Source organism: Aliihoeflea aestuarii, assembly GCF_024105665.1.
Lineage (GTDB): Bacteria > Pseudomonadota > Alphaproteobacteria > Rhizobiales > Rhizobiaceae > Aliihoeflea > Aliihoeflea aestuarii.
The window spans coordinates 1-54,238 of record NZ_JAAAMK010000013.1; the positions used below are offsets into that span (position 1 = coordinate 1).

Annotated in this window: 59 protein-coding genes (1 of these 59 cut by a window edge); 36 read left to right on the forward strand and 23 right to left on the reverse strand. The window is 61.8% G+C overall.

From position 1 onward, the window contains the following. Positions 1-241: 241 nt before the first annotated feature. Positions 242-880 (forward strand): MBL fold metallo-hydrolase, encoded by a 639-nt coding sequence (locus tag GTW25_RS18535; protein WP_252913780.1) that lies wholly within the window; start codon positions 242-244, stop codon positions 878-880. A gap of 56 nt (positions 881-936) precedes the next feature. Here the strand turns inward: GTW25_RS18535 and GTW25_RS18540 are convergent, their stop codons facing one another. After that, complete coding sequence (locus GTW25_RS18540; RefSeq protein WP_252913781.1) at positions 937-1,368, reverse strand: BA14K family protein; 432 nt, start codon at positions 1,366-1,368, stop codon at positions 937-939. Positions 1,369-1,575: 207 nt separating this feature from the next. Further along, positions 1,576-1,791 carry a cold-shock protein gene (locus GTW25_RS18545; RefSeq protein WP_252913782.1) on the reverse strand — a complete coding sequence of 72 codons (216 nt, stop codon included), beginning with the start codon at positions 1,789-1,791 and terminating at the stop codon, positions 1,576-1,578. 81 nt (positions 1,792-1,872) lie between these two features. On the opposite strand from GTW25_RS18545, the gene GTW25_RS18550 reads away from it, so the two are divergent. Next, entirely contained in the window at positions 1,873-2,172 is a 300-nt protein-coding gene (locus tag GTW25_RS18550; protein ID WP_252913783.1) for a hypothetical protein, read from the forward strand. Here GTW25_RS18550 and GTW25_RS18555 read toward each other — a convergent pair. From GTW25_RS18555 to GTW25_RS18565, 3 genes are all read right to left on the reverse strand, one after another. Further along, complete coding sequence (locus GTW25_RS18555; protein ID WP_252913784.1) at positions 2,160-2,372, reverse strand: cold-shock protein; 213 nt, start codon at positions 2,370-2,372, stop codon at positions 2,160-2,162. The two genes, GTW25_RS18550 and GTW25_RS18555, sit on opposite strands and share 13 nt — an antisense overlap. A 204-nt stretch (positions 2,373-2,576) precedes the next feature. Next, positions 2,577-4,211, reverse strand: coding sequence for a BCCT family transporter (locus GTW25_RS18560; protein WP_252913785.1), 1,635 nt, complete (start codon positions 4,209-4,211; stop codon positions 2,577-2,579). 196 nt (positions 4,212-4,407) lie between these two features. Continuing rightward, complete coding sequence (locus GTW25_RS18565) at positions 4,408-5,610, reverse strand: pyridoxal phosphate-dependent aminotransferase (RefSeq protein WP_252913786.1); 1,203 nt, start codon at positions 5,608-5,610, stop codon at positions 4,408-4,410. 172 nt (positions 5,611-5,782) lie between these two features. Here GTW25_RS18565 and GTW25_RS18570 point away from each other — a divergent pair, with 172 nt between their 5' ends. The 7 genes from GTW25_RS18570 to GTW25_RS18600 all read left to right on the forward strand — a co-directional run bounded on the left by GTW25_RS18570 (position 5,783) and on the right by GTW25_RS18600 (position 12,780). Beyond that, a complete protein-coding gene (locus GTW25_RS18570) occupies positions 5,783-6,682 on the forward strand; it encodes an EAL domain-containing protein (protein WP_252913787.1) in 900 nt (299 codons plus the stop codon). 1 nt (position 6,683) lies between these two features. Beyond that, positions 6,684-7,541, forward strand: a complete 858-nt coding sequence (locus GTW25_RS18575) for an EAL domain-containing protein (RefSeq protein WP_252913788.1) — start codon at positions 6,684-6,686, stop codon at positions 7,539-7,541. Positions 7,542-7,634: 93 nt separating this feature from the next. Continuing rightward, the gene (locus tag GTW25_RS18580) at positions 7,635-8,249 is read left to right on the forward strand and encodes a glutathione S-transferase family protein (RefSeq protein WP_252913789.1); all 615 of its coding nucleotides are present in this window, start codon (positions 7,635-7,637) and stop codon (positions 8,247-8,249) included. Between the two features lie 174 nt (positions 8,250-8,423). Continuing rightward, entirely contained in the window at positions 8,424-9,734 is a 1,311-nt protein-coding gene (gene ugpB / locus GTW25_RS18585) for a sn-glycerol-3-phosphate ABC transporter substrate-binding protein UgpB (RefSeq protein WP_252913790.1), read from the forward strand. A 152-nt stretch (positions 9,735-9,886) separates the two neighbouring features. Beyond that, positions 9,887-10,771, forward strand: a complete 885-nt coding sequence (gene ugpA / locus GTW25_RS18590) for a sn-glycerol-3-phosphate ABC transporter permease UgpA (protein WP_252913791.1) — start codon at positions 9,887-9,889, stop codon at positions 10,769-10,771. A 61-nt stretch (positions 10,772-10,832) separates the two neighbouring features. After that, positions 10,833-11,681 carry a sn-glycerol-3-phosphate ABC transporter permease UgpE gene (gene ugpE / locus GTW25_RS18595; RefSeq protein ID WP_252913865.1) on the forward strand — a complete coding sequence of 283 codons (849 nt, stop codon included), beginning with the start codon at positions 10,833-10,835 and terminating at the stop codon, positions 11,679-11,681. Between the two features lie 13 nt (positions 11,682-11,694). After that, positions 11,695-12,780, forward strand: coding sequence for a sn-glycerol-3-phosphate import ATP-binding protein UgpC (locus GTW25_RS18600; protein ID WP_252913792.1), 1,086 nt, complete (start codon positions 11,695-11,697; stop codon positions 12,778-12,780). Positions 12,781-12,788: 8 nt separating this feature from the next. Here GTW25_RS18600 and GTW25_RS18605 read toward each other — a convergent pair whose 3' ends face one another. After that, entirely contained in the window at positions 12,789-13,292 is a 504-nt protein-coding gene (locus GTW25_RS18605) for a hypothetical protein (protein WP_252913793.1), read from the reverse strand. Position 13,293: 1 nt separating this feature from the next. Continuing rightward, the gene (locus GTW25_RS18610) at positions 13,294-13,539 is read right to left on the reverse strand and encodes a hypothetical protein (protein WP_252913794.1); all 246 of its coding nucleotides are present in this window, start codon (positions 13,537-13,539) and stop codon (positions 13,294-13,296) included. Between the two features lie 260 nt (positions 13,540-13,799). Between GTW25_RS18610 and GTW25_RS18615 the strand changes: the two genes are divergently transcribed. From GTW25_RS18615 to GTW25_RS18630, 4 genes are all read left to right on the forward strand, one after another. Then, positions 13,800-14,582 carry a lytic transglycosylase domain-containing protein gene (locus GTW25_RS18615; RefSeq protein ID WP_252913795.1) on the forward strand — a complete coding sequence of 261 codons (783 nt, stop codon included), beginning with the start codon at positions 13,800-13,802 and terminating at the stop codon, positions 14,580-14,582. A 172-nt stretch (positions 14,583-14,754) separates the two neighbouring features. Beyond that, entirely contained in the window at positions 14,755-15,771 is a 1,017-nt protein-coding gene (locus tag GTW25_RS18620) for a serine hydrolase domain-containing protein (protein ID WP_252913796.1), read from the forward strand. A 141-nt stretch (positions 15,772-15,912) separates the two neighbouring features. Continuing rightward, on the forward strand, positions 15,913-16,824 hold the full coding sequence (locus GTW25_RS18625; protein WP_252913797.1) for a dienelactone hydrolase family protein: 912 nt from the start codon (positions 15,913-15,915) through the stop codon (positions 16,822-16,824). 176 nt (positions 16,825-17,000) lie between these two features. Beyond that, the gene (locus GTW25_RS18630) at positions 17,001-18,029 is read left to right on the forward strand and encodes a fatty acid desaturase (RefSeq protein WP_252913798.1); all 1,029 of its coding nucleotides are present in this window, start codon (positions 17,001-17,003) and stop codon (positions 18,027-18,029) included. Here GTW25_RS18630 and GTW25_RS18635 read toward each other — a convergent pair. Further along, entirely contained in the window at positions 18,026-18,244 is a 219-nt protein-coding gene (locus GTW25_RS18635; protein WP_252913799.1) for a hypervirulence associated TUDOR domain-containing protein, read from the reverse strand. The genes GTW25_RS18630 and GTW25_RS18635 overlap by 4 nt on opposite strands. A gap of 140 nt (positions 18,245-18,384) precedes the next feature. Between GTW25_RS18635 and uvrB the strand changes: the two genes are divergently transcribed. The 5 genes from uvrB to GTW25_RS18660 are packed head-to-tail and all read left to right on the forward strand — an operon-like array spanning position 18,385 to position 22,954. After that, positions 18,385-21,225, forward strand: a complete 2,841-nt coding sequence (uvrB, locus tag GTW25_RS18640) for an excinuclease ABC subunit UvrB (protein WP_252913800.1) — start codon at positions 18,385-18,387, stop codon at positions 21,223-21,225. 20 nt (positions 21,226-21,245) lie between these two features. Continuing rightward, a complete protein-coding gene (locus GTW25_RS18645; protein WP_252913801.1) occupies positions 21,246-21,644 on the forward strand; it encodes a GFA family protein in 399 nt (132 codons plus the stop codon). A 25-nt stretch (positions 21,645-21,669) separates the two neighbouring features. After that, positions 21,670-22,056, forward strand: coding sequence for a VOC family protein (locus GTW25_RS18650; protein WP_252913802.1), 387 nt, complete (start codon positions 21,670-21,672; stop codon positions 22,054-22,056). Positions 22,057-22,073: 17 nt separating this feature from the next. Then, positions 22,074-22,496 carry a cupin domain-containing protein gene (locus GTW25_RS18655; RefSeq protein WP_252913803.1) on the forward strand — a complete coding sequence of 141 codons (423 nt, stop codon included), beginning with the start codon at positions 22,074-22,076 and terminating at the stop codon, positions 22,494-22,496. Further along, positions 22,493-22,954 (forward strand): pyridoxamine 5'-phosphate oxidase family protein, encoded by a 462-nt coding sequence (locus GTW25_RS18660; protein ID WP_252913804.1) that lies wholly within the window; start codon positions 22,493-22,495, stop codon positions 22,952-22,954. Before GTW25_RS18655 ends, GTW25_RS18660 begins: the two co-directional genes overlap by 4 nt. Here GTW25_RS18660 and GTW25_RS18665 read toward each other — a convergent pair. Together GTW25_RS18665 and queF are read right to left on the reverse strand one after the other, a co-directional pair. Next, positions 22,951-23,514 carry a VUT family protein gene (locus GTW25_RS18665; RefSeq protein ID WP_252913805.1) on the reverse strand — a complete coding sequence of 188 codons (564 nt, stop codon included), beginning with the start codon at positions 23,512-23,514 and terminating at the stop codon, positions 22,951-22,953. The genes GTW25_RS18660 and GTW25_RS18665 overlap by 4 nt on opposite strands. Before the next feature lie 4 nt (positions 23,515-23,518). Next, positions 23,519-23,983: a preQ(1) synthase gene (gene queF / locus GTW25_RS18670; RefSeq protein ID WP_252913806.1), complete on the reverse strand. Its 465-nt coding sequence runs from the start codon at positions 23,981-23,983 to the stop codon at positions 23,519-23,521. A gap of 338 nt (positions 23,984-24,321) precedes the next feature. Between queF and GTW25_RS18675 the strand changes: the two genes are divergently transcribed. The 7 genes from GTW25_RS18675 to GTW25_RS18705 all read left to right on the forward strand — a co-directional run bounded on the left by GTW25_RS18675 (position 24,322) and on the right by GTW25_RS18705 (position 28,832). Continuing rightward, positions 24,322-24,927, forward strand: a complete 606-nt coding sequence (locus tag GTW25_RS18675) for a hypothetical protein (protein WP_252913807.1) — start codon at positions 24,322-24,324, stop codon at positions 24,925-24,927. Positions 24,928-25,118: 191 nt separating this feature from the next. Beyond that, on the forward strand, positions 25,119-25,487 hold the full coding sequence (locus GTW25_RS18680; RefSeq protein WP_252913808.1) for a hypothetical protein: 369 nt from the start codon (positions 25,119-25,121) through the stop codon (positions 25,485-25,487). 210 nt (positions 25,488-25,697) lie between these two features. Next, positions 25,698-26,156: a hypothetical protein gene (locus GTW25_RS18685; protein ID WP_252913809.1), complete on the forward strand. Its 459-nt coding sequence runs from the start codon at positions 25,698-25,700 to the stop codon at positions 26,154-26,156. Between the two features lie 103 nt (positions 26,157-26,259). Then, entirely contained in the window at positions 26,260-27,168 is a 909-nt protein-coding gene (locus tag GTW25_RS18690; RefSeq protein WP_252913810.1) for a DMT family transporter, read from the forward strand. 112 nt (positions 27,169-27,280) lie between these two features. Then, entirely contained in the window at positions 27,281-27,520 is a 240-nt protein-coding gene (locus GTW25_RS18695; RefSeq protein ID WP_252913811.1) for a hypothetical protein, read from the forward strand. Positions 27,521-27,564: 44 nt separating this feature from the next. Then, entirely contained in the window at positions 27,565-28,185 is a 621-nt protein-coding gene (locus GTW25_RS18700) for a flavodoxin family protein (RefSeq protein ID WP_252913812.1), read from the forward strand. 71 nt (positions 28,186-28,256) lie between these two features. After that, complete coding sequence (locus tag GTW25_RS18705; protein WP_252913813.1) at positions 28,257-28,832, forward strand: transglycosylase SLT domain-containing protein; 576 nt, start codon at positions 28,257-28,259, stop codon at positions 28,830-28,832. Positions 28,833-28,834: 2 nt separating this feature from the next. On the opposite strand, the gene GTW25_RS18710 is transcribed toward GTW25_RS18705, so the two are convergent. From GTW25_RS18710 to GTW25_RS18720, 3 genes are all read right to left on the reverse strand, one after another. Continuing rightward, a complete protein-coding gene (locus GTW25_RS18710; RefSeq protein WP_252913814.1) occupies positions 28,835-29,089 on the reverse strand; it encodes a hypothetical protein in 255 nt (84 codons plus the stop codon). A gap of 124 nt (positions 29,090-29,213) precedes the next feature. After that, on the reverse strand, positions 29,214-30,431 hold the full coding sequence (locus GTW25_RS18715) for a mandelate racemase/muconate lactonizing enzyme family protein (protein ID WP_252913815.1): 1,218 nt from the start codon (positions 30,429-30,431) through the stop codon (positions 29,214-29,216). Beyond that, positions 30,428-32,050, reverse strand: a complete 1,623-nt coding sequence (locus GTW25_RS18720; RefSeq protein ID WP_443592672.1) for a GMC family oxidoreductase — start codon at positions 32,048-32,050, stop codon at positions 30,428-30,430. Before GTW25_RS18720 ends, GTW25_RS18715 begins: the two co-directional genes overlap by 4 nt. A 132-nt stretch (positions 32,051-32,182) precedes the next feature. On the opposite strand from GTW25_RS18720, the gene GTW25_RS18725 reads away from it, so the two are divergent. Beyond that, positions 32,183-32,572: an acyl-CoA thioesterase gene (locus GTW25_RS18725; protein WP_252913817.1), complete on the forward strand. Its 390-nt coding sequence runs from the start codon at positions 32,183-32,185 to the stop codon at positions 32,570-32,572. A gap of 48 nt (positions 32,573-32,620) precedes the next feature. Here the strand turns inward: GTW25_RS18725 and GTW25_RS18730 are convergent, their stop codons facing one another. Further along, a complete protein-coding gene (locus GTW25_RS18730) occupies positions 32,621-32,998 on the reverse strand; it encodes a winged helix-turn-helix transcriptional regulator (RefSeq protein ID WP_252913818.1) in 378 nt (125 codons plus the stop codon). 94 nt (positions 32,999-33,092) lie between these two features. Here GTW25_RS18730 and GTW25_RS18735 point away from each other — a divergent pair, with 94 nt between their 5' ends. Then, positions 33,093-33,689, forward strand: a complete 597-nt coding sequence (locus tag GTW25_RS18735; RefSeq protein WP_252913819.1) for an NADPH-dependent FMN reductase — start codon at positions 33,093-33,095, stop codon at positions 33,687-33,689. Here GTW25_RS18735 and GTW25_RS18740 read toward each other — a convergent pair. From GTW25_RS18740 to GTW25_RS18755, 4 genes are all read right to left on the reverse strand, one after another. Then, a complete protein-coding gene (locus tag GTW25_RS18740; protein WP_252913820.1) occupies positions 33,671-34,975 on the reverse strand; it encodes a hemolysin family protein in 1,305 nt (434 codons plus the stop codon). The two genes, GTW25_RS18735 and GTW25_RS18740, sit on opposite strands and share 19 nt — an antisense overlap. 44 nt (positions 34,976-35,019) lie before the next feature. After that, a complete protein-coding gene (locus GTW25_RS18745) occupies positions 35,020-35,838 on the reverse strand; it encodes an extensin-like domain-containing protein (RefSeq protein WP_252913821.1) in 819 nt (272 codons plus the stop codon). 88 nt (positions 35,839-35,926) lie between these two features. Further along, on the reverse strand, positions 35,927-36,787 hold the full coding sequence (locus tag GTW25_RS18750) for an extensin-like domain-containing protein (RefSeq protein ID WP_252913822.1): 861 nt from the start codon (positions 36,785-36,787) through the stop codon (positions 35,927-35,929). 67 nt (positions 36,788-36,854) lie between these two features. After that, positions 36,855-37,280: a DUF3775 domain-containing protein gene (locus tag GTW25_RS18755; RefSeq protein ID WP_252913823.1), complete on the reverse strand. Its 426-nt coding sequence runs from the start codon at positions 37,278-37,280 to the stop codon at positions 36,855-36,857. A 221-nt stretch (positions 37,281-37,501) separates the two neighbouring features. Between GTW25_RS18755 and greA the strand changes: the two genes are divergently transcribed. From greA to GTW25_RS18775, 4 genes are read left to right on the forward strand one after another with little or no spacing between them, the layout of a single operon-like run. Beyond that, complete coding sequence (greA, locus tag GTW25_RS18760) at positions 37,502-37,975, forward strand: transcription elongation factor GreA (RefSeq protein WP_252913824.1); 474 nt, start codon at positions 37,502-37,504, stop codon at positions 37,973-37,975. Positions 37,976-37,993: 18 nt separating this feature from the next. Beyond that, positions 37,994-38,794, forward strand: coding sequence for a glycosyltransferase family 25 protein (locus tag GTW25_RS18765; RefSeq protein ID WP_252913825.1), 801 nt, complete (start codon positions 37,994-37,996; stop codon positions 38,792-38,794). After that, positions 38,791-40,044: an O-antigen ligase family protein gene (locus tag GTW25_RS18770; protein WP_252913826.1), complete on the forward strand. Its 1,254-nt coding sequence runs from the start codon at positions 38,791-38,793 to the stop codon at positions 40,042-40,044. Before GTW25_RS18765 ends, GTW25_RS18770 begins: the two co-directional genes overlap by 4 nt. Continuing rightward, a complete protein-coding gene (locus tag GTW25_RS18775) occupies positions 40,041-41,003 on the forward strand; it encodes a glycosyltransferase family protein (RefSeq protein WP_252913827.1) in 963 nt (320 codons plus the stop codon). The genes GTW25_RS18770 and GTW25_RS18775 overlap by 4 nt, the downstream gene beginning before the upstream one ends. Before the next feature lie 13 nt (positions 41,004-41,016). On the opposite strand, the gene GTW25_RS18780 is transcribed toward GTW25_RS18775, so the two are convergent. After that, positions 41,017-41,748, reverse strand: a complete 732-nt coding sequence (locus GTW25_RS18780; RefSeq protein ID WP_252913828.1) for a glycosyltransferase — start codon at positions 41,746-41,748, stop codon at positions 41,017-41,019. 112 nt (positions 41,749-41,860) lie between these two features. Between GTW25_RS18780 and GTW25_RS18785 the strand changes: the two genes are divergently transcribed. Next, on the forward strand, positions 41,861-42,664 hold the full coding sequence (locus GTW25_RS18785; protein WP_252913829.1) for a glycosyltransferase family 25 protein: 804 nt from the start codon (positions 41,861-41,863) through the stop codon (positions 42,662-42,664). A 7-nt stretch (positions 42,665-42,671) separates the two neighbouring features. Here the strand turns inward: GTW25_RS18785 and GTW25_RS18790 are convergent, their stop codons facing one another. Continuing rightward, positions 42,672-43,148, reverse strand: a complete 477-nt coding sequence (locus GTW25_RS18790) for an Lrp/AsnC family transcriptional regulator (protein ID WP_252913866.1) — start codon at positions 43,146-43,148, stop codon at positions 42,672-42,674. Between the two features lie 233 nt (positions 43,149-43,381). Between GTW25_RS18790 and trxB the strand changes: the two genes are divergently transcribed. From trxB to GTW25_RS18805, 3 genes are all read left to right on the forward strand, one after another. Next, positions 43,382-44,353, forward strand: a complete 972-nt coding sequence (gene trxB / locus GTW25_RS18795; RefSeq protein ID WP_252913830.1) for a thioredoxin-disulfide reductase — start codon at positions 43,382-43,384, stop codon at positions 44,351-44,353. A gap of 45 nt (positions 44,354-44,398) precedes the next feature. After that, the gene (locus GTW25_RS18800; RefSeq protein ID WP_252913831.1) at positions 44,399-45,295 is read left to right on the forward strand and encodes a LysR family transcriptional regulator; all 897 of its coding nucleotides are present in this window, start codon (positions 44,399-44,401) and stop codon (positions 45,293-45,295) included. A gap of 422 nt (positions 45,296-45,717) precedes the next feature. Beyond that, positions 45,718-46,194, forward strand: coding sequence for a GFA family protein (locus GTW25_RS18805; protein ID WP_252913832.1), 477 nt, complete (start codon positions 45,718-45,720; stop codon positions 46,192-46,194). On the opposite strand, the gene GTW25_RS18810 is transcribed toward GTW25_RS18805, so the two are convergent. After that, the gene (locus GTW25_RS18810) at positions 46,181-47,722 is read right to left on the reverse strand and encodes a putative bifunctional diguanylate cyclase/phosphodiesterase (protein WP_252913833.1); all 1,542 of its coding nucleotides are present in this window, start codon (positions 47,720-47,722) and stop codon (positions 46,181-46,183) included. The genes GTW25_RS18805 and GTW25_RS18810 overlap by 14 nt on opposite strands. Before the next feature lie 1,002 nt (positions 47,723-48,724). On the opposite strand from GTW25_RS18810, the gene GTW25_RS18815 reads away from it, so the two are divergent. Then, on the forward strand, positions 48,725-50,200 hold the full coding sequence (locus tag GTW25_RS18815) for a hypothetical protein (protein ID WP_252913834.1): 1,476 nt from the start codon (positions 48,725-48,727) through the stop codon (positions 50,198-50,200). 175 nt (positions 50,201-50,375) lie between these two features. Here GTW25_RS18815 and carB read toward each other — a convergent pair whose 3' ends face one another. Then, complete coding sequence (carB, locus tag GTW25_RS18820) at positions 50,376-53,855, reverse strand: carbamoyl-phosphate synthase large subunit (protein ID WP_252913835.1); 3,480 nt, start codon at positions 53,853-53,855, stop codon at positions 50,376-50,378. Between the two features lie 141 nt (positions 53,856-53,996). Next, positions 53,997-54,238 carry the 3' portion of a quaternary ammonium compound efflux SMR transporter SugE gene (gene sugE, locus GTW25_RS18825; protein WP_252913836.1) on the reverse strand. It continues 79 nt past the right edge of the window, so the window shows 242 of its 321 coding nt (coding positions 80-321); its start codon lies beyond the right edge, outside the window; its stop codon occupies positions 53,997-53,999.

Consider the following 54,238-nt stretch of genomic DNA (forward strand, 5'->3'; position numbering starts at 1 on the left):
CAATCGCCGCGAGATCCGGCTCCAAGAAACTCGCCATCATCGCCGTCGCAAGGAAACTCCTCACCGTCCTCAACGCAATGCAACGCGAACAAAAACAATACGCCTGAAAACACAGTTGCCATGCCTCGACATGCCAACTTGCAACACGCTCCAGAACTCGCAACCATGGCTCAACTCCCCGACACAGCCTTGCAATCCGCTCGCATTCTCCTCAGTTAGGGCGCAACGAAAGGAGAATTCCATGGGCGAACTCAGAGCCGGCATCGTTCCCGTCACGCCGTTCCAGCAGAACTGTACCATTCTGTTCGACGACGAGACGAAAACAGGAGTGGTGGTCGATCCGGGCGGCGATGTCGACCTGATCCGCAAAGCGATCACCGACAACGGCCTGACGATCGAGGCCATCTGGATCACGCACGGCCATCTCGACCATGCGGGCGGTGCGATGGAACTGAAGGAGGCGCTCGGTGTCGAGATCGTCGGGCCGCATGCGGCGGATGAGCCGCTTTTGTCAAGGATCGCCGAGCAGTCGCGCAGCTACGGCATTCCGGGCCTTGCCAACTGCACGCCCGATCGTTTCCTGACGGAAGGCGAGACGGTGTCCTTCGGCGCGCATAAATTCGAGGTTCTGCATTGCCCCGGCCACGCGCCTGGCCATGTCGTCTTCTATAACCGGGATGCGAAATTCGCCCATGTCGGCGACGTTTTGTTTTCCGGCTCGGTCGGCCGGACGGATCTGCCGGGGGGCGACCACGCGACACTGATTAGCTCGATCAAGGAAAAGCTGCTGCCGCTCGGCGACGAGATAGGTTTCATCTGCGGCCACGGGCCGGGCGGGCGCTTCGGCGACGAACGCCGCAACAATCCCTATCTCGTGTGAAGACGAAAAAACCCGCCTTGCGGCGGGCTTTCCCGGATCAGCCTCGCGAAAAGGCTCTAATTCGCCACACAGAAATGGCGCACGCCGTCATAACCCATGAAGGTGCCGCTCTGCGGATCGAAGGACCGGTAGCGGTCCGAGCAGTAGCGATACCAGTCGCGCGTCCAGGGCTCGAAGCTCGAATAGCGCTCGACATAGCGGGGCTGTTCGTAGACGCGCACCGGGCGCTCGTAGACCGGGCGAGGGCGCACATAGCGCGGCTCGTCATAGCGGTAGCGGGGCTCGTCGTAGCGATAGATGACGTCGGCCTGGCGGTTCGCGCTGCCGAGCAGCGCGCCGGCTGCAAGACCGAGCGCGCCGGCGGCGACGATCGCGCCGCCATTGTCGCGGTAGCGGCGGTGATCATGGGCGCTCGCGGGGGCGATCGCAACGAGCGTCGTCGCTGCAATCAGCGCCGAGGCAGCAGCAGTTTTCACAATGCGATTCATCGATCCTACTCCTTCGTCGGACAGCAATCCCTTCGCCGACGTTGATGAATGAATAGGATTTTGAACATGAATGGCGGCTGAACGGTGGCCGGCAGGCATCGGCGCGTCGAATTCGATCGCGAGCGCACTTTCAGGCGTGGTAGTCCGAAGCGCTCCGGCGCCTGACGGGAGGCGCCGGAGCAGAGATTACGATCGGCTTGTCGCGGATCAGCCGCCGACTGTCAGGTTGACCGCTTTCGGGCCTTTGCCGCGCTTGTCGGGTTCGGTTTCGAACGACACCTTCTGGCCATCTTCCAGCCCGGCTAGGCCCGAGGCCTGAACGGCCGAGATGTGGACGAAAACATCCTTTTCCCCGTCATCAGGCGTGATGAAGCCGAAGCCCTTGGCATGGTTGAAGAATTTTACGGTTCCGCTCTGCGACATATGACGTTCCTCTCTCCCGGAAACCCTGATCAGGCGTGTTCGGCGCCCAGGGTTCCGACCCTCTGGCTCATGGATGCTGAAATGGGCAGTGCGCTCGTGCGGGAGAAGAAACAGGTCAGCGCGTGCGGGGTTTTTGCCAAAACCCTCTTGTTGCGCGGGCGAGCCGGAAGGACTGTGGAAGCGATCATGGTCGTCGGGCCGGTCCGGTCATTCTATTCCAGTCTCCGGGCTGGCAGTTGCCCGAACGTCACGACTTTCCCGTATTTTTTCACATACGGCAACAAAAAGTTTGATTTGCGGATTGCACAAACAAAAAGCGCCGCGAAAACGCGGCGCTCCCATTGGTCACAGTACGAGGCTGAAGCCGATCAGGCTTCCTGAAGGTTGACGGCCTTCGGGCCCTTGCCCATGCGGTCCGGCTCGATGTCGAACGTGACCTTCTGGCCATCGACGAGGGTGCGCAGGCCGGACTTTTCGACAGCCGAAATGTGAACGAACACGTCCTTCGCGCCATCGTCAGGCGTGATGAAACCGAAACCCTTGGTGGTGTTGAAGAACTTAACGGTGCCGCTCTGGCTCATTTTGGGACTCCTGTTCCCTGATTGCAGTTAGCGTTCCATACGATTTTGCACGGTATCGCTGTTGTCGAGAGTTCACGAAATCGGGGAAAGGTCGTCCAAAACGTTCCAGTCTCCGGGCCGTCAAATACCCGAACGCCCAAATCCATGGCACGGAAAGCGAGCCAAGGCAAGATGTGGTTACACCATGCCTTGGCTCGCTTTGCCTTACTGACCCGGCGCCATTGCCGGCGGCGTCGTCACGTAACGCTCACCGCGCAGTCCCTGCCAGGTGCTGACCATCATAAGGATGAGCAGGACGGCGAAGGGCAGGCCCGTCGCGACCGCCGCCGACTGCAACGCGGCGAGGCCGCCGCTCAGAAGAAGCGTGATGGCGACCAGCCCCTCGAACGTTGCCCAGAACACGCGCTGCGCGGTCGGCGCGTCGACCTTGCCGCCGGCGGTGATGGTGTCGATCACCAGCGAACCCGAATCCGACGAGGTGACGAAGAAGATAATCACCAAAACGATGCCTAGAAAGGAGACGATCTGCGTCAGAGGCAGCGCATTTGCCATGATGAACAGCTTCAGATCGTCCGAGACTTCGGCAACGAGCGCGTTCGTGGCGCTGGCAACCTGTTCGATCGCGGTCCCGCCGAAAGTCGACATCCAGATGATCGACAGAATGGTCGGCACGATCAGCACGCAGGTAACGAACTCGCGGACCGTCCGGCCACGCGAAACGCGGGCGATGAACATGCCGACGAAGGGCGACCAGGAAATCCACCACGCCCAGTAGAAGGTGGTCCAGCCATGCAGGAAGTTCACGTCCTCGCGGCCGAACGGATTGGCGAGCGGCAGCAGGTAGGTGACGTAGGACGCGGTGTTCTGGAAGAAGCCGGTGACTATGACCAGCGTCGGCCCGGCAAGCAGGATGAACACCAGAAGGACGAGCGCCAGTGCCATGTTGATTTCCGAAAGGCGCTTCACGCCCGCGTCCAGCCCGGCCACGACCGACACCAGCGCAATGGCCGTGATAAGGATGATCAGGATGACCTTGTTTCCATCCGTCGCCGGGATGCCGAACAGGAACTCGATGCCTGCCATCGCCTGTTCGGCGCCGAAGCCGAGCGAGGTCGCAAGTCCGAACAGTGTGGCGAAGACGGCGAGCGTGTCGATGATGTGACCCGGCCAGCCCCAGACGCGTTCGCCCAGAAGCGGATAGAAGACCGAGCGCAGCGTCAGCGGCAGGCCGCGATTATAGGAGAAGAATGCGAGCGACAGGGCGACGACGGCATAGATCGCCCACGGGTGGAGACCCCAGTGATAGATGGTTGCGGCCATGGCGAGGCTTTGCGCGGCAGCCGCGTCACCCTCTGCGCCGCCGAGCGGTGCCCAGTCCGTGCGTACGCCGTTTTCGACCGACACGCCGCCAATCGCGGCCTGATAGTGACCGAGCGGTTCGGAAACGCCGAAATACATCAGCCCGATGCCCATGCCGGCCGCGAACAGCATCGAGAACCAGCCGAGATAGCTGTAGTCGGGCGTCGCATCCGCGCCCCCGAGGCGGATCGAGCCGAGCGGCGTGACGATCAGCGCGAGGCTGAAAAGCACGAACAGATTGCCCGCGATCATCAGGAACCAGTCGAAATTATCCGTCAGCCAGGGACGCAGCCAGGAGAAGAACTCCTCCGTCGTTACCGGAAACAGCAGCGTCAGGACCACGAAGACGACGACCACGCCGCCCGAAATCGCGAAGACCGGATTGTGAATGTCCAGTCCGAAGACCTGAATATTGTCCTGCCCGACCTCATAGTCGATGTCATCGACCGTGACCGCGCTTTTCTTTGGTTCGTCTTCCATGATCGATCCCCGTCTTCAGTTCCTTGCCGAGAGATACCCTCTGTCAACAAGCTGGAATGCATAGCTTCCGCAGCGGCATATCGTGACGGTATTTGATCAACCTGAAAGAAAGCCGGCGAAAGCGCGATGGCACAGGAACCTAACGCGCTGACGCCTCATTTCAACCATAATTCTGACCGGCTGCGGAAAAGCCGGCTCAGACGAGCGATGCCGTGAAGCGCTGGATTCGGTTGCATGCCTCTTCGAGCAGTTCTTCCGACGTCGCGTAGGAAATGCGGAAATTCGGCCCGAGGCCGAAGGCCGAACCGTGAACGACGGCGACACCTTCGGCTTCCAGAAGAGTGGAGACGAAGTCCTCGTCGGTTTCGATCACCTTGCCCTCCGGCGTCTTCTTGCCGATCAGCGCCTCGCAGGAGGGATAAACATAAAATGCACCCTCCGGCACCGGGCAGGAAATGCCCTTTGCCTGATTCAGCATCGAGACGACGAGGTCGCGGCGGCCCTGGAAGATCGCCTTGTTCTGCGCGACGAAATCCTGCGGCCCGTTGAGCGCCTCCACGGCGGCCCATTGCGCGATCGTGCAGGCGCCCGAAGTCTGCTGGCCCTGGATCATGTCCATCGCCTTGATGAGGGCGACGGGACCGGCGGCGTAGCCGATGCGCCAGCCGGTCATGGCATAAGCCTTCGAAACGCCGTTCATCGTCAATGTGCGCTCGTAGAGCTTCGGCTCGACCTCGGCGATCGTCCTGAAAACGAAATCGCCATAGGTCAGGTGCTCATACATGTCGTCCGTCAGCGTCCACAAATGCGGATGCTTCAAAAGCACGTCGGCGATCGCACGCAGTTCAGCTTCCGTGTAGGCCGCGCCCGACGGGTTCGACGGCGAGTTCATGAGGAGCCACTTGGTCTTCGGCGTGATGACCTTTTCGAGCGCCTCGGCCGTCAGCTTGAAGCCGTTGTCGATCGACGTCTCGGCGAACACGCTCGTCCCGCCGCAGATCGCCACCATCTCGGGATAGCTCACCCAGTAGGGGCGGGGAATGACGACCTCGTCGCCGGGGTTCAGCGTCGCCATGAAGGCGTTAAACAGGATCTGCTTGCCGCCGGTGCCGACGATGGTCTGCTCAGGCGTATAATCCAGATTGTTCTCGCGCTTGAACTTGGCTGCGATCGCCTTGCGCAGTTCGGGAATGCCGGAGACCGGCGGATACTTCGTTTCGCCGCGCTTGATCGCGTCGATCGCTGCGTTCTTGACGTTGTCGGGCGTGTCGAAATCCGGCTCGCCCGCACCCAGTCCGATGACGTCGCGGCCCTGCGATTTCAATTCGCGCGCCTTCTGCGTCACCGCGATGGTCGCGGACGGCTTCACGCGGGAAAGGGCATCGGCAAGAAAGGCCATGATATTTCGTCTCCGGATCGGTTTCATGCCGCTTGTCGCGGCCGCGCGTTTCATGAATGATCTGCCGCGGAATCGCAAGGTTCAGGAATTGTGCCAGCCGGGCAATCGGTTAACCACCGATTAGCGTTGTTGCTGGAGATTTGTCGGGTTCGTTGGCCAGGGAGGGCCCCGTTTGACCCGTGGTCTCGGTCGATCGCATATTGAGCGCGAAGCGGATGGCACCGTCGTCGGCCGCTGGGGTCCTTACGTCCTCCGCACGGCGTTCCAGCCGATCTTCGCGTTTGAAAAAGGGCGGTTGCGTCCGCATGCCGTAGAGGCGCTGGTCCGCCCTTCGCGTGAAGGCAGCCCGCTGTCGCCGAATACCTTCTTCAAGGCCATTCCGGCGGCCGACCGCCTGTCGATCGAGGCGCTTGCGCGCGACCTGCAAATCCTCAATGCCGGTATCTCGCTCGGGGCAGATGCGACCCTGTTCATCAATTTCGATCCGTCTCTCTTTTGCGACAGGGCGATCGTGGAGGCCGCGCGAGCGGAAATGCGCGAGGTCGTCGCCGAGGCAGGGCTGCGGCCGGGGCGAATCGTATGCGAAGTCACCGAACAATCCTCCGCTTCGGTCGCCGCACTCCAGGATTTCGTCAACGCCCTGCGATCCGATGGGTACCGTGTCGCCGTGGACGACTACGGTACCGAAAGTTCGGACATGGAGCGCGTGAAGCAGTTGCGTCCCGACATCGTCAAATTCGATGCCAAATGGATCTCTCGGCTGATGGAGACGCGGCCCGGCGTCGCCCTTTTGACTGTCATGGTCGAGGAATTCCGGCAGAAGAACATTCTGACTGTTTTCGAAGGCATCGAAGAGGTCTGGCAGATCGATGTCGCCGCCGAGGTGGGCGTTTCGATGATCCAGGGTTTCGCGCTCGCCCCGCCTCAAATCGCCCGGACCGGTTCGCCGCTTGCGCCGATCGATGCCGATGACCCCGGCTTGCCCGATCGCGATCCGCCGACCCCGGTCGGCGTTTCGGAAGAGCCGGCATATAAGAGGCCGGGGCGTACGTTCGGCCGGCGGGGACTTTGAGATGACCCAAACGGACGATCTTCACGCATCGATCGCAGCTTCGATCCACCACGATGCCACCGGCCCCAGCGTCGCGCAGTTCCACGCGCATCTCCTGCGCAGCGCCTATCAGCCGACCTATCGTCTGGACTCGAACCAGATGACGATCGCGGGTTCCCGCGCACTTGTGCGGCCGGCCAGGGCCGGCCGGCCGTCTGTTCCCGTCCGTCTGTTCGACCGGCTGGGGCCTGCTGACAGGCTGCGTCTGGAGTGTCTGTGCCGCGCGTTGCACGTCGCCAATCTGCCGCATCTGGAGCTTCCCACCGGCTCCCTGTCGATGCGCATAGATGCGACAGGCGGCTCGGACGACGTGGAGACTGCGCTGGTATTGCTGCGCCGGGCGGTGACCAAGCTGGAAGACGAGGGCCGACACCCGCCGCTCATCTCGTGCGAACTGGCATGCACCAAGGAAGAGGCGTCGCGGGAGCGTGCGGACATCCTGCGGCGCCACGGCTTTCGCGTGGCGCTTCGCGATTTCGGGCCGGACATCGCCGGCGTCGAGATCGCCCGCGCGGTGCAACCGGATTATGTGCGCGTCGACGGCAACTGGTTCCGCCCGATCACGCGCATGCCTGACGTGCTGAAGCTGTTCGCCAGCGTGATTTCGGTCCTCCATGCCGACGGAATCGAGGTGCTTGCAGACGGGATCGAAACGCCTGCGGAACTCGAAGCCGCTCTCGAAACTGGCGCGGACCTCTTTCAGGGCTTTCTGTTCTCGCCGCCCGTTCTGGCCGGCGCCAAGTTTATCGAGCGCCCGCTCGGCCTGCCGCAACTCCTCCATCCGCGCGCGCGGATCATTCCGCTGCGCCGGCCGGCCTGATCCATCAGCGGAAATCATGGACCTATCGCCGTCAGGCTCTCGCTTCGATGTGGCGAAACGGCCATTTTGACGAAGCCCGCAACGGAGACGACCATGCTGACGCTTTACGGAATGACGAGCAGCGGAAACTGCTACAAGCCGCGCCTGCTTCTCGCCAAGCTCGGCATCCATTTCCGCCATGTCGAGGTGAGCACGGTCGACGGCGGCACGCGCGCGCCGGACTACCTGGCTAAAAACCCGAACGGGAAGGTGCCGCTCCTCGAACTGGCGGACGGCCGGTTGCTTGCCGAAAGCGGCGCAATCCTTCTTCATCTGGCGGAAGGCACTCGTTTGCTTCCCGCCGACGCCTATGATCGCGCATTGTGCTATCAATGGCTGTTCTTCGAGCAATACAGCCACGAGCCTCAGATCGCCGTGCGTCGCTCGCTTTTGAAGTATCCACACCTTGCCGCACATGTCACGGAAAAGCGGATGGCCGCCCTTCTGGACGGCGGCAACAAGGCACTGGCGGTCATGGAGGAGCGCTTGTCGCACGCGCCGTTCTTCGCCGGCGAAGCGATCTCGGTGGCCGATCTGGCGCTTTATGCCTACACACATGACGCTGCGACAGGAGGTTTCGATCTTGCGCACTTTCCTTTCGTTTCGGCGTGGCTTGCGCGCGTTGCCGAAGACGAAGGCCATGTCGAAATCGGTTGGAAACCTGCCTAAACACTAAGCAAATCGCGGCTTTTTGCGCCAATGGGAGTTGACTCTTAGCCGATTTCAGGAAACTTCGTTTGTCAGTTTCACTGGATAGCGGCAAGTCTGTCGTCCAGTTGTCACAGACCGCCGATAGTGCGGGTCGCGGAAGTCAACTCTTTCGCCAACAAACGGGAGCGAAACATGTCCATGAAAATCTATGCGGCGGGCCTCGCCGCCACCTTTACCGTTTTGAGCGCGTCGACCGCGCTCGCGCAAACGCAGATCGATTGGTGGCACGCCATGTCCGGCGCCAACAACGATGTCGTCGAAGAACTCGCCTCCGAGTTCAACGATAGCCAGGACGAGTTCCGTGTCGTTCCCGCGTTCCGCGGCACCTATCCCGAGACGCTGAATGCCGGCATCGCCGCTTTCCGCGCCAATCAGGCCCCGCACATCATTCAAGTCTTCGACGTCGGCACGGGCGTCATGATGGCTGCCGAAGGCGCGACCAAGCCGGTCGCCGAAATCCTGTCGCTGGGCGGCACGGAGTTCGACGCCTCACAGTACCTGCCAGGCATCGTCGCCTATTATTCGCGTCCGGACGGCACCATGCTGTCGTTCCCGTACAACTCGTCCTCGCCGATCCTCTATTACAACAAGGATCTGTTCGAGGAAGCCGGCCTCGACCCCGAGACGCCGCCAGCGACCTGGCCGGAGGTCTTCGAAGCCGCCCGAACGATCAAGGAATCGGGCGCTGCCCAGTGCGGCCTGACCTCGACCTGGTTGACGTGGATCGGCCTTGAGAACTTCGCCGCCTGGAACAATCTCCAGTACGGCACCAACGAGAACGGCCTTGCCGGCACCGACGTCGAGCTGAAGGTCAACGAAGGCATGTTCGTCACGCACTTCCAGAACATCGCCGATCTCGCTGCCGACGACACGTTCCGCTACGGCGGCCGCACGTCGGAAGCCAAGCAGCTCTTCCTGTCGGGTGAGTGCGCGATTCTGACGGAATCTTCGGGTGGTCTCGGCGACGTTCTCAATTCGGGCATGAATTACGGCCTCGGCCAGCTTCCCTATTATCCGGAAGCCGAGGGTGCACCGCAGAACACGATTCCCGGCGGCGCAAGCCTCTGGGTGTTCGAAGGCAAGTCGGACGAGGAATATCAGGGTGTCGCGGCTTTCTTCGAGTTCCTGTCGCAGACCGAGATCCAGGCGCGCCTGCATCAGGTGTCGGGCTATCTGCCGGTAACGCTCGCCGCTTATGAGGCGACGAAGGAATCGGGCTTCTACGACGAGAATCCGGGCCGCGAAATCCCGATCAGCCAAATGATGGGCAAGGAGCCCACTGCGAACTCGCGTGGCGTGCGCCTCGTCAACCTGCCGCAGGTCCGCGACATCCAGAACGAAGAGTTCGAGCGGATGCTGGCCGGCGATCAGGACGCGCAGACCGCGCTCGACAACGCCGTGCGCCGCGGCAATGCGGCCATCCAGGAAGCGATCGGCAACTAGACCGCCGCGCCATACGCACATTCCCGCCCGCGTGGATGACACGCGGGCGGATTGTTAAGGGCATCGGAGCGAGAAATGGTATCCGGTTTTCGGATAATCCGATGCTGTGAAAACGGGGAGCGCCCCGCGAACTGACCCGAGAGGAACCCCCCTTGTCCCCGCGCGTCGTCTTCCCCAACAAGGTGCTGCCCTATGTGCTGCTTGCCCCGCAGCTCATCATCGTGGCCATCTTCTTTTACTGGCCGGCGAGCCAGGCGCTCTACCAGTCGGTGCTGCGCGAAGACCCGTTCGGTCTGCGCACGACTTTCGTCGGGCTGCGCAATTTCGAGCGTGTGCTTGCCGACCCGAACTACATCAACGCAGTCCAGAACACGGCGGTCTTTTCCGTCGCCGTCGCGTTTCTAGCCATGGCCATCGCGCTGCTTCTGGCCGTCATGGCCGACAAGATCATCAAGGGGAAGGGCTTCTATCGTACGATGCTGATCTGGCCCTATGCCATCGCCCCGGCCATCGCGGGCATGGTGTGGCTGTTCATGTTCAACCCGGCGATGGGCACCTTCGCCTACATGCTGCGCTCGTCGGGTTATGCGTGGGACCCGCTGCTCAAAGGCGATCAGGCGATGTGGCTCGTCATCGCGGCGGCCGCATGGAAGCAGATTTCCTATAATTTCCTGTTCTTCGTAGCCGGCCTTCAGGCGATCCCGAAGACGCTGATTGAGGCGGCGGCCATCGATGGCGCGGGCGAGACGAAGCGCTTCTGGACGATCGTCTTCCCATTGCTCGCGCCGACGACGTTCTTCCTGCTCGTCATCAACACCACCTACGCCTTCTTCGACACGTTCGGCATCATCCATGCCGTCACGGGCGGCGGGCCGGGCAGGGCGACCGAAACGCTCGTCTACAAGGTTTATCACGACGGCTTCGTGAACCTGATCCTCGGCGATTCCGCCGCGCAGTCGGTCATCCTCATGGTCATCGTCATCGCGCTGACGGCTATCCAGTTCCGTTATGTGGAAAAGAAGGTTCATTATGGCTGAGACCGCTGCCGTGACCGGAAAATCCACCGCCGCCAAGCTCGGCCGCAAGGAAGAGGGCGCGATGCTCGGCGTTTCGAAGACGTCGCGCTACATCGCCCACGCGATCCTGATCCTCGGCGTCCTGATCGTCGCCTTCCCGATCTACTACACCTTCGTCGCGTCGACCCATTCGCTGCAGACGATCCTTCGGCCGCCGCTGCCGCTGTGGCCGGGCGACCAGTTCTTTGCGAACTATTATCAGGCGATCTTCGGCGGCGTGCGCCAGACTGGCGGCGTCGGAGCCGATCTTCTGCTCTTCAACACGACCGTCATGGCGCTCGGCATCGCCGTAGGCAAGATCGCGATTTCGTTGCTGTCGGCCTATGCCATCGTGTTCTTCCGGTTTCCGGGGCGGATGATCTTCTTCTGGCTGATCTTCATCACGCTTATGCTGCCGGTCGAGGTCCGCATTCTGCCGACCTACAAGGTCATGGTGGATCTCGGCCTCATCAACACCTATGCCGGCCTCATCATCCCGCTGATCGCCTCGGCGACGGCGACGCTCCTCTTCCGCACCTTCTTCCTGACCATTCCGGGTGAGTTGGTGGAGGCCGCGCGGGTCGACGGGGCAGGGCCGTGGCGCTTCTTCAAGGACATCCTTCTTCCGCTGTCGAAGACGAACCTCGCCGCGCTCTTCGTCATCATGTTCATCTATGGCTGGACGCAGTATCTCTGGCCGCTTTTGATCACCACCTCGAACGACATGAATACGATCGTCATCGCACTGCGCCGGATGATCTCGTTCGCGGATGCGGAAACGCAGTGGCACATCGTCATGGTCACGGCGATCCTCGCCATGCTGCCACCGGTCGCCGTCGTGGTCTTCATGCAGCGCTGGTTCGTCAAGGGCCTCGTCGAAACCGAGAAATGAGAAAGCCGAACAAATGGCAACCGTCGAACTAAACAACGTCCGCAAGGTCTATGGCGGCAAGGTCGAGGCCGTCAAAGGCGTGTCGATCTCGATTCCCGATGGCGAGATGTGCGTGCTCGTCGGCCCTTCGGGCTGCGGCAAGTCCACGCTCCTGCGTATGATCGCAGGGCTTGAATCGATTTCCGACGGTACGATCTCGATCGGCGGCGGCGTGGTCAACGACAAGGGCCCGGTCGAGCGCGACATCGCCATGGTGTTCCAGAACTACGCGCTCTATCCGCACATGTCGGTCTACGACAACATGGCCTATGGCCTGAAGAACCGCGGCATGGCCAAGGACGAGATCGAGAAGCGGGTGAAAAGTGCGGCGGCGACGCTCGGCCTCGCCGATTTCCTCCAGCGCCGACCGCGTGAATTGTCGGGCGGACAGCGCCAGCGCGTCGCCATGGGGCGTGCCATCGTGCGCAGCCCGAAGGCGTTTCTGTTCGACGAGCCTTTGTCGAACCTCGACGCCAAGCTGCGCGGCCAGATGCGCGTAGAGATCAAGAGCCTGCAGCGCCGTCTCGGAGTCACATCCGTCTATGTCACGCACGATCAGGTCGAGGCGATGACGCTCGCCGACACGCTCGTCGTCATGAATGGCGGCCTTGCCGAGCAGATCGACACGCCGATGGCGATCTACGAGAAGCCGGCCTCGACATTTGTCGCGGGCTTCATCGGCTCGCCGGCAATGAACCTTCTGACGGCGACGGTGGCCGATGGCGGGCTGGTGCTTGCGGGCGACGGCGGAACCGTCAAGCCGCGCGACACCGTGCTTCCCGAGGTTGGGCGCGAGGTGCTGCTCGGCATTCGCCCAGAGCACATGAAGGTCACGGACAGCCGCAACACCGCCGACCTGACGCTCAAGGTGACGGCGGTCGAAATCCTCGGCGCGGACGTTCTGGCGCATGGCCAGTCGGTCGACGCCACGCAGACCGGAGGCGAGATCATCGCGCGCCTTCCAGGCGGCACGCGGGTCGAGGTCGGCGACACGTTGCCCTTCGCCATCGATCCGGGCATGACGCACCTGTTCGACGCGGCGACCGGAAAGCGGATCTGACAAAGACGTCAGCGGTTCGGCAGGCCGTTGGCCTCGCGCTGCGCCCGGATTTTCGCAGTGTCGCGCCGCGTCTGATCGCGCAGCGCTGCAAGGCCCTCGCGTATGTCCCGGTGGGTTTCGGCGGGCAGCGCCGGGTCCGGGTCGGCCTCGTCCCATTCGAGCACTTCGTCGAGGATCGAGACGAGGTGGGGGATGTCACCGAAGGCGTATTCGTTGATCGGCCGACCGACCGTTTCCATCAGCGAGGCAAACAAGGCAGGTCCGCCAGTCGGATCGACGTCGGGATTGGCGGCAAAGTAACTGCGAAAGCGCAATTGTCCGGCGTAGAACCAGAACGTCGCGCGGTTCTTCTCGCCTTCGGAGAACAGTGTGGCCGCGCGCATCATCATGTCGGTATAGGTGCCGAGCCGCTCGTAATCGGCCTGCGCGGCTTGTGCGTGCAGTGGCGGACTTGCTGCGAATGTTGCGACTGCCGCGCCGAGTGCCAGCATCGCGGCACGCAGCGCACGCATGTCAGGCGACCTTGCTGAAGGCCGGCGTATCCGCCGGCTTCGTCGTCTCGGCAGGCGTCGCTTCCGCCTGTTCCATCTCGGCGAGGATGTCGTTCACCTCGTCGATGTCGACATAGTAATACCGCGCCAATTGCATCGGCACGTCGTCCAGCGTCACGCCGCGCTGGCACATGAAGCTGATCGCGAATTCGAGTTCGCGGCGGTCGATCAGGCGACGCTTCGCGCAATCTTCCACGATCTTGGTCATGTGTTGCCCCTGGATTCCGACGTTCTTCCGACGCCTTGATGATACGAATCACTTGGTCTCAGTATGGCTTGCTCTGCGACAGGCACAAGATGCAGTGGATAAGTGTGAAACTTGTGCACAGGTAGGCAAAGTTCATTGCAATCTTGGCGCGATCCGTTGCAGGCGGTCGCGCGTTTCATTCCCGATTGCCCAAAAGGTTGCGGTCGCGTAAAGAGGCGATGGGGCGGAGAGATATTCGAGACAATCTGCGAGAGGCGAATTTGGCTCCCGACAAGACGTTTCCGGCGCGCTACGCCGCTGCTTCATTCCTTGCGCTCGGCCTGATTTCAGGCTGCACGGTGACGACGGGCGGCGAGATTGCCACCCAGCTTCAGGTTGCGGCCGAAGAGGAAATGGCGCTCCCGGACACTGTCGATGTGCGCCCTTCGCCCAATGTCGCGACCGCCGCAGCGACGCCGCAGGCCATCGCCGCTGCGGAAAATGCCGATCCCGTTACCGCGACGTTGCAGGGCGAAGCGGCTGCCGAGGCTCCCGGCGTGGCCGAGGCGCCGGAGGCGCAGGAACCCGTCGTCGTCGCATCCGCTTATGCGGGAGCCACGCCATCGGGCGGTGCCAATGCGGCCATCGTACCGTCAGGCGTGCTTCAGGCGGCGATCGTGCCGTCCGGCATCGACGGTGTCGCCGCTCGCAGTCCCGAACTCGATCTGCTGATCGTCAAATACGCCGCGCATTACCAATTGCCGGTCGAACTCGTACGCCGCGTCGTCAACCGCGAAAGCACCTTTAATCCTGCGGCGCGCAATGGCCCCTATTGGGGGTTGATGCAGATCCGTCACGACACCGCCCGCACCATGGGCTATCGCGGCTCTGCCGAAGGCCTGCTCGATGCCGAGACGAATTTGCGATACGCCGTCAAATATCTGCGCGGGGCGTTCCTCACGGCTGATGGCAATCACGACCGCGCCGTGCGGCTCTATGCGCGCGGCTATTACTACGACGCCAAGCGCAAGGGTCTCCTGCGCGAGACGGGCCTGCGGTCCTGATCGTCACTTTGGCGTGAGCTTCGCCTGCGCATCCTCATTCCGCCGCGTTCTGCGTTAAATGCCGAGACATGGATTCCTGTGACGAGCACAGGAATCCATGTCTCGCCGTTAATGACGGTCGCATCGGTTCCGATCGCGCGCGGCCCACCAAATATGGACCAGCGCCCGCCTCATGAACCGACGCACCCTTCTGCTCTCCGCCTTCGCCGCCAGCCTTGTCGCTCCTGTCTTTGCGCAGGACGCGGCCGATCCGGTAACATTCGCCGATATCCTCGACGCAGCCGAAACGATCGCCCCGCTCGAAACCGTGGTCATCTCGCTGAACGGCGAGATCGTCGCGGAACGCGGCTATCGCGGCAATTCCGTAGATGCGCCGACGAACATCAAATCGGCTTCGAAATCGGTCGTCTCGGCCCTGGTCGGCATCGCCATCGACAAGGGCGTGCTGGAAGGCCCCGACCAGAGGATCGCTCCGCTGCTGGGCGGCGATCTTCCCGCAAATCCCGATCCGCGCATCGACGACATCACCATTGGCCATCTGCTGTCCATGCAGGCCGGGCTGGGACGCACCTCGGGCGCCAATTACGGGCGCTGGGTGGCAAGCGGCAACTGGGTGCGCGCTGCGCTCGCCATGCCCTTCGACGACGAGCCGGGCGGGAGCATGCTCTATTCCACCGGTTCGACCCATCTTCTGTCGGCGATCCTCACGCGCGTCTCCGGTCGCTCCACGCTCGAGCTTGCCCGCGAATGGCTCGGGCCCATCGACGGTTTCCGCATCGGTGGCTGGGACCGTGATCCGCAGGGCATCTATCTCGGCGGCAACCAGATGGCGATGAGCCCGCGCTCGCTGCTGGCCTTCGGCGAGGTCTACCGGAATGGCGGAGAGACGGCGGATGGCACCCGCATCGTCTCCACCGACTGGATCGAGCGATCATGGCAGCAGCGTACGAATTCCCGCTTCAATGGCGACGGCTACGGCTATGGCTGGTTCCTGCGCCGTATCGCAGGCGAGGATGTCGTCTATGGCTGGGGCTATGGCGGCCAGATGCTCTACATCGTTCCCGCGCTGGAGCTTGCGGTCGTGATGACATCGGACGAAAACAATCCATCCGCCCGCACCGGTCATCGCACGGATCTTCACGCATTGCTTGGCCGCATCATAGAAACCGCAAGGCAGGCACAGGGCTAACCTTTCGATCTATTCGGAACCGATCAGAGACATGATAGGATAATATCGGTCTATCGCATCGGGGACGTTACGATGGTATCGCGCGCGATTTGTGCAGCCTCTTTTGCCATCGCTTGTCTGGCCTGCCTGCCGGGCGCGGGCATGACGCAATCCGGCCCGCCCGTCGAGACGGTCAGCTTTGGTTCGCTGACCATGTCCGACACCCAGTTTCTTTCCGGTGATCTTGCCGGCGCCGAGCCGGTGACGCTTACCGGACGTCTTCAATTGCCTGCCGCCGAAACCCAGCCCGTCCCGGCCGTGATCCTGTTGCATGGTTCGGATGGTCCCGGCAGTGCCGTCACCTGGCACTGGGCAAATGTGCTGAATGGAATCGGCATCGCCACTTTGCGCGTCGATAGCTATACGGCGCGCGGCTACGAGGAGATATTCTCAGATCAAAGCCGCGTCGGCGAGTTCAACAACATCATCGACACCTATCGCGCGCTTGATCTGCTTGCCGCCGACGAGCGGATCAATCCGGACCGCATCGCCGTCATGGGATTTTCACGCGGCGGCATTGCCGCGCTCTATTCCGCCATGACCCGCTTCAATGGCTTGTACGGCTCACAGACCGCCAAACTCGCTGCGCATCTGCCGTTTTATTCGCCCTGCAATTTCGCTCTTCAGAACGAGCTCGACATCCGTCCCGTCCCCATTCGGGCTTTCCATGGCGAGGCCGACGTGTGGAACCCGCTGCCGCGTTGCCGGGACTATGCCGATCGGCTGCGGCAGGCGGGCGGCGACGTTGCGATCTTCACCTATCCCGGCGCGCATCATGCTTTCGATCACCCCGGCAGCCCGTCCTATAATGTGAAGGAGACGGCACAGACGTCGCGCAGATGTTTCCGCCGGGAAGACGATGGCGTGCTCGTCAATGCGGATACCGGCCAGCCGTTCAGTTGGACCGACGATTGCGTCGAAAAGGGCCCGGCGGTCCAGTACAATCCGGCGGCGGCCGACGCCGCGCAGGCGGAAATCTCCGCGTTCCTCACCGAGCTTTTCGAACTCAATTGATATGCGTGCCGCTTGCGCCGCTTCGCCATAGCGACTACGCAGCCGGAGGGGGATGATCGGGATTCGATCTGCGGCGTGTTTCGACCGCAATTGATGTCTAGGACTCTTCCCGCACCTAAATCTTGCACGCGTCAGATGTTCCGGCAGTTGGCGTCCCCTTCTTGCATGGACCTTTGATGACACCCGATCCCACGACCGCAGATGCCGTGAAGAGCGCGCGCGCCTGGACCAAGGTTCTCGCCCGCTATCGCGAGCCGAGTACGGCGCGCAGCACGTTCGAAATCGCCGTGACGGTGGTGCCGTTCGTGCTTTTGTGGACCGCCGCCGCGCTTGGCGTCGTCTACGGCCATTACTGGGCCCTCGTGTTGACCGTCCCCGCCGCCGGCTTTCTGGTGCGCATGTTTATGCTGCAGCATGATTGCGGCCACGGCTCGCTGTTCGCCCGGCGCGGCGCGAACGACTGGACCGGGCGCGTCATCGGCGTCCTCACCTTCACGCCCTATGATTACTGGCGGCGCACCCATGCCGTCCATCACGCCACGACCGGCAATCTCGACCAGCGCGGCATCGGCGACATCGACACGCTGACGGTTGCCGAATACCGCGCGCTCTCGCGTTGGGGACGGACGAAATACTGGCTCTATCGCCACCCGCTCGTCATGTTCGGCATCGGTCCGGCCTGGCTGTTCATCTGCCAGTATCGCCTGCCTTTCGGTCTGATGCGGGCTGGCCTGACGCCGTGGACCTCGACGCTGGCGACCAATCTGGGCATCGCTGTCCCGGCCGCGCTTTTGATCTGGCTGATGGGTCTCGGGCCGTTCCTGATGGTCCAGCTCCCGATCACGCTCATGGCGGCGACGATCGGGGTCTGGCTCTTCTACGTCCAGCACCAGTTCGAGGAAACGCACTGGAGCGAGCAGCAGGAGTGGAATTTTCAGCAGGCGGCGCTGCATGGATCGTCGCATTACGATCTGCCGGCCGTCTTCCGCTGGTTCACCGGCAATATCGGCATCCATCACGTCCATCATCTGTCGTCGAAAGTGCCGTTCTACCGTCTGCCGCAGGTGCTCGACGACCATCCCGAACTGCGCGACATGGGCCGCATCACGTTTCTGGAAAGCCTGCGCTGCGTGAAGCTCGTCCTGTGGGACGAGCAGAGCCGCCGCCTCGTCTCGTTCCGCGAAGTGCGGATGGCTGCTGCCTAGTTCTCTTTCGTCAATTCCGAATGGCTCTTGAGCACGCGGTCGCCATCGTCCTGCTTGATCAGATAGGCCGGTTCCTCGTTCGACGCCTTGCGCTTGATCTTCGCGCCCTTAATCGTGCGCTCCACATCATCGGTGAAGCTCTCGTTAATCTTGCCGCTCGCCGTTCCGCTGGCCCATTTCCAGCTCACTCTTGCGCCCTTTCGATATTTGCTCATGCCGCTCTGCCTCTAAAAGCATAAGCAATGCGGGATCGGTCCGGGGGTTCCTGCCACATCCTGACAGCATACTGTCAGGATGTAGCCTGCCGCAGAGGCGCACCCTTTTCTTCCGGCTGGACTCTCTCCATATTCCGGCCATGGCCAAAACCTCTCCCAAGCCGCAGCGCCGCAGCCCGCTGACCGATTTCATGGACGCGTCCGAACCGCTCGACAAAAGCGGGTTCGGCGAAGCGCCGCAGGCTGAATTCGAAGGTGAGCCGCTCACCGGTGGCGTGGCCGACTGGGCGAAGCAGATTTCGGACGAAGCGGCGAAAGCCGCCGCTGCTCAACCGGGTAAGGCGAAGATAGCAAAGCAGCCTGCCGCCCGCTCGTCCGCGCCGACGCGGTCGGGCAGGGGCACGTCGATGGGCGGGGCGGCCTCGCCGAAGGAGCGCGCCGCCGCCGGCCTCAACCCCGTTGCCGGTCTGGACGTCAGTCTCGAGGACGCGGGATCCCTGTCGTCGTCGGGCGTAACGGCCACCGTCGCGGCGCTTTCGGCGCTGATCGAATCCGGCAATCCGCTGCATAAGAACGGCCAGCTCTGGACGCCGCACCGGCCCGCCCGCCCGGAAAAATCCGAAGGCGGCATCTCGATCAAGATGGAAACCGAGTTCAAGCCGTCGGGCGATCAGCCGACGGCGATCGCCGATCTCGTCTCCGGCGTCTCGGAACTCGACCGGACTCAGGTGCTGCTCGGCGTCACCGGCTCCGGCAAGACCTTCACCATGGCCAAGGTGATCGAGGAAACGCAGCGCCCCGCGCTCATTCTTGCCCCGAACAAAACGCTCGCCGCCCAGCTCTACGGCGAGTTCAAATCGTTCTTCCCGAACAACGCCGTCGAGTATTTCGTCTCCTATTACGACTATTACCAGCCGGAGGCCTACGTCCCGCGCACAGACACCTTCATCGAGAAGGAATCCTCGATCAACGAGCAGATCGACCGGATGCGCCACTCGGCGACCCGCTCGCTTCTGGAGCGCGACGACGTGATCATCGTCGCGTCGGTTTCGTGCATCTACGGTATCGGCTCGGTCGAGACCTATACGGCGATGACCTTCCAGATGAGCGTCGGCGACCGGCTCGACCAGCGCCAGCTTCTCGCCGACCTCGTCGCCCAGCAATACAAACGTCAGGACATCAATTTCGTGCGTGGCTCGTTCCGCGTGCGTGGCGATACGATCGAAATCTTCCCGGCTCACCTTGAGGATCGGGCATGGCGCATCTCGATGTTCGGCGACGAGATCGAGACGATCACCGAGTTCGATCCGTTGACCGGGCAGAAGGCCGGCGATCTGAAATCGGTCAAGATCTACGCCAATTCGCACTATGTCACGCCGCGCCCGACGCTCAATCAGGCGACGAAGTCGATCAAGGCGGAGCTTCAGTTGCGGCTCGCCGAACTGGAAAAGGCCGGCCGTCTGCTTGAAGCGCAGCGGCTGGAACAGCGCACCCGCTTTGACCTCGAAATGCTGGAGGCCACGGGCTCCTGTGCCGGCATCGAGAACTATTCGCGCTACCTCACCGGCCGCGCGCCGGGCGAGCCGCCGCCGACCCTGTTCGAATACATTCCCGACAACGCGCTCGTCTTCATCGACGAAAGCCACGTCACGGTGCCGCAGATCGGCGCGATGTACCGGGGCGACTTTAGACGAAAGGCGACTTTGGCCGAATACGGCTTCCGCCTGCCGTCCTGCATGGACAACAGGCCGCTGCGCTTCGAGGAATGGGACGCGATGCGCCCGCTCACCGTCGCCGTTTCGGCGACGCCCGGCGGCTGGGAGATGGACCAGTCTGGCGGTGTCTTTGCCGAACAGGTCATCCGACCGACCGGGCTAATCGATCCGCCAGTCGAGGTGCGCCCGGCCAAGTCCCAGGTCGACGACGTGCTGGGCGAAATCCGCGACACGACCGCCAAGGGATACCGCACGCTTTGCACGGTTCTCACAAAGCGCATGGCGGAAGATTTGACCGAATATCTGCATGAGCAGGGCATTCGCGTGCGCTACATGCACTCCGACATCGACACGCTGGAGCGTATCGAGATTCTGCGCGATCTGCGCCTCGGCGCATTCGACGTTCTGGTCGGCATCAACCTTCTGCGCGAGGGGCTCGACATTCCCGAATGCGGCTTCGTCGCCATCCTCGATGCCGACAAGGAAGGTTTCCTGCGGTCCGAAACCTCGCTGATCCAGACCATCGGCCGCGCTGCGCGTAATGTCGACGGCAAGGTCGTGCTCTATGCCGACCACGTCACCGGCTCCATGGAACGGGCCATGGCGGAGACCAATCGCCGCCGCGAGAAGCAGCTCGAATACAACGCCGAGCACGGCATCACGCCGGAAAGCGTCAAGAAGAACATCGGCGACATCCTATCGTCCGTTTACGAGCGCGACCATGTGCGGGCTGATATCGGCGCGGTCACCAAGGATGGCCAGCTCGTCGGCTCCAATCTCAAGGCACATCTGGAACATCTGGAAAAGGAAATGCGCAACGCGGCCGCCGATCTCGATTTCGAGCGCGCGGCGCGCCTGCGCGACGAGGTGAAGCGTCTGCGCGAAACCGAACTTGCCATCTCGGACGATCCGCTCGCCCGTGACGTCGAACTTGAAAGCCCCGTTTCGGGCCGCGAGAAGGGCAAGCACAACAAGGGCAAGGCTCGCCATCGCACCGTGGACGAGGACGGCAAGAGCCTGTTCCGCAAACCCGATCTCGACGAGATGGGCACCTCCGGCGACCACGCAAAACCCGCCGGCTCGACGTTGTTTCGCAAGAATTCCCTCGACGAGATGACCGTCCGGCGCACGGAAAAACCGATCGAAGGCGACAGGCCGGAAAAGCCCGTCAAACGCGAGCGCGCCGGAATCGGCTCCTACGAGGACCCGGCCGACCAGCGAAAACAAAAGCGCCGACCCGGCAAAACCGGCCGGCCGGGGCAGTAGCGACATCAAGGGAGAGAAACATGGCGATCCTCGCGACATGCCATTGTGGCGCGACGAAAATCGAACTGCCGGACCATCCGCAGTCCGTCACCGATTGCAACTGCACTTTCTGCGAGCGTACCGGGGCGTTCTGGGCCTATTTCCCGGCCGACGCCCTGCGCTTTCATGCCCACGAAGGCGAGCGCTCCTATTCGGCCAACGGCTTGGGCAAGCACTATTTCTGCGGTAATTGCGGCATGCAGACTTGGGGAGACGCACCCGATTTCTCGCTCCTCTTCGATGATGAGGGCAAGGAGATACCGGACGCGCCGGACCTGAACGACCTGCCGCGCAGACATTCGCTCAACGTCAATCTGATCGACGATTTCGACTGGTCGCGCGTTACGATCGAAAAGCTCGACGGCCGCAAAGAATGGTAATCGCGTTCATCCGAACGGAGTAAACATGATCGGATACACGATGGTCGGCGTCAGCGATCTGTCCCGCACCGCCGCCTTCTACGACCCGCTGTTCGCGGCGATGGGCATCGCGCGTCAGTTCACGGACGAGGAGACGCTTGCATGGGGCTATGCGGACGAAAAAATCGCACGGTTCATTGCGTGCCTTCCATTCGACGGTGAGGCTGCCTCTATCGGCAATGGCACGATGACCGCCTTCCTCGTCGAGGACGCCCCGACAATCGACCGCCTTCACGCCCTGGCACTCGAAAACGGCGGCACCGACGAGGGTGCGCCCGGCAGGCGGCCGCGCTACGGTGACGGTTTTTATGGAGCATATGCGCGCGATCTCGACGGCAACAAGATCGCCTTCGTGTGTTACGATGCCCCCTGACAAAGCGGGAGGCACGCATGCCGGATCATTCCGTAAAGTCTGCTCCGATCCATCTTGGGCCGGGTGAGGGGCGGCACTATCCGTGCGGGCGCATGTCGGCCGTCTTCAAGGCCGACGGTGCGGAGACGCAGGATCGTTATTCCGTGTCCGAATGGTGGCTGGAGCCTCGCAGCGGGGGACCCGGCGCGCATTCGCACGAGGCCAATGACGAGATTTTCTACGTCATCGAGGGCGAGGCGCATCTTCTGATCGGCGATGAGTGGCATGCCGCGCCAAAAGGCAGCTTCCTGCGCATTCCTGCGGGCGTTACCCACGATTTCGAGAACCGTTCCGACGCGCGCGCCGGTCTCCTCAATGTCTTCCTTCCCGGCGGCTTCGAGAAGAACATGTCCGCGATCGTCGACTGGTTCGCGAACAATCCGCAGGATGCGCTTTCATGAAATTCAACGACGCGGTTCGCACCGACATCGCCAATTCGGTTCTCTGCTGGCTCGCCACGGTCGATGCGGACGGCATGCCGAACGTCACGCCCAAGGAGATGTTCGCCGCCCATGGCGACGACCGTCTCGTCATCGCGGACATCATGTCGGCCGGTTCGGTGCGCAACATCGCCGCCCAGCCAAAGGTCTGCGTCTCCTTCGTCGATGTCTTTCGCCAGCACGGTTTCAAGATCACCGGAACAGCGCGGATCGTGCCGCCTGAAGCGGACGATTTCGCCGACCTTTCCGCCGACCTCGTTCGCATGGCCGGGCCGGATTTTCCGATCCGCAACGTCATCGAGGTGACGGTCGCGCGCATCGCCCGCATCCGCGCGCCGAGCTACATATTGTTTCCGGAACGCACGGAAGACGAGCACATCGCCCGCACGCAGAAAACCTATGGCGTGCGGCCGCTTTAGGCAGGCGTGAATCCGAGCCGCCGGTCCCGCAGCCGCAGCAGATGCACCAGCGGCAACGCCATCAGGATCGCCCAGCTCTTGCCGATCATCTGCCCGGCGAGGAAGTCGAGCCCACCGAATGCCAGCGACAGGAAGATCATGCTGTCGACTGCAAGACCGACGACGCTGCTGGCGAAGACGGCCAGCACCAGCCCACGCCGCTGCAACGGCGTGAACACGGCCATATCGGCGGCTTCCGAAACGATAAAGGCGGCGACCGACGCCACGACCCATGCCGCCGGCGCGACGAAGCCGGACAGTGCCGCGCCGACGAAGAGTGCCGCGAAGGCCCAGCGGATTCCAAGCCGCCGTTGCACCATGTCGCGCAGCACGAGCGCCGCGCCGACCGCGAGCACGCCGCTCGGTGCGACGATACCCGGCCAGACGGGGATGATGCACGGCCCGTCGGGCACGCATTCCGTCCCGACATTGCCGATGAGCCAGTTGGCAAGCGGAATGGTTGCGCAGAAGGCGACGAGGAAGAGAAAGCCTTCGAGGCGTTGCTTCTTTTGAGTATTCATGGATTCAGCCTCGCCCGCGATAGGTCGGCACGCCCTGGTCGGGAATCCAAAGGTCGGCAGGCGTTGCGCCCGTTTGCCAGAACACGTCGATCGGAATGCCGCCGCGCGGATACCAGTAACCGCCGATCCGCAGCCATTGCGGTTCGAGCAGATCCGCCAGCCGCCGCCCGATTGTCACCGTGCAATCCTCATGGAACGCACCGTGATTTCGGAACGAGAACAGGAAAAGTTTCAGTGACTTGCTCTCGACCAGCCAGTCGCCCGGCACATAGTCTACCACGAGATGGGCGAAATCCGGCTGGCCGGTCATGGGGCAGAGCGAGGTGAATTCCGGTGCGGTGAAGCGCACAGCGTAATGCTGGCCTGCCTGCGGGTTCGCGACCCGTTCGAGCACTGCCTCGTCGGGGTTTTGCGGGATCGCCGCTGCCGACCCGAGCTGCGTCAGACCGGAATAGATATCGTTCGACATGGTATGCCTTTGGAGAAGGCCCCCGAGCGCAACCCGCCGCGAAACCTGCGACGTGCAAAGACTGTCCGATGTCCTTGTTTTAACCGGGTAGGCTGCGACCGGAGGCATGAAAATGCCAAGGCGGGCCAGGTAGCATGCGCCAAGGCCGGCGTAAAGTTCGCACGCTGGTGACGGTCGCAAGAATCGACATGCCCGCTTCCTTGACGGCCCGAAAGCGGCGCGGCCGGAAACCAAGCGAGACTTGAGGAATAACGGGTCGTCGTGCAATGTCGCTCATACCCCGCTGTAGGTGATGCCGTAGATATTCTTGGTCTAAGGGGCTGGTGGTGACGTTTGCCATGAAACGCTTTGCATTGATTGCCGGTCTGTTGCTGGCTTCGGCTGCCGCCCATGCGCAACCGGTCTCCGGCTGGTATGGGCCGCTCCTGCTTGTGACGGACGGTGACCGCTTGAGCGGTGTGGTCGCAGACATGGCGCGCGGCAACGGCACGGAGGATGCGCCGCAGTTCCTGTGCGTGTCGTTCATAAAGGGGCGCTTCAACGGCGGAGTTGCCGATATCGAAGCCTGGCTTCCGGACGATTCCGAGCGCATTGCGGGCACTTTGCGCATGGAAGAAGCCGACATCCGCGTGCAGCTTTCCGATAACCCGCCCGGCTGCGCCATGATCTCCAGCATGAACGGCGAGGGACAGCGCTGGTGGCTGGAGGAGGCGCATCCTGACTGGATCGGGGTCGGGCTGGTCGCGGCTGAACGGGCTGTTCTTTATCCCGAGCCTACCGAAGACGCCGATCGCGAGCGGCCCTATCTGATCGAGTGGCAAGCGGTTGCGGTGCTTCAGCAGCGCGAAAGTTGGGTTCAGGTGGAATATGTCGCCGTCGAACCGGCCATACGCGGCTGGGTCAAATCTTCCGACCTGGCGCTTGCATCGCCTTCAGGCGAATGAGCCGCTCCAGGACGTCGGCACCGCGATCCGAGCGGGAGCGAAGTCGAGCCAGACGGCGCAAGAGGCTCGATGTCGACTTCGAAATCTTCGCACGGGAAGCAGGCCCCAGATGGAAAAGCCTGCTTTTCGGTTTCTGCTTCCTCATTCCGGCCGGTTTGATTATCGCATATGCGCTCGCCGAAGCTGGCGCGATGTTCGAATCTTTGAGGATGGAAGAGCCGATCATCGATACGTCGAGTTCGACGTTCGGGATCATCTCCATCGCGCTGTCCCTGGCCGGAATCGGCGTTCTGGGCGTCATCGGCGCTGCCCGATCCCGCTGGATGTTTCGCAACACCGACAAGTTCTTCATCGGTATCCTGGTGTTTTTCGGGGTCGGGCTTGTCATGATGATCATGGGCGGATCGATCAATGCGAAGCTGCTAGGCGATCGTGGATACATAGCGTGTGACAAACAACTCTATAATCGGATGACGACGACGCTGTGGGCGTCACGGGACCGGGGATGCGAGGGCGTCACCTATTCCACATGGCGTCCGCTAAACCGTGACAGGCGATGATGCTGAAATTGTAGCCTCTTTCCACCTATTCCCGGATGATGAAACTCCGCGCGAGATAATCTGGCCCCTGAGAAACATTCAGGGCGATTGGAAGGTTTCCGACATCGTTTCAAGAAACGGCGAATGGCGTATCTAGGATTTCGACTGTCTGCCCGCCAAATCGGTTGTGCCGTAGGCCAGCCCCACCCGTTCGACATAAGGTCTTAGACGATGGCAGCACGCAGTCTCCCGCATCGGCTTGCACTCGCTCTCTTGGCAATCGCGACCCTTTCGATCGCCCTGATAGCGCTCGCGCCCGAAGGCCGCCTCGCTTGCGACGAACCCTATGTGACGCCGGACCGCAGCCCCGATGGCCGCTGGACGTTGACGCTTTGCAGACGGCCAATGTTTTTCGCAATGCCAGGCGGAGCCAGCGACGCGCCGGGATGGATGGTTCTGCGTGACGATCATGGAGCCATTCGTGGCGTTTCAAGTCTCTCCATGGTCCAGCTTTTCGGGCAGGTGCCGCCCGATATGCAGACAACGTGGGAGGCCGACAGGGTCTGGCGGGACATGATCGTCGAATTGCCGCTCGTGCCCGCTTCCAGTCCCTTCCGACGCTGGCTGGACGATCGCCTGTGGCGTCTGCGGGCGCTGGCAGGATTTACGCCTACCGATGACTTTCGCTGACCTTCCGTCTGCGGCCATTGCCGATGCTCGACTGCGTGCTGGTCCGGTTCCGTCACGCGCCTGCGCCATTGCCGCGCGGAGCACGCTCGCGTAAGCGGAAAGCATGACCCAGGATCGGCCGCTCATAGGCATTCTTCTCATGATCGGCTTTTGCGCCGTCGCACCACTGGGCGACGCGACGGCAAAGATTCTCGGCGACACGATCCCGCTCGTCCAGCTTCTTCTCGTGCGCTTCGCGATCCAGGCGGTCGTCCTTCTGCCGATCATTTTCGGCACCGGCATTTCGCTGCGCATGAGCCCGCGTCTGTTGCGCATCACCTTTCTGCGAACGGTCCTGCACATCATCGGCATCGCGGCCATGTTCACCTCGCTGCGCTATCTGCCGCTCGCCGACGCGGTGGCGATCGCTTTCGTGATGCCGTTCATCATGCTGGCGTTCGGCGCCACGTTTCTCGGCGAGGAAGTCGGCCCGCGCCGGATCGCTGCCTGCACGGTCGGCTTCATCGGCACGCTCCTCGTCGTCCAGCCGAGCTTTGCGGCGGTCGGCTGGCCGGCCCTGTTGCCGATCGTTGTCGCCTTCGTGTTTTCCTTCTACATGCTCGTCTCGCGGCACATCGCCAAGGAATGCGATCCGCTGGCGTTGCAGACCGTCAGCGGTTTCATGGCGACACCGATGATCGTGGTTCTGCTGGCCTTCACATGGGGTCGCGACGATTCGTTTTTCGGCATCGTGACGCCGAACGCGACCGAGACGTGGCTGCTGCTCGCCATCGGCGTTCTGGGCACCTGCGGCCATCTCCTGATGACGTGGTCGCTGCGCTTCGCACCGTCGGCCACCGTCGCGCCGGTGCAATATCTGGAAATCCCGTTCGCCACGTTCTTCGGCTGGCTGATCTTTTCCGACCTGCCCAACGGACTTGCCGCGCTCGGCATCGCCATCACCATGGCGGCTGGTCTCTACGTCCTTTTCCGCGAACGGCGGCTTGCGCAGCCGCGGCCCTCCGAGGCCTGACGCTTTTCCAATTAACCATATCGCGCGAGGTTATGCGACGTGATCGAACGAGCCATGGCGGTGACCGTTACCCGTCAGTAGTTTCCTGCCAGACCGACGCTAACCGGAATTCATGAAAAACAGATCGATCCTGCTTTCCCTGGCCGCGTCCATTGCCGCAGCCTTCATATCGGCCACGCTGCTCCTGCCGCAGAACGCAGGCGCGCGCATGTCGGGAGATGCGGTCGATCAGCGTTGCGCGGGATATGAGCGTCTCTCCGTCCTCTTGCAGTCCGCCGCGCGATCGGAAAGCTTTTCCATGGAGGGATGCCGGCGCGCGCTCAAGACGAACGTGCGGCCGGAAACCTTTTAGCCCTCGAAGCGGTTCAACGTTGGGGTACCTCGAAAGGACCAGCGATGACCGCTCTTTCCGCATTCGCAATCAACTGCTCGCTCAAGCCGTCCACGGCAAGCGAAAGCTCTTCCACCGACAAGATGCTGTCCGACCTGCTTACCGCTTTCGAACCGCATGACGTCGCCGGAGAAATCGTCCGCGCTCTCGACCACGACATCAGGCCCGGCGTGGAAAGCGACATGGGCGAGGGCGATGGCTGGCCCGCCCTGCGCGAGAAGATCGTCGCAGCCGACATCTTCATTTTGGGCACGCCGATCTGGATGGGACAGCCGTCCTCCGTCGCCAAGCGGGTTCTGGAAAGGCTCGATGCCTTCCTGTCGGAGACCGACGAAAAAGGCCGTATGCCCGCTGCCGGCAAGGTGGCGTTGGTCGCTGTCGTCGGCAACGAGGACGGCGCACATCATTGCCACGCGGCCTGTTTTCAGGCGCTATGCGACGTCGGCTTCACCATTCCCGCCAATGCCGGGTGCTACTGGGTCGGAGAGGCGATGGGCTCCGTCGATTATCAGGATCTCGAAACCATCCCCGATAAGGTCAAAGAGACGCTGGAGATGGCCGCGTCCAACGCCGCGCATCTGGCGCGTCTGTTGAAAAAGCAGGCGTATCCGGGTGTCTCCGAATAGGGGAAAGTCGAATCAAAACGGACTGTTAAGGTTTACGCTTTAGCAATCTTCTCAAGACGAGAGGATTTGCGATGCGTATCGTGTTTGTCGCCGTTCTCGTGGCGCTGTCGTTGTCGGCCTGCGCCTCGGCCCCGCAAAACACCATGAATTCATGCTCGATTTTCGAGCAGCGTTCCGGGTTCTTCGAGAACTGGCGACGGGATGCGAACCGCGTGGAGCGGGAATTCGGCGTGCCCGTGCCGATCCTGATGGCGACGATCTACACCGAATCCAATTTCGAGCCTCGCGCCCGTCCGCCGCGCACGAAGCTGTTCGGTGTCATTCCGTGGAAGCGCCAGTCGACCGCTTACGGCTATTCGCAAGCGCTTGACGGTACATGGTCGCGCTACCAGCGCGAGACCGGCAGGCACAGCGCGCGGCGCACCAATTTCGGCGATGCGATCCACTTCGTCGGCTGGTATCACGCCACCTCGAACCGGGTGAACGGCATCGCCAAAACCGACGCTTACAATTTGTACCTGGCGTATTATTCGGGGCACGCCGGTTATTCGCGCGGCTCCTGGCGCAACAATTCAGGTGTCCAGCGCGCGGCGCAACGCGCGACAAACATGTCGAACCGCTACGCTTCGCAGCTCGGCAATTGCTGATTTCAGACGGCGCGCAGCCCGGCGTCGACGAGGTTGAGATTGTGGCGCGGACCGTGTTTGAACGCGTCGCGCATGCGGGCTTCGACAACGGCTCGGCGCGGAGCTGCATCGCGGTCGAGCCCCAGTTCTTCGCACACGGCGTCGATCGCATCGCGCAATCGCAGGCAGTCGTCGTCGCTGAATTTTCGTAGCTCCAGGGAGCTCGTCGAAGTAATCGTCATCGCGGCCTCCCGTTTTGTCGACATGCCGCCACGCATGTCGACCCTCGTTCGATCGCCGTAAGACGATCATTCTGCATGGTAATCCACTGATTCGGGTACGCCGAGGGCAGAGGAAATCACAATTTACGCCTGACTGAAATGAATCCGAGATTAGCCTCCCTTACGGAAAGAGCGGGTCAGGGTCCATTTGCAGATGAAGATCGCCACCCGTCCACGGATGCGCTTCGACGATCGCTTCATCCAGTTCGACACCGAGACCCGGTTCGGCCGACGGGATCACCCAGCCGTCCTGCCATTCGATCTTGCGTTTCAGAAGCTGTGCGTGGAAGCCGCTCCAGTCTTTGATCGACTCCAGAATGAGGAAGTTAGGCAAGGTTGCGGCCAACTGGATGTTGGCGGCTGCGACGATGGGGCCGCAATAGCAATGCGGTGCGATCTGGATGTGATGCGCTTCGGCCATCGCGGCGATCTTCTTTGTTTCGAGAATGCCGCCTGAACGGCCGAGATCGGGCTGGAGGATGGCGGCGGCGCGTTGCTCGATGATGCGTGCGAACTCCCATTTGGTCGTCAGCCGCTCGCCGGTGGCGATCGGGATCGAGGTCGAGCGCGCGACCTCGGCCATGACTTCCGGCATGTCGGGCGGCACCGGCTCCTCGAACCACAGGGGATCGTACGGCTCGATGGCCCTTGCCATGCGCCGCGCGCCGGAGGCGGTGAACTGGCCATGCGTCCCAAAGAGGATGTCGCAGCGCGTGCCGACAGCTTCGCGGATCGCCTTGACCATGCGCGCCGACAGGTCGATGTCGACGAGGCGAGGCTGGTGCCCGTCGAAGGCGGTGTACGGCCCTGCCGGGTCGAGCTTCACTGCATTGAAACCCTGATCGACGTAGGCGAGCGCACATTTGGCGGCGAGATCGGGATCGTTGTAGACGTTGCGGTCCGCGTTGTCGGCTTCCTTCGGATAAACGCTGCCGGTCTGCGGATAAAGATAGGTGTAGGAGCGCAGTCGCTCGTGAACCCGGCCGCCGAGAAGCTTGTAGACCGGCTTGTCGGCGGCCTTGCCGATAATGTCCCAGCAGGCCATTTCGAGCGCGGAGACGCAGCCCATCATCGAGATGTCGGGGCGCTGGGAAAAGCCGGACGAATAGGCGCGGCGAAAGAAGGTCTCTATATCATGCGGATCGTTGCCGACGAGGTAGCGTTCGGCGACGTCCTCGATCATCCGGGCCGTGAGGTGCGGGCCGAAGGTCGCGTTGTAGGCCTCGCCATAGCCGACGATGCCGTCGTCCGTGGTCAGGCGCACGAAGATGAAATAGCGCCCCCCGACTTGCGGCGGCGGATTGCCGACGACCCATGTCTTGACGTCAGTGATCTTCATCGCTGGTCCTCCAATATCAGTTCTGCGCCCTTCCAGCCGGTCATGATGGAAGCGGCGTTGGTGTTGCCGGCGACGACCGACGGAAAGATCGAGGCATCGACGACGCGCAGGCCGTCGAAGCCGTGAACCTTGAGGCGCGGGGAGACGACGGACGCGGCCGGGTCCGGTCCCATGCGGCAGGTCGAGACCGGATGATAGACCGTGCCGGAGCGGCGGCGAAAGTCGTCGATGAGCGGTTCGTCGTCATGGATCGAGACGCCGGGAAGCATTTCTTCCACGATCAGATCGCGCATGGCGCGTGTTTCGGCGAAGTGGCGCAGGAATTTTACTGCCGCCAGCATCTCGGCGACATCGTGGCCGGTCGAGAAGGCATTGGCGACGATCTTCGGATGCTCGAGCGGGTCGCTGGAGCGGATCATGATCTCGCCCCGGCTCGTCGGCCGGCAATTGGACAGGCCGATCGAAAAGCCCGGCCAGGGATCGGGCGACAGGATCGGGCGTTCGCCTGGACGCGGCAGCACGGTCGAAAACGCCTGAAAGTAAAGCTGCATGTTAGGGCGGGGAAGGGCGGGATCGGTGCGAAAGAAGCCGCCGCCCTGATTCATGCTCATCGAAAGAGGCCCATCGCGCAAAAGCAGATAGCGCGAACCGGCGAGGACCTTGCCCCACCACGGGCGCAGCAACTGGTTGAGCGTCGCCTGCCGTGCCTTCCACGTATAGTTGATGCCCTGATGGTCCTGAAGGTTGCGGCCGACATTCGCGTTGTCATGTCGAAGTTCGATGCCGAGCGCACGCAGATGGTCGGCAGGACCGATGCCGGAGAGCTGAAGAAGCTGGGGCGAGTTCACTGCCCCGCCGGAGATAATGATTTCGCGGCCTGCGCGAACCTCGTGCTTCTTTCCGTTCTTCAAATATTCGACGCCGATTGCGCGGCTGCCGTCGAACAGGATGCGGGTCGCGAGCGCGTTCGTCTCGACGCGGACATTTCTTCGCATCATCGCCGGTCGCAGGAACGCGCGGGAGGTCGACATGCGCCGACCGGCCCTGGTCGTGATCTGGTAGATGCCGATGCCTTCCTGATGCGGGCCGTTGAAATCGGGATTGAGCGGCAGGCCGAGTTCCTGTCCGGCGGCGAGATAGGCGCGCGTCAGCGGATGGACCATGCGCGTCAGATCGGTGACGTGCACCGGCCCGCCTCGACCGCGCCATTCGTCGGCGCCGGCTTCATTGTCTTCGATCTTCCGGAAAATCGGCAGGACATCGCGATATCCCCAACCGGGATTGCCCGCGTCGCGCCATTCGTCGAAATCGGCCGGATTTCCGCGTATCCAGACCATCGCGTTGATGGAACTCGATCCGCCCAAAAGCTTGCCGCGCGGCCAGTGGTCCGCATTGCCCGCGAGCCCCCGATCGGGCTCGGCGCGGTAGTTCCAGTTCAAGCGCGGATCGAAGAACGTCTTGCCGTAGCCGAGCGGCATCTGGACGAAGAAGCGCCGGTCCGAGCCGCCGGCCTCCAGAACCAATACGCTGTAGCGGCCCGAGGCGGACAGGCGCTCGGCAAGCACGCAGCCGGCGGAACCCGCGCCGACGATCACGAAATCATAAGTCCGGTCGCTGATGGCTGCACCCTTCGAAATATTCGTGTGCGATCTTAGCGTTCGTGTGCCGGCGCGCGAGAGGCGGACCGCCGTGGCTTGTGGAATTTGCGACCGGCGGCTAACTGAAAAACGCCATTGAAGAAGAGGGACGACATGAATCGCAACGAGGTCAATCCGATCGGCGAACTGACATTGCGCACGCTGGCCATGCCGGCAGACGCCAATGCGGCGGGCGACATTTTCGGCGGCTGGGTGATGGCGCAGATGGATCTTGCCTGCGGCATTCGCGCCGCCGAGCGCGCAAAGGGCAGGGTGGTGACGGCAGCCGTGAAGGAAATGGCGTTCGCAAAGCCGATGAAGATTGGAGACACGTTGTGCATCTATATCGACATCACCAAGGTTGGCCGCACGTCCATGACGCTGCGCGTGGAAGCGTGGGCGCAGCGTTACCTGTCGGATTTGATGGAGCGGGTCACCCATGCCGATTTCGTCATGGTCGCGCTCGACGGCGAGGGCAGGCCGACGCCCATTCCGGCCGAATGAGGAACTGATTCAAGGCGTTATCGCCTTGAATCCAGGGCTTCCGGCAAGCTACTGTTTTTGCTCGCAGCACAGGTCGAATTCGTCGCGTGCCTTGGCGATCCGTTCCCTGTTTTCACGCGCCCATTCGCCGAGCGCGCGCACGGGTACGAGAAGTTCGCGCCCAAGTTCGGTCAGTTCGTAATCGACGCGCGGCGGGATCGTCGGATAGACCGTGCGCGTGACGAAGCCGTCGCGCTCGAGCCCGCGCAAGGTGGTCGTCAGCATCTTTTGCGAGATCGAGCCGATCATCCGCCGAAGTTCGCTGAAGCGATGCGGCCCGTCGCCCAGCATCTCGACGACGAGGACGGTCCATTTGTCGCCGATCCGGGCGAGGATTTCGCCTGTGGCCCGGCAGGTGTCGGTGTCGTGAAGGTTACTGAGTGTCAATAAAGTGCCTCCTTGGCAGGCCCTATCATAGTCTCTTATGTAGCCTCGGTATCTGAAATATACCACTCCCAAGACGAGACTGCAGGAGCATTCAATGTCCAAACCGAAAATCGCGATCGTCATCGGCTCGGTCCGCCCGAACCGCTTCGCCGATCATCCCGCCCAGTGGATCAAGGCTTTGGGCGATGCGCGCTCCGACCTTGATTTCGAGATCGTCGATCTCAAGGATTATCCCATGCCGCTCTTCGACGAAGAGGTTTCACCGGCCTGGGGGCCTTCGAAAAATGAGGTCGCGCAACGCTGGCAAGCCAAGCTGGACGAGTTCGACGGCTTCGTCTTCACGGCCGCCGAATACAATCACGCGCCGACCGGCGTTTTGAAGAACGCGTTCGATTACGCGGTCAAGGAATGGGCGAACAAGCCGGCTGCTTTCGTCGGTTATGGCGGTGTCGGCGGCGCTCGCGCGGTCGAACATCTGCGCCTCATCGCGGTCGAAGCGGGTATGGCGCCGATCAAGACGGCGGTTCATATCCAGTGGGCGGTGATGGTCGAGGTCAATGGCGGCAAGAAGCTCGCCGACATCGACTTCCTGCAGGACGGCGGCAAGGCAATGCTCGACCAGCTTTCCTGGTGGACGCATGCGCTGAAGATCGCACGCGACAAGGACGAGGCTCAGGCCAAGGCGGCCTGATCGGCAAGGAGCGGAACGGCAAGCACCTTGTCGATCCGCCGCCCGTCCAGATCAACGACCTCGAAGCGCCATCCGAGCGCTTCGACGGTCTCGCCGGTTTCGGGCAAATGGTTCAACTGCGACAGGACGAAGCCGGCGACCGTTTCATAGGTCCGGCGCGCGGGCAGCTTGATGGACAACTGGTCGGCCATATCGTCCGCCGCCATCGAGCCTGCCAGAAGCCATGAGCCGTCGGCGCGCGAAACGGCCATCGGCTCCTCTTCCTCGTCGTCGAAGCGGAACACGCCGGCGATCGCGCCCAAAATGTCGGTCGGGGTGACAAGCCCCTCGAAGTTACCGTACTCGTCATGGACGAGCGCCATTGGGATGTCGGCCTGGCGAAGCGTCGCGAGAACGTCGAGCGCGTCAGTATAATCGTGCACGATGGGAACGGTGCGGACCAGCGCGCGCAAGTCGATTTCCTCGCCGGTAAGGACGCGACCGAGCACGTCGCGCGCGCGCACGATGCCGATCATGCCGTCCATCCCGCCTTCAGCCGTCGGCAAATGCGAATGCTGGGCGTCCGTCAGCTTGCGCCGAGTGGTTTCTGCGTCGGCATCCACATCCAGCCAGTCGACATCCAGACGCTGTGTCATGATCGCGCGCACCGAGCGGTCGGCCAGGCGCATCACGCCCGCGATCATGCGGCGCTCGTCCGTTTCGATGACACCGGAACTCTCGGCTTCGGCGATCAGCGCATTGATTTCCTCGTCGGTGACCTTCTGCCCGTCTTCCTGATCCTGCCCAAGAAGGCGCAGGACGGTCTTGCCCGATATATCGAGCAGCCAGACGAGCGGCGCGGCGATGCGCGACAGCATCTTCATGGTCGGCGCGATCCTGACGGCGACACGCTCGGGATTCTTCAGCGCGATCTGCTTGGGGACCAGTTCGCCGATTATGAGCGAGCCATAGGTGATGACGGCGACGACGACGCCGACGCCGAGTGGGCTGGCGGCCCTTGCCGGCACACCAATCGTCAAAAGCCATTCGGAAAGTCGCAGGCCGAGCGTCGCGCCGGAAAACGCGCCCGACAGGATGCCCACCATGGTGATGCCGATCTGGACGGTTGACAGGAACCGGCCCGGATCGCCGGCGAGCTTGAGTGCACTGGACGAGCCGGACACGCCGTCATCCATCATAGCCCTGAGGCGCGCCGGCCGCGACGAGACGACGGCAAGTTCCGACATGGCGAGCACGCCGTTGACGCAGATGAGGACGACGACGATCGCGATTTCGATTGTGAGCATGAATGCTCACTAGCAAACCCGTCGCCTTTGCGCGAGCCGAAAAATCAGCGGCAGGCGACGTAGCCGTTGCGCCTGCCCTTCAGGTCGAAATGGAAGTGGTCGGCATGGGCGGCGTTGTAGCCGGGGCCGAGAACGGTGGTGAAATAAGAGCAGCCGCCGCTGCGCACATTGTTGAGAAGCGCGCGCTCGCGAAACGCGAACCAGCCGGGCTTGCGCACGTCGATGTCGCGACCGTTGCGTAATTCGATGCGCATCACGTCGAGCGCGTTGCCCTTGGAGTGCTCCGAGGCAACGCTCGTGCCGGCGATACGGCGACACGAATAGCTTGATCCCTGATGGATCGTCTTGACGCCGGAGAGATAGCGCCAGCGCGCCGAGGGTGCGAGTTCGCTCCGGGTCCATGAGGCAAAAGCGAGCGCCATCTGGCAGTTGAGCGTCGCGGCGGGCTTCATCTCGACATTGCCGGCAAGGCCGCTCACGCGGATCGGATGGTCGATGCGGCACGAGCCGCCATCGTTGATCGGCGCCAGATCGGTGAATGTCACGCCCATGCGGCGAAGCTGCTGGCGGCACTGCGCCTCTTCGGCGGGCATCGCGAAGCCCTGCGGCGCGACCGGCTGGTTCATGCGCGGATAGCCGACCATCATGGGGTTGGAGGGCACGAGGCGCTGCATGCCGGTCGAGGGAACAGGCGAAGAGGGCATGATCGAGGAGGTGGTTTCGCCGACCGCGACGCGTGGTTCCGGCGACATCACGTCGATGACGGAACAGGAAGAAAAGGCAAAGGCAATCGTCGTGACCGCAAAAAGACCTGCGGCGACACGGACCTTGCCCGGCAAATACGCGCCGAACGCTTTACGCATGATACTCGAACCCGCTTCCTGTCCCGTCAGGCAAACGGTAACCATAAAATGTAAATAAAACCTCGACGGCGTTGTTAATGCGCTGTTTTCATCGGCAGTAGGTCGACCCGTTCCGGCGCTCGGCAAGGTCGAAATGCAGGTGGTCCGCATGGTCCGCATCACTTCCGGGGCCGAGCACCGTCTTGAAGATTCCGCATGCGTGCCGGCGTAGCGCCGCCAGAAAAAGCGCTTCCGGCGATCCGCGACGGTGGGGCCGGACGTCGAGTCGCTCGCCGTCATCAAGGATGATCGCCCCCCAGTCGAGCGCGTTCCCGAATGCGTGTTCGGACAATCTGCGCGTACCGGCACGCGGACGGCAGACATAGGCCGAAACCTGATTGATCGCGGTGATCCGGCTGGATAAATGGCGGTCAGCTTCGCGCTGGGCGTGGTCCCGCACGAAGCGGGCATTGGCTTCCGCGATCGCGCAGTTCATGACGGCTTCGGGCTCGAGCGCGACGCCGCCGCCAAGCGACGACACGGTGAGCGGATGGGCCATCTCGCAGCCTTCGGGTTCGGACTGGGGCGGATGTTCGGCAAAATCGACCTCAAGCTCATGTAGCCGGCTTCGGCAGGCGCGCTCGTCGGCGGACATCGGCTCTGCCAATTTCGGGCTTTCGTCCTGCGCGTCGTCGGCCTTGTCGGCAACTCCCTCTTCATCGTCCTCGCTCGAAGCTGGTCGCGATGCGGGGCGGGGAGCAGTTTCGCCGTCCGGAAGCTCCTGGTCCGCAGAGGCGTCCTCTCCGACTGTAGCGGATGGCGGTTCAGACTCCGGTGAAGCCGTCGCCTCGGGGGAATCCTGCGGAACAGGCGCACTGTCGGGGAGTGAAACATCCGAGCGGTCCTGTGCCAGCGACGGCAAGGCGAGGAAAAGAAAGCCGGAAAATACGACGGATAGCAGTCTGCGCATGAGCGGATAACGCGCGGATCATCAACTGGCGCGATCGAGGCCTGTCACTTTGCGTGACGGTTCGTCGTCAAGCGCCGATCTTCTCCAGACCCTCTTCGAGCCATTCGCCGAGCATAGGCATCGAAAGAAAGTATGTAGCGATGCGCTTGTTGACGCGGGGGCGTGCCTCGGAAACGGCCTGTTCCCACTCGCCCGGTTCGAAATCGCCGCGACCGATGAAGGTGATGGCGAGAAGGTCGGCCGCCTCGTCGACGTTCAGATCCTCGATAAGTGCGCGCAATTCCGAAGCGGTCAGATTTTCCTCTTCCTCCTCGGCCAGTCCGTCGTGCGAATGACGGTCCCGCGACTGACCGTCCAGTTCGACTTCATGCTCGTGCCCGGCATCGTAATCCTCGCTGAGACCCGCCGAAATCGCGCGTGCCTTGAGCACGAAAAGACGAACCGTCTCGGGATCGATCGTCAGATCGAACTCGCGCTGTCGGGAATTCTGCATGTTCATTTCCCTGGCACCTCGCTGGACACGGGCCGCACTATAACAAATGAACCGGCGAAAACACGATCCGATTGGTTCCGCCCAAGAATTTGCGTGAAAAATCGTGGGCCATCGCTATATTGTCCGGATCAGGAACTGGGACGGTTCGTTAGCCAAGGCTGCCGGACCGTCCTTTTGCGTTGTTCCGCGAGCAATAACAAAACGACGAAAGGTCGAGTGCGATGAACAAGGTCCCGATGACCGCCCCAGGTTTCGAAACGCTCAAGGAGGAACTGCGCTGGCGCCAGCAGGAAGAGCGCCCGCGCATCATCGAAGCGATCTCGGAAGCGCGCGCCCATGGCGACCTGTCGGAGAATGCCGAGTACCATTCGGCCAAGGAAGCGCAGAGCCTCAACGAAGGCCGCGTCAACGAACTGGAAGACCTCGTCGCACGCGCCGAGGTGATCGACGTATCGAAACTCTCGGGCGATACGATCAAGTTCGGCGCGACGGTTGTGCTCGTCGACGAGGACACCGAAGAAAAGAAAACGTATCAGATCGTCGGCGATCAGGAGGCCGACGTGAAGGCAGGCCGTATCTCGATCTCCTCGCCGATCGCGCGCGCGCTGATCGGCAAGGCTGTCGGCGACGAAATCGAGGTCAATGCGCCAGGCGGTGCGCGAGGCTACGAGATAGTGGAGCTGCGCTGGGCATAGAGCAGACTTTTGCCCATCATGACACGCGATCCGGCAGCCGGCAGCGATTTCAAGCACGGCGATCGGCCGGCGACGATCCCGGTTTTCGTCATCAATCTCGACCGTTCGCCCGACCGCTATGCACGGGTTGCGCAAAGCGCTGCGCGATATGGTATTGCGATCGAGCGTGTTCCCGGCATCGACGGTGCATCGCTCGATCTGCCATCGCTGCCCGGTATCGAACCCCGGACCTTTGCGCGCGTCAATGGACGGCCGATGCTGGCGGGGGAGGCGGGCTGCTATCTCAGTCATATGAAGGCCATCCGGACCTTCATCGAAGGCGATGCCGATATGGCTCTCATCTGCGAGGACGATGTCGACTTCACCGACGAGACCATGCCGTTCCTGCGTGACCTGTCGCAGTATCAGGGGTGGGACATCGTAAAGCTCTTCAGCTTTCGCACGCATGGATTTATCCGGCATGGCGACACGTCCGGGGCGGTCGCGATCGGCCGCTGCCTCGCCGGTCCCGTCGGCAGTTCGGCCGCCTATGCGATCTCGCGAGCCGGCGCAGAACGATTTCTTAAATCGCTCGAACCGATGATCGTGCCTTATGATGTGGCGCTGGAGCGGGGCTGGCACGGTTCCGTGCGGGTTTTCATGACCGAACGCAAAAAGATCGCACTGCAACCAGAACAGCCGAGCACGATTTCGGATGCCTACAGCGGAAAGTATCCGTTTTACCGACGTGTCGGCACACTGTTCTTCCGGGCGAGCGAATATCTGAAGCGCATGCATTTTGCGCGCAGCGCCACCAGCCTGAGAAAGGGCAGCGCTTGAAACTTTTGCAACGAGCATTCCTTCTGCGCCGGCGCTGGGATCGCGGCATCGCGTGGCTCGGCGCTGCGGGTTTGCCGCTGCGTCATGGTATCACGATCGGCGCCGCGAGCTTCTTCGCGCTGGTGGGCCTCTACCTCATCGCGCTGCGACCGCGTTCGAGACGATTGATCGCGGGCAGTTTCCTCCTCCTTTCAGTGAGCTATTTCTTTTATTCGCTGGCACTTGCTCTATTTCGCGGCGAGCCGGTGATCGACAATCGGCAACTGAGCTACAGTCTCATTATCGGTCTTCTCGCCTTCATCGCCAACGGCATGGTTCTGGTGCGCGATCCGCTTCGGTGCTTCGTCATAGGCGCACGGGCGGGAACGGTCGTCTGCGCGGCGATCGCGCTTCTTGCATCCAATTCCGAATTGGACCGGTTCGGCATGGGAGGCAATCCGGCACCGTTTGCCATGCTGGCTGCGTTCGCACTTGTCGCGGCGATCATTCCCATTGCGAATGCGCCGCGATGGGCACCCAATTCGCTGATCTATGTTCTGGTCGGCGGGATTTCCGTGTTCGCCTCGCAAACGCGCGCGGTGCTTATGGTGTTGCCGGTCATTCTGGCAGTCGAGAGCATCATCTGGCTGCGAGGCCGGTCGTTCCGGCTTCAGCTTACCGGCTATGTCGCGGGCGCCGCCGCGCTGGGACTGGCCGTCAGCGTCGGTCCCATCCATACAATGCTCGCCGAGCGTTTCGTCCCGATCGTCCAGTATTATTCAGGCGATCACGCCGCCTGGGACGGCAGCGCAACCGCGGACCTGCGCTTTGCGATGTGGAAGGGGTTCGCCCACGCATTCGTCGAAAGTCCGATCATCGGTCACGGATCGGATCGGATGGAGCGCGTCGTCGCGCTTGCGCCGACGCTCAACGCCGAGCTGCGCGAGTTCCAGCATATCCACAATATCGTTCTGGACGAGTTGCTTCAGCATGGCATCCTCGGTCTTCTGATCCTCGCAGGCGTCATCGTTTCGGGGGCCGCCTATGCGATCCGCCACGCCGACAGCAATGCGCTGAAGCGAAACATCGCCTACGCGCTGCTCGTACTCGTCGTCTACGGAATGTTCCACAATCCGATGCTGCATGAAAGCACGATTGCGGCAGTGTTCTTCTATCTCGGCGTCACCATCGCCCACGGGATGCGATGTCAGGCAATGGCCCGACGGCGCATGGATGGGCCTGTGCTTCTGTTTGGCACAAGAGCGGCATGAACATGGATGCGGTCACCGGCTACGTCTTCCACCCCGACGACCTGACGGTGGAGAAGCGGAAGCCGGGCATCAGCGCTTTCATGCGCATCCGCAACGGCGAGGATTTTCTCGAGGCGGCGATCCGCAGTCATATCGACTGCTTCGACGAGATCGTCGCCGTCCACAATCAGTCGACGGACGGCACGGTCGACATCCTGATGCGGCTTGCGGGTGAGTACGGCCCGAAGATCAAGCTGTTCCATTACACCGACAGGGTCTATCCGCCCGGCAGTGCGGAGCATGCGCGCGAACCGGCGAACTCGCCCAACAGCCTCGTAAACTATTACAATTTCGCGCTGTCCCGGACAACGCGCACGATCGTCACCAAGCTGGATGACGACCATCTGGCGATGCCTGCACGCATGCGGGCGCTTGCCGATCGCGTCCGCGCGGATCCGTCGATTCTCGATAAGTCGATGGCGTGTTTTTCGGGCGTCAATCTTGCGCGCACGGAGACCGGAAAACTCGGCCTGCCCGCGAGCGATCTTCTATGCGGCAATGGCGACCACTGGTTCTTCCGGATCAGCGACGAGACCTGGTTCGAGCGCGATAGGCGTTTCGAGAAGCTGCGGCATTCTGGCCTCAGGCGACGTTTCTACGGTTTCGCCTATTGGCACCTGAAATATCTCAAGCCCGGCAGCGGTTTCGCCAATTACGAACTCGACCGCAATCCGGGCAGCCGCTACGCCCGGCGGCTGGAGCGCATCGGCAATTCCCCGCTGGTGGAATTGCCGGCGGCGCGCGACCTTCTGCGCCCGGGCATGCGGGAATGGATGTCGGCGCAACTGGGCGACAAGGGCAGGTTGCTCTACCAGCGCGCGGTATCCTTCGAAAACGCCTTTCCCCAAGGCAGCGTCGAACAAGCGCTCGATGCTACCAGCCCCGGATGGCGCAATTATCTGGCCGAAGCCACGTCATAGCTGGCGCGAACGTTCATTTGCCGTCGAAAAAATAGAGCGGCCGGCCCAGCAGGCGTGACCAGAACGAGCCGGTGACGCGGCGCTTTTCGTTTGCCCGTGCCGGGTCGAAAACGCTTTTGCCCGATCCGACATGAACGCCGACGCCGGGAAGCTGGAAGACGACTTCCTTGCCCTGGTCCTTCATGTAGCGCGAGATCGTGCGTTCATTTTGAAATTTCGCATACGGCCCATGGGTGAGCCACAATTCGCGTCGCAACACGCCGGGGTAGAACGAAAAGCCGTGCCAGTCGCGATGCGCGTTGTTCATGCGCGCATAGTCGTGGCCGTTGAATTTCATGCGCGTCCTGAAAATGCGCTGGCGCTTCTTCAGTCCGTCAAAACGCGCGAAGCATACGGAGGTGATGGCATCGTTCGTGTCGAGAAGCTGAAGACCCTCCTCGATATTCATGCCCCCGAGAAAATGCCAGTCGTCTTCCAGATGGAGGATGTAGGGCGTATCGATCATTTCGTAGACGCGGTCGATGGCCTTGTGCTGTCCAAGGCGCGGGTCGTTCAGGACGATTTCGATCTGCGGATAGCGCTCGCGAAGTTTGTCCGCGAAGGCATGATCGGCCGAGTCCTCGACGAGGATGAACCTGCCCGGCTCGTGATACTCAAGGAAGGTGTCGAGCGAGACGACAAGAAGGTCCCAGCGACCGCAACTCGTCAGCACGGTCGTAACGTTTTCTGGAACTGCAACTTTCATTGACGCGACTCCTATGCCAGTCCACGGGTGACCATCTACCTTGCCGGGCCGGTCTTGTCATCCGCACGCTCTCGCTTATGACTGCACCGCCCTGCCAATCGCGGTTTCTCCCATGCTTGTTCTCGTCATCAATCTCGACCGCGCCCCCGAACGTCTGACGCATATGCGCGGCGAGTTCGAGCGTATCGGCGCGGATTTCACACGGCTCGCGGCAACGGACGGTCGTCTGCTCGAGACCACGGACAGTGTGAATGCGCTTGAAGGCCGGCTTTTGAGCAAGGGCGAGATCGCCTGCTTCATGAGTCATCGGCGTTGCTGGCAGCAATTGGTGGAAAGCGGCGAGAGCCATGCGGTCGTTCTGGAAGACGACGTGTTCCTCGGACAAGGGGCCGAGTGGTTTCTCATATCCGCCGACTGGTTTCCCGGCAGCGCCGGTCTGGTCAAGCTCGAAACCTATATGAGCCCGACGACGATCACGGCGAGACCGGTCGCAGAGTTCGACGGGCGCGGCGTGCATCGCCTTTCAGGCAAGCATCTGGGAACCGGCGGATATGCGCTCGATCGGGAGACGGCGCGCACGCTCCTGGACCTCAGTGCCGATATCGACCGGCAGGTGGACGATTTTCTGTTTGATCCTGACGGTGAGGCATTCCGCGCCGCGCGCGTGCATCAACTGGTACCGGCCATTTGCATACAGGGCTTGAAACTCAAGGGGCAACTTACCCTGACGAACGACCCATCGACCTATGCCAGCGGAATCTACGAGGAACGGCTGACGACACGGACCAGGCTGAGCCCGGCGGGCAAGGTGAAGCGGGAGTTCGTATCCGCCTTGAGGAAAGCCCGGCTTGCGCTGATCGGCGGCGCGCGAAACGTTTTCGGCGCGGTACGCTGGGGGCGTATTCCGTTTCGGTAAGGTTACGTCACTGGCCGATGGCGGCCAGACCTTCATCCTTGATCTGGCGAATGGTGAGCGCGGTGCGCACGGTGTCGACATTGGGGGCTGACGTCAGTTCCTCGATGACGAAGGACTGGAAGGCCGCCAGATCCCTGGCGACGCAGTGAAGCATGAAATCGCTGTCGCCCGAAACCATCCATGCACGCCGCACGATGGGCCAGCTACGGGTTCGCTCGGCGAATGCCTTCAATTCCGCATCCGACTGGTGATGCAGCCCGATGAGGCAGAAGGCGACGACATGAAGGCCGAGGTCGGGCGTGTTCAACAGCGCGCGATAGCCGCGAATGACGCCGGCTTCCTCGAGGCGCTTGACGCGCCGCAGGCAGGGCGGCGCGGAAATGCCGACACGCTTCGACAATTCGACATTCGTCATGCGACCGTCCGATTGAAGCTCGGCCAGGATTTTCCAGTCGATGGCGTCGAGGTCGACCTTCATTCGCATCTCTTTCAGGTTGCGCACGAATCTTTCGTTCGAGTGAAAGGAAATTACCCAAATTGCTCCGTTTGGCAACGGCTGCCCGACATGGTGCACACGAGGTTTTACGCATCAGGGCGATGATGCAACTGTGTGAAATGACAATCGCGCCTTGCACTGCACCCACCATCATACTTAGATCGAGAACGGTTTTACAAAGGCGTATTCATGCGCCTATCGGACTTTGAAAGGGTATCGTCATGAGTGGCCGTCACGCGCCTGTGCTCATCATCGGTTCGGGGCCGGCAGGCTATACGGCTGCGATCTATGCGGCGCGCGCGCTGCTCAAACCGGTCCTGATCGCCGGGATGCAGCAGGGCGGCCAGCTCACCATCACCACTGACGTCGAGAACTATCCCGGCTTCGCCGACCCGATTCAGGGGCCATGGCTGATGGAGCAGATGCTGAAACAGGCCGAGCATGTCGGCACGGAGATCGTCAGCGACCTCGTCACCGAGGTCAATCTCGACGTGCGTCCGTTCCGGCTGCGGACGGATTCGGGCGCGGAGTGGACGACCGATGCGCTCATCATCGCCACCGGCGCGCAGGCCAAATGGCTCGGCCTTCCCTCCGAGCAGACCTATATGGGTTTCGGCGTGTCGGCCTGTGCGACCTGTGACGGCTTCTTTTATCGCGGCAAGGACGTGGTGGTCGTCGGCGGCGGCAACACGGCCGTAGAAGAGGCGCTCTACCTTTCCAATCTGGCGAAATCGGTGACCGTCATCCACCGCCGCAACGAGTTCCGCGCCGAGCGCATCCTGCAAGATCGCCTGCTCGCCAAGGACAACGTGACCGTGATGTGGGACCACGTCATCGAGGAGATCACCGGCGAGAAGAAAGCGCCGCTGCCGCCTTCCGTGACCGGGCTGAAGCTGAAGAACATCAAGACCGGAGCGTTGAGCGACATGGCGACCCACGGCATCTTCGTGGCCATAGGCCATGCGCCGGCAGTCGAGCTTTTCGCGGGAAAACTCAAGCAGAAGCCGAACGGCTATCTGTGGACGGCGGCGGATTCCACCGCAACCAACATTCCCGGCGTCTTCGCGGCCGGCGACGTCACCGACGACATTTTCCGCCAGGCGGTGACGGCGGCGGGAATGGGTTGCATGGCAGCGCTCGAGGCGGAGCGCTACATCGCCGAACTGGAGGTACATCGCGAAGCGGCCGAGTAGCGGCGACCGCGGAGCGATATCAACGCCACATCACGAGGGACAGACATGGCGTTCGACTGGGACAAACTGCGCGTCTTCCATGCGGCGGCCGAGGCCGGGTCGTTCACCCATGCCGCCGAGACGCTGCGCCTGTCGCAATCGGCGATCTCGCGGCAGGTGAGCGCGCTCGAGCAGGATGTGGGCGTCGCGCTGTTCCATCGTCATGCGCGCGGGCTGGTGCTGACCGAACAGGGCGAAATGCTCTACCGCACCGCGCACGACGTTCTGGTCAAGCTCGAAAAGGTCAAGGTGCAACTCACCGAGACGACGGACCGTCCCTCCGGGCCGTTGCGCGTGACCACAACGGTTGGCCTCGGCTCCGGCTGGCTGACGGAGCGCGTGCAGGAATTCCTCGATCTCTACCCGGACATCCAGCTTCAGCTCGTGCTGGCGAACGAGGAGCTCGACCTGACGCTTCGTCAGGCCGATTGCGCGATCCGCCTTCGCCAGCCGCAACAGCCGGACCTGATCCAGCGACGGCTGTTCACGGTGCATTTCCACCTGTTCGCCGCCCCGTCCTACATCGCCAAGCACGGCAAGCCGCAATCCATCGCCGATCTCGACAAGCACCGCATCGTCACCTTCGGCGAGCCGGTGCCGAGCCATCTCGCCGACATGAATTGGCTGGAGACGGCCGGGCGGCCCGAGGGATCGAAGCGCATCTCCAGCCTCCAGATCAACAATATCCTGTCGATCAAGGCGGCCATCGAGCGCGGCGCGGGGATCGGTATCCTGCCCGACTACACGATCGAGCAGGGCTCGCCGCTGGTGCAGCTCATGCCCGAAACGGAGGTTCCGTCCTTCGACACCTATTTCGCCTATCCCGATGCGATGCGGAACCAAGTGAAGCTGCATGTCTTCCGCGATTTTCTGATCGCCAAGGCGCGAAGCTGGGCCTACTGATTCGAATTCGAGCCTTTCGCCCGCATTATTGCACTGCACAAAAGAGCGGCAAAGGCTCTCATAGATCGAAGGCAGAATTGGTGCATCGATTGATCCAGATGCCTGATAGGCGAGCACATTCAACATCTTGATGCATACTTGGAAGGCCATGCAAAACTGCATGGGTGCAATGCGTCATCAAATGCTTGATCTTTGGGCGGACTTTGCCCATATCACAATCATCTCACGGGCGCGTTCCTCCTCCCATTGGCGCCCGCGAGTGTTCCCCTCTGGAGGTTTCGCCCGCAAGGGCACTTCCATACTTCAAGCCGGGTCTTTTGATCCGGCTTTTTTTTGTCCGCAGTTTCCACGATGATCGCGGTGGAGCTTGGCGAGGCCAGGAAGGCGGTTCATGCTGGCGGGGCTTCGAGGAGGTAATACCAATGAGGGAACTCCAGCTTCCGCTTGCCGGCGTATGCCGCTGCGGGCAGATCGCCATTCGCGTCACCAGACTGCCGCTTCTGACCAGCGCATGCCATTGCGCGGGCTGCCAGAAGATGTCGTCATCCGCGTATTCGCTGACGTCGACTTTTCCCGTTGAAGGATTCGAGGTGTTGGAGGGCGAGCCGGTCATCGGCGGTTTGCATGGGACGGATGTTCATCACTATTTTTGCGGACATTGCATGAGCTGGATGTTCACACGTCCCGCGGGCATGGACTGGTTCGTCAATGTGCGGCCGACGATGTTCGCCGATACAGGTTGGTTTCGTCCATTCATCGAAACCTACACGTCGCAAATGCTTCCTTTTGCGCAGACCGGCGCGATGAAGAGCTATGAGCGGTTTCCCGAGATGACGGAGTATGAGGGGCTCATGAAAGAGTATGATGCGTGGTCGAGGTCACGCTTTACGCCGCGCTGAGTTTGAGTGCCCGCGCCTCCGATGCCAACTGGGCGGGCTCGTAGGGGAACAAGCGCTCGTGCGGGGCAGGGCGACCGAAGAAATAGCCCTGGAAGCGGTTGCAGCCGGAGGCGCGGGCGAGTGCGAAATGCTCCTGCGTCTCGATGCCCTCCGCGACCACCGTAATCTCCTGGATCCGCGCGATCTGCGCGACGGCCGAGACGAAGACCTGCGCGACCGGATCGTGGGCGAGGGTGGCGATGTAACTGCGGTCGATCTTGATGGAGTTGATCGGCAATTTCTGCAGATAGCGAAAGCCGCAATGGCCGGTGCCGAAATCATCGAGCGCGATGCGAAACCCCATCGCCCGCAATTTCGAGATACGCTGGACGATATCGTCGCGCGTGGACATCGCCACGGTTTCGGTGATCTCCAGGACGAACTCCTCGGCGCTGCGACCGGTGGTCTTCAGGATATTTTCGAAATTGACGACGATGTCGTCGCGCTTCAACTGCTCGCCGGACACGTTGATGCTGATGCGCAATTCGGGCATGTGCGCGATGTCCATGCACGCCCGCTGGAAAACCCATGTGCCGACCATATCGATCAATGCCGATTGCTCGGCCAGCGGGATGAATTCCGATGGTGGGATCATGCCGCGCACGGGATGAAGCCAGCGCACCAGCGCCTCGACGGCGAAGATCGAGCCGTTGGCGTTGACGATCGGCTGATATTCGAGGCGCAGATCGTTGAGGTAGATCGCGGCACGCAGTTCGCGCTCCAGCGAACGGCCACGCCGGCGGTCGGCGACCATGTCGGTGTCGAACAGGGTGACGCGGCTGCGCCCGGCGCGCTTGCTTTCGTATAAGGCGAGATCGGCGACGGCCATGAGCTCGGCGGCATCCGAGGCGTGATGCGGGCAGGCGGCGACGCCGATGGAGGCGGACAAAGCAATCGACTTGCCTTCATAGACCATGCCGGCGCGAAGCATCGCGATGAGCCGCGCCGCCGCCGCATGGGCTTCCTTGATGTCGCTGCCGGTTAAGATGGCGCCGAATTCGTCGCCGCCCAGACGGCCGATGATCGCGCCGGAAATCTCCGCGTCGATTGTCGCGACGAGGTGGCGCAACGCACGGTCGCCGCACTGATGCCCAAAGCTGTCGTTGAGGTGCTTGAAGTGGTCGAGGTCCATCAGGAGCAGGATCGCGGGCCTGGGTTCGAGCGGCTTGCCGATAGCGTCCTTCAAAAGATCGAGGAAATGACGGCGGCTGAATGCCCCGGTCGCCACGTCGAGGGACAAAAGGCGTTGCTGATCTTCCTCGACGAGCAGCGCCATCTGAAGCCGAAGGCGCAGCGAGCGCCGCAGATAGCTCATTGTGATCGCTCCGCCGAGTGTGGCGATGATGCCAACCAGCGCCAGCCAGCCGGCGACGGCGCTGCGGTCCGACACCATGAGCACGTAGACGGCGGAGGCGAAGGCGGCAATCAGGAAGAACTGGATGACCAGATAGACTTGTTCGTTATGCTTCTCGATCGCATGCAATTTCATTGTCCGCCGCCCTATGTGGCCTTCGCCATCTTGGAATGACGCTATCGTCGACAGTTTAAAAACGCGTTGAACGGAGTGTCATGGAACTGTCATGTTCGACTGATCTTCGGTCGTGATCTGGTGGTGCGAGGCGTGCCGATGCGTTCCCGCGCCAACGGGCCGGGCTCTGTCAAAGATCGGGAAGACGGGCGGGGGAAACGTCGCTCATCTGAAGAGTGCTACATGCGGCGTTCCCACCGCCCGTCCGGCATTTTTTCTTATCCGCATCTGCTCCTCTGCACCCGATCGTCGATCGGGCTTGCGTGCTCCACAAGCACATCCCGGCCGTAGTGCCGGGAGGTGAGCCTCGATGCGGCCGCCCCGGTCCTGCCTTACGAGGGCGGAACGGAGGTGCCGACCCGCCCCGCGCAACCACCGTCATGATCGGCGTTCCCGTGGACGAAGCGGGGGGATTATGGGGGAGGGAGAGGGAGGGTGGATAAGTTTTGTTTGGTGGCGACGATGAATGGTTTGCTGATGGTCAGCTTATGCAGGTGAATCGTGGAAAGCGAACACTCCGTCAGTTTCGGTGTAGCTGGAACCAGATTGCTCAACCAGATAGCCGTCCGTATCGCGTCCACATCACTGGGCCGAGTTTTCGGAATAGCCCGACGTTTCCGCCTTAGCGCGCGTATAGCGCACGCCGTACCTTTGAACGGATTGCAATATGATTCGGCCGTGGCATGATCGATCGCGCGGCAACTTCTGCCACCTGATCGAAGCGCAGGTTCTTCGCCCATCAGAATGTTTCTTGGCGAGTTCCGTGCGGTGGATAATAGGGGAAGTGCGTGGAGAGTGGATAAGTTTTAGGAGAGCAGCAAATAGAAGAGTTAAAATATTGCATTGTTGATAATTTTGGATTTGAATAATGATAGACTTATACATTTACGATGCGAAGCCGATAATCGGATTTTTATAAGCCTGAGTATTGACATTAAATAGAACATCGTGCGGACCAGACATATGCTGCCCTTTGCTACCGAATTTCCTGTCCAGCGCTTTGATAACAAGGCGGCCTTTGCGTCCGAGGTGTTTGCTTGGCTCAGAGGTATGCGCGGCAGCGATGTTCTAGCGTCCAATTCTGAGCGGGAGTTGGATGGTGAGAACGTCTATCTAGTCGCTGGCTCAGGTGAAGAGTTGCGCATGCGCGAGCTGAGTGGCGACGAAGGTTGGACCGCTATGGGTTTCCAGCACGATATGCCCGATCATCAAGGCCGCGTCTGGCGTACGGAAGCGGTGCTTCGACGGGGTGATGCCAGCACCGACCATGATGTTGTTCGCTTCAGAACACAGTGCTTGGCGAAGCGTCCTGACGCGTTCCTTGAGTCACCCAAAAAGCCTTTTCTTGTGAAGGCTCTCTTGAAGGAAGGGTGGGGCGCAATTGATGGGAAGATCAAGGTCCGCGACGAGCCCATTTGGCTCAAGGACAATGACGACGGTATAGCGGTAGCTGAGCTGATACTAAATGGGAAGGCGAGCCGTTGGCTACCAGTGATCTATATCTCTGCGACGGGACGGGAGGAATGGCTTCTTACGCGAGACCAAATTGGGAAACTCGCCTACGATGTTGGCGGTGTTGCGCACGTCGTGTTGGAACCGAGTAAGGGATTCTCGCTCCGCCTAAAGAATCTGAGTAATGGCCAGAACATCTATAATGGCACGCTCGGCATCGCGATGCCGCATCGCGGCTTCATCCGTCGATTCTTCCTTGGACGTCAGTTCAATGAGGTCACCGAGCTAGTAGATAGTGTTCGGGCTTCTGCTATTCGTCTACGGGGCTTTATGCCATCGATGGGTTGGGATTGGACTGAGTTGCAGGAGCATGCGCTTAGAGGGCAGCGCGTGGCCCTTCGCGGTTCGCTTTCTGAACGCGATGCCGATCAACTGCTTGATGTATTCACTACGCAGTTAAGCGATTTGCAGGAGGAAAATAGGCGGCTGACAGAGCAGATTAGCTCGCAAACGGTCACCGAGATGGCCGATGAGGAGAGAAGCTTTGCGGCAGACAACATTTTCCGAAGCGTGGGCAAGGAGATTTATCCCGGCGAGATAGCTGATAGAATTCGGCTGGCTGCTCAGATTGGTCTGTCAATGGTTGAGTCGAATGGCATTGATGCGCGCACAGCTGCCGTGTGGACGAGAATTGTCGAACGGGTCCCGCGTTCTTCAGCACTGGATGAACTTCTTGCCGATCTTGAAAGGGCAACGAAAGACCCAAAGCGCATGGCGGACGAACTCACGGCTCTCCTTCAACGACATGGATACCGGAGTAAATCCGACAACCGGCACATTAGACTGGAAGCAGAAGATGGTTATGGCGGACTTCAGAATATCACAATCTCAAAAACGCCGAGCGAACATCGTGGCCTCAAAAACCAGCGCAAGCAGATCGAGCGCACATTAGGAATAAGTAAGTTGCCAGAAAATTTTTGCGAGTAGCGATTTATCACAGCCCGCGTTCATAGCACGAAATACGAATCATACGCCTCGTTAACCCGTTGATACGGTTAACCGATAGGCGATCAAACTCCCGTTTCTCTCCAGCATGCGGAGGGCCGGGAACAGCAAGGATAGAAGCTCTCCCAAGTCCTTTGGGCACTGAACGTCCACTAGCCTAAAAATACGCCTGCAACGGCCGGACTTCCAAGCTTCCCGCCTTCAACGCCGCAATCGCCTCGGCGACTGCTTCGGCGCCGGCCATCGTCGTGTAATACGGCACCTTTTGCATCAGGGTGGCGCGGCGGAGGGACTTTGAGTCCGAGACCGCTTTCTGGCCGTCGGTCGTGTTGAAGACGAGCTGGACCTGACGGTTGCGGATGGCGTCTTCGATGTGGGGGCGGCCTTCGAGCATTTTGTTGATCTTTTCGGCTTCGACGCCGTTTTCCTTGAGGAAGCGCGCGGTGCCGCCGGTGGCGAGGACGCGGAAGCCGAGTTCGGCGAGGCGCTTGACGGGTTTCAGAACACGGGCCTTGTCCTCGTCGCGGACCGAGACGAAGAGCGTGCCGGAGCGGGGCAGGTCGACGCCCGCGCCGAGTTGCGCCTTGGCGAAGGCGAGCGCGTAGTCGCGGTCGAGGCCCATGACCTCGCCGGTCGACTTCATTTCCGGTCCCAGAAGTGTGTCGACGCCGGTGAAGCGGGCGAATGGGAAGACGGCTTCCTTGACCGCGACATGGCCGAGTTCGGCCGCGTTCGGCTTGTCGCCATAGGGCGCGTAGGCGGCGTCGAGGCTTTCGCCGGCCATGATGCGCGCGGCGATCTTGGCGATGGGGCGGCCGATGGTCTTGGCGACGAAGGGGACGGTGCGCGAGGCGCGGGGGTTCACTTCGAGGACGTAGACCTCGCCGTCCTTGATCGCATATTGCACGTTCATCAGACCGCCGACATGGAGCGACTTGGCGAGCGCCGCCGTCTGGCGTTCGAGCTCAGTGACCATTTCCTTCGACAGGGAGTGGACCGGCAGCGAGCAGGCGCTATCGCCCGAATGGATGCCGGCCTCCTCGATATGCTCCATGATGCCGGAGACGTAGGTGTTCTCGCCGTCGCACAGGCAGTCGACATCGACCTCGATGGCTTCCGACAGGTATGTGTCGAACAGGAGCGGGTTCTTGCCGAGCAGCGTGTTGATCTGGCCGGTCTTGTCGTTCGGGTATTTCTGCTTGATGTCCTCCGGCACGAGGCCGGGAACGGTGTCGAGCAGGTAGGTCTGCAGCATCGACTCGTGATGGATGATCTGCATGGCGCGGCCGCCCAGCACATAGGACGGGCGCACGACCAGCGGGAAGCCGAGTTCGGAAGCGACGGTGCGCGCCTGCTCGACCGACCAGGCGATGCCGTTCTTCGGCTGCTTGAGGCCGAGCTTGATCAGCAGCTTCTGGAAGCGGTCGCGGTCTTCGGCCAGGTCGATCATGTCGGGCGAGGTCCCGAGGATCGGGATGCCGGCCTTTTCGAGCGCGTCGGCGAGCTTGAGCGGTGTCTGGCCGCCGAACTGGACGATGACGCCGTGCAGCGTGCCGGCCTTTTGCTCCGCGCGCAGGATTTCCAGAACATCCTCGGCGGTCAGCGATTCGAAATAGAGGCGGTCGGACGTGTCGTAATCGGTCGAGACGGTCTCGGGATTGCAGTTGATCATGATCGACTCGTAGCCGGCGTCGGCCAGCGCGAAGCAGGCATGGCAGCAGCAATAGTCGAACTCGATGCCCTGGCCGATGCGGTTCGGGCCGCCGCCGAGGATGACGACCTTCTTCTTGTCGGAGACCTGGGCCTCGTCGGCGAGGGCGCCGGCGAAGGGCGTCTCGTAGGTCGAATACATATAGGCGGTGGGGGAGGCGAACTCGGCGGCGCAGGTGTCGATGCGCTTATAGACGGGGTGGACGTCGAGAGTTTCGCGCAGCTTGGCGACGTTCTCCGCGTCCGTCTTCGTCAGCGAGGCGAGGCGGGCGTCGGAGAAGCCCATGGCTTTGAGCATGCGCAGATTCTGCGCGTCTTCCGGCAGGCCGTGCTCGCGGATGCGGGCCTCCATCTCGATGATTGCGCCAATCTGTTCGAGGAACCACGGGTCGATGCGGCACATCTGGTGTACGTCTTCCAGCGAAGTGCCCATGCGGATCGCCTGAGCGACCATTCGCAGCCGGTCGGGCGTCGGCGTGCCGAGCGCGGCGCGGATGGCGTTCTTGTCGTCGCCCTGGCCGATGCCTGGGATTTCGATCTCGTCGAGGCCGGTGAGGCCGGTTTCCAGACCGCGTAGGGCTTTTTGCAGCGATTCGGCGAAGGTGCGGCCGATGGCCATGACCTCGCCGACCGACTTCATGGCAGTGGTTAGCGTCGCGTCCGCGCCGGGGAATTTCTCGAAAGCGAAGCGTGGGATCTTGGTGACGACGTAGTCGATCGAGGGCTCGAACGAGGCGGGCGTCGCGCCGCCGGTGATGTCGTTGTCGAGTTCGTCGAGCGTGTAGCCAACGGCGAGCCGCGCGGCTACCTTGGCGATCGGGAAGCCGGTGGCCTTGGACGCGAGCGCGGAGGAGCGCGAGACGCGCGGGTTCATCTCGATGACGACGAGGCGGCCGTTTTCCGGGTTCACGGCGAACTGGACGTTCGAGCCGCCGGTCTCGACCCCGATCTCGCGCAGCACCGCGATCGAGGCGTTGCGCATCATCTGGTATTCCTTGTCCGTCAGCGTAAAAGCCGGCGCGACGGTGATGGAATCGCCCGTGTGGACGCCCATCGGATCGAGGTTTTCGATCGAACAGATGATGATGCAATTGTCCGCTCTGTCGCGGACGACTTCCATCTCGTATTCCTTCCAGCCGAGGACGCTCTCCTCGATCAGGACTTCGGTGGTCGGGGAGGCGTCGAGGCCGGAATTGATGATTTCGTAGAATTCGGCGCGGTTATAGGCGATGCCGCCGCCGGTGCCGCCCATGGTGAAGGAGGGGCGGATGATGGCGGGCAGGCCGACATGGTCGAGCGCCTGTGCGGCGACACCCATCGCGTGGCTGATATAGCGCTGCTTGCGATCGCCTTCGCCGAGATTCCATTCGGTCTCGAGCGCGTCGAGCGCGGCGTCGAGATCGGCGGGAGCGGACGCTTTGAGTTCGGCGCGGCGGGCTTCATGCGCGCGCTTGTCGGCGTCCTTTGCCTCGGAGGCGTTGGCGAGCATGGATTTCGGGGTTTCAAGGCCGATCTTCTGCATCGCCTCGCGGAAGAGCGAGCGATCCTCGGCCTTGTCGATCGCCTCGGCGTTCGCGCCGATCATCTCGACATTGTAGCGCTCCAGAACGCCCATGCGGCGCAGCGACAAAGCGGTGTTGAGCGCGGTCTGGCCGCCCATGGTGGGGAGCAGCGCGTCGGGGCGCTCCTTGGCGATGATCTTGGCGACCACTTCGGGCGTGATCGGCTCGATATAGGTCGCGTCGGCCAGCTCCGGATCGGTCATGATCGTCGCCGGGTTGGAGTTGACCAGGATGATGCGGTAGCCCTCGGCCTTCAGCGCCTTGCAGGCCTGCGTGCCCGAATAGTCGAACTCGCATGCCTGACCGATGACGATGGGGCCGGCCCCGATGATCAGGATGGACTTGATATCGGTGCGTTTGGGCATGGCTGGTCTCTGCGCGTATGCCCGCGATCCGGCAGCTTTCGCGACCGGTGCGGTTCAGTTTCTTCTGTCAGGCTAGGAGCGCCTTATAGGGGCAGACGCAGCCATACGTAACCCCAAAATTCAACTTCCCGCAGGCTTTTGTCACACGCCCGACGAAAGCTTGAGGCCGACGATGCCGGAGACGAGCAACAGGATCGACACGATGCGGCCCAGCGTCGCCGCTTCGCCCATGAACATGACGCCGACGACGAACGCGCCGGCCGCGCCGATGCCGGTCCAGATCGCGTAGGCGGTGCCGAGCGGCAGTGCTTTCAGCGAAAATGACAGAAAGGCGAAGCTGACCACCATCGCAGCGACCGTGATCGCGGTCGGCCCGAGCTTGG

What these genes read in the sequence shown, in the direction of transcription:
- GTW25_RS18535 (WP_252913780.1), top strand. Translation starts at nt 242, where the DNA reads ATGGGCGAACTCAGAGCCGGCATCGTTCCCGTCACGCCGTTCCAGCAG.
- GTW25_RS18540 (WP_252913781.1), bottom strand. Translation starts at nt 1,368, where the DNA reads ATGAATCGCATTGTGAAAACTGCTGCTGCCTCGGCGCTGATTGCAGCG.
- GTW25_RS18545 (WP_252913782.1), bottom strand. Translation starts at nt 1,791, where the DNA reads ATGTCGCAGAGCGGAACCGTAAAATTCTTCAACCATGCCAAGGGCTTC.
- GTW25_RS18550 (WP_252913783.1), top strand. Translation starts at nt 1,873, where the DNA reads ATGGGCAGTGCGCTCGTGCGGGAGAAGAAACAGGTCAGCGCGTGCGGG.
- GTW25_RS18555 (WP_252913784.1), bottom strand. Translation starts at nt 2,372, where the DNA reads ATGAGCCAGAGCGGCACCGTTAAGTTCTTCAACACCACCAAGGGTTTC.
- GTW25_RS18560 (WP_252913785.1), bottom strand. Translation starts at nt 4,211, where the DNA reads ATGGAAGACGAACCAAAGAAAAGCGCGGTCACGGTCGATGACATCGAC.
- GTW25_RS18565 (WP_252913786.1), bottom strand. Translation starts at nt 5,610, where the DNA reads ATGGCCTTTCTTGCCGATGCCCTTTCCCGCGTGAAGCCGTCCGCGACC.
- GTW25_RS18575 (WP_252913788.1), top strand. Translation starts at nt 6,684, where the DNA reads ATGACCCAAACGGACGATCTTCACGCATCGATCGCAGCTTCGATCCAC.
- GTW25_RS18580 (WP_252913789.1), top strand. Translation starts at nt 7,635, where the DNA reads ATGCTGACGCTTTACGGAATGACGAGCAGCGGAAACTGCTACAAGCCG.
- ugpB (WP_252913790.1), top strand. Translation starts at nt 8,424, where the DNA reads ATGTCCATGAAAATCTATGCGGCGGGCCTCGCCGCCACCTTTACCGTT.
- ugpE (WP_252913865.1), top strand. Translation starts at nt 10,833, where the DNA reads ATGCTCGGCGTTTCGAAGACGTCGCGCTACATCGCCCACGCGATCCTG.
- GTW25_RS18600 (WP_252913792.1), top strand. Translation starts at nt 11,695, where the DNA reads ATGGCAACCGTCGAACTAAACAACGTCCGCAAGGTCTATGGCGGCAAG.
- GTW25_RS18605 (WP_252913793.1), bottom strand. Translation starts at nt 13,292, where the DNA reads ATGCGTGCGCTGCGTGCCGCGATGCTGGCACTCGGCGCGGCAGTCGCA.
- GTW25_RS18610 (WP_252913794.1), bottom strand. Translation starts at nt 13,539, where the DNA reads ATGACCAAGATCGTGGAAGATTGCGCGAAGCGTCGCCTGATCGACCGC.
- GTW25_RS18620 (WP_252913796.1), top strand. Translation starts at nt 14,755, where the DNA reads ATGAACCGACGCACCCTTCTGCTCTCCGCCTTCGCCGCCAGCCTTGTC.
- GTW25_RS18625 (WP_252913797.1), top strand. Translation starts at nt 15,913, where the DNA reads ATGACGCAATCCGGCCCGCCCGTCGAGACGGTCAGCTTTGGTTCGCTG.
- GTW25_RS18630 (WP_252913798.1), top strand. Translation starts at nt 17,001, where the DNA reads ATGACACCCGATCCCACGACCGCAGATGCCGTGAAGAGCGCGCGCGCC.
- GTW25_RS18635 (WP_252913799.1), bottom strand. Translation starts at nt 18,244, where the DNA reads ATGAGCAAATATCGAAAGGGCGCAAGAGTGAGCTGGAAATGGGCCAGC.
- uvrB (WP_252913800.1), top strand. Translation starts at nt 18,385, where the DNA reads ATGGCCAAAACCTCTCCCAAGCCGCAGCGCCGCAGCCCGCTGACCGAT.
- GTW25_RS18645 (WP_252913801.1), top strand. Translation starts at nt 21,246, where the DNA reads ATGGCGATCCTCGCGACATGCCATTGTGGCGCGACGAAAATCGAACTG.
- GTW25_RS18650 (WP_252913802.1), top strand. Translation starts at nt 21,670, where the DNA reads ATGATCGGATACACGATGGTCGGCGTCAGCGATCTGTCCCGCACCGCC.
- GTW25_RS18655 (WP_252913803.1), top strand. Translation starts at nt 22,074, where the DNA reads ATGCCGGATCATTCCGTAAAGTCTGCTCCGATCCATCTTGGGCCGGGT.
- GTW25_RS18660 (WP_252913804.1), top strand. Translation starts at nt 22,493, where the DNA reads ATGAAATTCAACGACGCGGTTCGCACCGACATCGCCAATTCGGTTCTC.
- GTW25_RS18665 (WP_252913805.1), bottom strand. Translation starts at nt 23,514, where the DNA reads ATGAATACTCAAAAGAAGCAACGCCTCGAAGGCTTTCTCTTCCTCGTC.
- queF (WP_252913806.1), bottom strand. Translation starts at nt 23,983, where the DNA reads ATGTCGAACGATATCTATTCCGGTCTGACGCAGCTCGGGTCGGCAGCG.
- GTW25_RS18675 (WP_252913807.1), top strand. Translation starts at nt 24,322, where the DNA reads ATGAAACGCTTTGCATTGATTGCCGGTCTGTTGCTGGCTTCGGCTGCC.
- GTW25_RS18680 (WP_252913808.1), top strand. Translation starts at nt 25,119, where the DNA reads ATGTTCGAATCTTTGAGGATGGAAGAGCCGATCATCGATACGTCGAGT.
- GTW25_RS18685 (WP_252913809.1), top strand. Translation starts at nt 25,698, where the DNA reads ATGGCAGCACGCAGTCTCCCGCATCGGCTTGCACTCGCTCTCTTGGCA.
- GTW25_RS18690 (WP_252913810.1), top strand. Translation starts at nt 26,260, where the DNA reads ATGACCCAGGATCGGCCGCTCATAGGCATTCTTCTCATGATCGGCTTT.
- GTW25_RS18695 (WP_252913811.1), top strand. Translation starts at nt 27,281, where the DNA reads ATGAAAAACAGATCGATCCTGCTTTCCCTGGCCGCGTCCATTGCCGCA.
- GTW25_RS18700 (WP_252913812.1), top strand. Translation starts at nt 27,565, where the DNA reads ATGACCGCTCTTTCCGCATTCGCAATCAACTGCTCGCTCAAGCCGTCC.
- GTW25_RS18705 (WP_252913813.1), top strand. Translation starts at nt 28,257, where the DNA reads ATGCGTATCGTGTTTGTCGCCGTTCTCGTGGCGCTGTCGTTGTCGGCC.
- GTW25_RS18710 (WP_252913814.1), bottom strand. Translation starts at nt 29,089, where the DNA reads ATGCGTGGCGGCATGTCGACAAAACGGGAGGCCGCGATGACGATTACT.
- GTW25_RS18715 (WP_252913815.1), bottom strand. Translation starts at nt 30,431, where the DNA reads ATGAAGATCACTGACGTCAAGACATGGGTCGTCGGCAATCCGCCGCCG.
- GTW25_RS18725 (WP_252913817.1), top strand. Translation starts at nt 32,183, where the DNA reads ATGAATCGCAACGAGGTCAATCCGATCGGCGAACTGACATTGCGCACG.
- GTW25_RS18735 (WP_252913819.1), top strand. Translation starts at nt 33,093, where the DNA reads ATGTCCAAACCGAAAATCGCGATCGTCATCGGCTCGGTCCGCCCGAAC.
- GTW25_RS18740 (WP_252913820.1), bottom strand. Translation starts at nt 34,975, where the DNA reads ATGCTCACAATCGAAATCGCGATCGTCGTCGTCCTCATCTGCGTCAAC.
- GTW25_RS18745 (WP_252913821.1), bottom strand. Translation starts at nt 35,838, where the DNA reads ATGCGTAAAGCGTTCGGCGCGTATTTGCCGGGCAAGGTCCGTGTCGCC.
- GTW25_RS18750 (WP_252913822.1), bottom strand. Translation starts at nt 36,787, where the DNA reads ATGCGCAGACTGCTATCCGTCGTATTTTCCGGCTTTCTTTTCCTCGCC.
- GTW25_RS18755 (WP_252913823.1), bottom strand. Translation starts at nt 37,280, where the DNA reads ATGCAGAATTCCCGACAGCGCGAGTTCGATCTGACGATCGATCCCGAG.
- greA (WP_252913824.1), top strand. Translation starts at nt 37,502, where the DNA reads ATGAACAAGGTCCCGATGACCGCCCCAGGTTTCGAAACGCTCAAGGAG.
- GTW25_RS18765 (WP_252913825.1), top strand. Translation starts at nt 37,994, where the DNA reads ATGACACGCGATCCGGCAGCCGGCAGCGATTTCAAGCACGGCGATCGG.
- GTW25_RS18775 (WP_252913827.1), top strand. Translation starts at nt 40,041, where the DNA reads ATGAACATGGATGCGGTCACCGGCTACGTCTTCCACCCCGACGACCTG.
- GTW25_RS18780 (WP_252913828.1), bottom strand. Translation starts at nt 41,748, where the DNA reads ATGAAAGTTGCAGTTCCAGAAAACGTTACGACCGTGCTGACGAGTTGC.
- GTW25_RS18785 (WP_252913829.1), top strand. Translation starts at nt 41,861, where the DNA reads ATGCTTGTTCTCGTCATCAATCTCGACCGCGCCCCCGAACGTCTGACG.
- GTW25_RS18790 (WP_252913866.1), bottom strand. Translation starts at nt 43,148, where the DNA reads ATGCGAATGAAGGTCGACCTCGACGCCATCGACTGGAAAATCCTGGCC.
- trxB (WP_252913830.1), top strand. Translation starts at nt 43,382, where the DNA reads ATGAGTGGCCGTCACGCGCCTGTGCTCATCATCGGTTCGGGGCCGGCA.
- GTW25_RS18800 (WP_252913831.1), top strand. Translation starts at nt 44,399, where the DNA reads ATGGCGTTCGACTGGGACAAACTGCGCGTCTTCCATGCGGCGGCCGAG.
- GTW25_RS18805 (WP_252913832.1), top strand. Translation starts at nt 45,718, where the DNA reads ATGAGGGAACTCCAGCTTCCGCTTGCCGGCGTATGCCGCTGCGGGCAG.
- GTW25_RS18810 (WP_252913833.1), bottom strand. Translation starts at nt 47,722, where the DNA reads ATGAAATTGCATGCGATCGAGAAGCATAACGAACAAGTCTATCTGGTC.
- GTW25_RS18815 (WP_252913834.1), top strand. Translation starts at nt 48,725, where the DNA reads ATGCTGCCCTTTGCTACCGAATTTCCTGTCCAGCGCTTTGATAACAAG.
- carB (WP_252913835.1), bottom strand. Translation starts at nt 53,855, where the DNA reads ATGCCCAAACGCACCGATATCAAGTCCATCCTGATCATCGGGGCCGGC.